At 66.1% G+C, this 55755-nt stretch carries 53 protein-coding genes (1 of these 53 only partly in view); 16 read left to right on the forward strand and 37 right to left on the reverse strand.

Going from position 1 to position 55755, the window contains the following annotated elements; all coding sequences use genetic code 11:
- A partial coding sequence (locus tag L6Q67_RS00005) for a DDE-type integrase/transposase/recombinase (RefSeq protein WP_296563270.1) occupies nucleotides 1-428 on the forward strand: 428 nt, incomplete at its 5' end.
- 441 nt (nucleotides 429-869) lie between these two features.
- On the opposite strand, the gene L6Q67_RS00010 is transcribed toward L6Q67_RS00005, so the two are convergent.
- From L6Q67_RS00010 to L6Q67_RS00170, 33 genes are all read right to left on the reverse strand, one after another.
- On the reverse strand, nucleotides 870-1112 hold the full coding sequence (locus L6Q67_RS00010) for a helix-turn-helix domain-containing protein (RefSeq protein ID WP_296563272.1): 243 nt from the start codon (nucleotides 1110-1112) through the stop codon (nucleotides 870-872).
- Nucleotides 1113-1156: 44 nt separating this feature from the next.
- On the reverse strand, nucleotides 1157-8791 hold the full coding sequence (locus tag L6Q67_RS00015; RefSeq protein ID WP_296563275.1) for a hypothetical protein: 7635 nt from the start codon (nucleotides 8789-8791) through the stop codon (nucleotides 1157-1159).
- Nucleotides 8791-10830: a hypothetical protein gene (locus L6Q67_RS00020; RefSeq protein ID WP_296563277.1), complete on the reverse strand. Its 2040-nt coding sequence runs from the start codon at nucleotides 10828-10830 to the stop codon at nucleotides 8791-8793. The genes L6Q67_RS00015 and L6Q67_RS00020 overlap by 1 nt, the downstream gene beginning before the upstream one ends.
- 1290 nt (nucleotides 10831-12120) lie before the next feature.
- On the reverse strand, nucleotides 12121-13512 hold the full coding sequence (locus tag L6Q67_RS00025) for a P-loop NTPase fold protein (protein WP_296563280.1): 1392 nt from the start codon (nucleotides 13510-13512) through the stop codon (nucleotides 12121-12123).
- A gap of 245 nt (nucleotides 13513-13757) precedes the next feature.
- Nucleotides 13758-14255, reverse strand: coding sequence for a hypothetical protein (locus L6Q67_RS00030; RefSeq protein WP_296563283.1), 498 nt, complete (start codon nucleotides 14253-14255; stop codon nucleotides 13758-13760).
- A 210-nt stretch (nucleotides 14256-14465) separates the two neighbouring features.
- The gene (locus tag L6Q67_RS00035) at nucleotides 14466-14780 is read right to left on the reverse strand and encodes an HGGxSTG domain-containing protein (protein ID WP_296563286.1); all 315 of its coding nucleotides are present in this window, start codon (nucleotides 14778-14780) and stop codon (nucleotides 14466-14468) included.
- Nucleotides 14777-15703: a hypothetical protein gene (locus L6Q67_RS00040; RefSeq protein ID WP_296563289.1), complete on the reverse strand. Its 927-nt coding sequence runs from the start codon at nucleotides 15701-15703 to the stop codon at nucleotides 14777-14779. Before L6Q67_RS00040 ends, L6Q67_RS00035 begins: the two co-directional genes overlap by 4 nt.
- A complete protein-coding gene (locus tag L6Q67_RS00045; protein WP_296563292.1) occupies nucleotides 15700-16170 on the reverse strand; it encodes a hypothetical protein in 471 nt (156 codons plus the stop codon). Before L6Q67_RS00045 ends, L6Q67_RS00040 begins: the two co-directional genes overlap by 4 nt.
- A gap of 154 nt (nucleotides 16171-16324) precedes the next feature.
- Nucleotides 16325-17182: a DnaB-like helicase C-terminal domain-containing protein gene (locus tag L6Q67_RS00050; RefSeq protein WP_296563294.1), complete on the reverse strand. Its 858-nt coding sequence runs from the start codon at nucleotides 17180-17182 to the stop codon at nucleotides 16325-16327.
- Nucleotides 17179-18105: a DnaB-like helicase C-terminal domain-containing protein gene (locus L6Q67_RS00055; protein ID WP_296563297.1), complete on the reverse strand. Its 927-nt coding sequence runs from the start codon at nucleotides 18103-18105 to the stop codon at nucleotides 17179-17181. Before L6Q67_RS00055 ends, L6Q67_RS00050 begins: the two co-directional genes overlap by 4 nt.
- Entirely contained in the window at nucleotides 18105-18479 is a 375-nt protein-coding gene (locus tag L6Q67_RS00060; protein WP_296563299.1) for a hypothetical protein, read from the reverse strand. Before L6Q67_RS00060 ends, L6Q67_RS00055 begins: the two co-directional genes overlap by 1 nt.
- Nucleotides 18479-19333: a helix-turn-helix domain-containing protein gene (locus tag L6Q67_RS00065; protein ID WP_296563301.1), complete on the reverse strand. Its 855-nt coding sequence runs from the start codon at nucleotides 19331-19333 to the stop codon at nucleotides 18479-18481. Before L6Q67_RS00065 ends, L6Q67_RS00060 begins: the two co-directional genes overlap by 1 nt.
- A complete protein-coding gene (locus L6Q67_RS00070) occupies nucleotides 19305-19601 on the reverse strand; it encodes a hypothetical protein (protein WP_296563303.1) in 297 nt (98 codons plus the stop codon). The genes L6Q67_RS00065 and L6Q67_RS00070 overlap by 29 nt, the downstream gene beginning before the upstream one ends.
- Nucleotides 19602-19603: 2 nt before the next feature.
- Nucleotides 19604-19996: a single-stranded DNA-binding protein gene (locus L6Q67_RS00075; RefSeq protein ID WP_296563307.1), complete on the reverse strand. Its 393-nt coding sequence runs from the start codon at nucleotides 19994-19996 to the stop codon at nucleotides 19604-19606.
- Nucleotides 19997-20007: 11 nt separating this feature from the next.
- Entirely contained in the window at nucleotides 20008-20253 is a 246-nt protein-coding gene (locus L6Q67_RS00080; RefSeq protein WP_296563309.1) for a helix-turn-helix domain-containing protein, read from the reverse strand.
- A 152-nt stretch (nucleotides 20254-20405) separates the two neighbouring features.
- Nucleotides 20406-21347 carry a hypothetical protein gene (locus L6Q67_RS00085; RefSeq protein WP_296563313.1) on the reverse strand — a complete coding sequence of 314 codons (942 nt, stop codon included), beginning with the start codon at nucleotides 21345-21347 and terminating at the stop codon, nucleotides 20406-20408.
- 69 nt (nucleotides 21348-21416) lie between these two features.
- Nucleotides 21417-21707, reverse strand: a complete 291-nt coding sequence (locus L6Q67_RS00090) for a BrnA antitoxin family protein (protein ID WP_296563314.1) — start codon at nucleotides 21705-21707, stop codon at nucleotides 21417-21419.
- A complete protein-coding gene (locus L6Q67_RS00095) occupies nucleotides 21697-21996 on the reverse strand; it encodes a BrnT family toxin (RefSeq protein ID WP_296563317.1) in 300 nt (99 codons plus the stop codon). Before L6Q67_RS00095 ends, L6Q67_RS00090 begins: the two co-directional genes overlap by 11 nt.
- A gap of 125 nt (nucleotides 21997-22121) precedes the next feature.
- Nucleotides 22122-23471 (reverse strand): tyrosine-type recombinase/integrase, encoded by a 1350-nt coding sequence (locus L6Q67_RS00100; protein WP_296563320.1) that lies wholly within the window; start codon nucleotides 23469-23471, stop codon nucleotides 22122-22124.
- A gap of 369 nt (nucleotides 23472-23840) precedes the next feature.
- Complete coding sequence (gene tal / locus L6Q67_RS00105; protein ID WP_296563323.1) at nucleotides 23841-24920, reverse strand: transaldolase; 1080 nt, start codon at nucleotides 24918-24920, stop codon at nucleotides 23841-23843.
- Nucleotides 24921-25001: 81 nt separating this feature from the next.
- Nucleotides 25002-25754: a type II secretion system protein N gene (gspN, locus tag L6Q67_RS00110; protein WP_296563326.1), complete on the reverse strand. Its 753-nt coding sequence runs from the start codon at nucleotides 25752-25754 to the stop codon at nucleotides 25002-25004.
- A gap of 3 nt (nucleotides 25755-25757) precedes the next feature.
- Nucleotides 25758-26264 (reverse strand): type II secretion system protein GspM, encoded by a 507-nt coding sequence (gspM, locus tag L6Q67_RS00115; RefSeq protein ID WP_296563328.1) that lies wholly within the window; start codon nucleotides 26262-26264, stop codon nucleotides 25758-25760.
- Nucleotides 26261-27478: a type II secretion system protein GspL gene (gene gspL, locus L6Q67_RS00120; RefSeq protein WP_296563331.1), complete on the reverse strand. Its 1218-nt coding sequence runs from the start codon at nucleotides 27476-27478 to the stop codon at nucleotides 26261-26263. Before gspL ends, gspM begins: the two co-directional genes overlap by 4 nt.
- Nucleotides 27475-28440, reverse strand: coding sequence for a type II secretion system minor pseudopilin GspK (gene gspK / locus L6Q67_RS00125; protein ID WP_296563334.1), 966 nt, complete (start codon nucleotides 28438-28440; stop codon nucleotides 27475-27477). Before gspK ends, gspL begins: the two co-directional genes overlap by 4 nt.
- Nucleotides 28440-29033, reverse strand: coding sequence for a type II secretion system minor pseudopilin GspJ (gspJ, locus tag L6Q67_RS00130; RefSeq protein WP_296563337.1), 594 nt, complete (start codon nucleotides 29031-29033; stop codon nucleotides 28440-28442). The genes gspK and gspJ overlap by 1 nt, the downstream gene beginning before the upstream one ends.
- Nucleotides 29030-29413 carry a type II secretion system minor pseudopilin GspI gene (gene gspI / locus L6Q67_RS00135; protein ID WP_296563341.1) on the reverse strand — a complete coding sequence of 128 codons (384 nt, stop codon included), beginning with the start codon at nucleotides 29411-29413 and terminating at the stop codon, nucleotides 29030-29032. The genes gspJ and gspI overlap by 4 nt, the downstream gene beginning before the upstream one ends.
- Nucleotides 29410-29907: a GspH/FimT family pseudopilin gene (locus L6Q67_RS00140; RefSeq protein ID WP_296563343.1), complete on the reverse strand. Its 498-nt coding sequence runs from the start codon at nucleotides 29905-29907 to the stop codon at nucleotides 29410-29412. The genes gspI and L6Q67_RS00140 overlap by 4 nt, the downstream gene beginning before the upstream one ends.
- 14 nt (nucleotides 29908-29921) lie before the next feature.
- Nucleotides 29922-30350 (reverse strand): type II secretion system major pseudopilin GspG, encoded by a 429-nt coding sequence (gene gspG, locus L6Q67_RS00145; RefSeq protein ID WP_296563346.1) that lies wholly within the window; start codon nucleotides 30348-30350, stop codon nucleotides 29922-29924.
- Between the two features lie 10 nt (nucleotides 30351-30360).
- The gene (gene gspF / locus L6Q67_RS00150; RefSeq protein ID WP_296563349.1) at nucleotides 30361-31566 is read right to left on the reverse strand and encodes a type II secretion system inner membrane protein GspF; all 1206 of its coding nucleotides are present in this window, start codon (nucleotides 31564-31566) and stop codon (nucleotides 30361-30363) included.
- On the reverse strand, nucleotides 31563-33029 hold the full coding sequence (gene gspE / locus L6Q67_RS00155; RefSeq protein ID WP_296563352.1) for a type II secretion system ATPase GspE: 1467 nt from the start codon (nucleotides 33027-33029) through the stop codon (nucleotides 31563-31565). The genes gspF and gspE overlap by 4 nt, the downstream gene beginning before the upstream one ends.
- The gene (gspD, locus tag L6Q67_RS00160; RefSeq protein ID WP_296563355.1) at nucleotides 33026-35254 is read right to left on the reverse strand and encodes a type II secretion system secretin GspD; all 2229 of its coding nucleotides are present in this window, start codon (nucleotides 35252-35254) and stop codon (nucleotides 33026-33028) included. Before gspD ends, gspE begins: the two co-directional genes overlap by 4 nt.
- Nucleotides 35251-35898, reverse strand: coding sequence for a type II secretion system protein N (locus L6Q67_RS00165; protein WP_296563357.1), 648 nt, complete (start codon nucleotides 35896-35898; stop codon nucleotides 35251-35253). Before L6Q67_RS00165 ends, gspD begins: the two co-directional genes overlap by 4 nt.
- 43 nt (nucleotides 35899-35941) lie before the next feature.
- Entirely contained in the window at nucleotides 35942-36754 is an 813-nt protein-coding gene (locus L6Q67_RS00170) for a pseudouridine synthase (protein WP_296563359.1), read from the reverse strand.
- Between the two features lie 201 nt (nucleotides 36755-36955).
- Here L6Q67_RS00170 and L6Q67_RS00175 point away from each other — a divergent pair, with 201 nt between their 5' ends.
- The 4 genes from L6Q67_RS00175 (at nucleotide 36956) to L6Q67_RS00190 (ending at nucleotide 40923) form a co-directional block, all read left to right on the forward strand.
- The gene (locus tag L6Q67_RS00175; RefSeq protein WP_296563362.1) at nucleotides 36956-38947 is read left to right on the forward strand and encodes a hypothetical protein; all 1992 of its coding nucleotides are present in this window, start codon (nucleotides 36956-36958) and stop codon (nucleotides 38945-38947) included.
- 147 nt (nucleotides 38948-39094) lie between these two features.
- Nucleotides 39095-39718, forward strand: a complete 624-nt coding sequence (locus L6Q67_RS00180) for a chemotaxis protein (RefSeq protein ID WP_296563364.1) — start codon at nucleotides 39095-39097, stop codon at nucleotides 39716-39718.
- A gap of 6 nt (nucleotides 39719-39724) precedes the next feature.
- Nucleotides 39725-40465: an MBL fold metallo-hydrolase gene (locus L6Q67_RS00185; protein ID WP_296563366.1), complete on the forward strand. Its 741-nt coding sequence runs from the start codon at nucleotides 39725-39727 to the stop codon at nucleotides 40463-40465.
- Nucleotides 40466-40536: 71 nt separating this feature from the next.
- Complete coding sequence (locus L6Q67_RS00190; protein WP_296563371.1) at nucleotides 40537-40923, forward strand: SirB2 family protein; 387 nt, start codon at nucleotides 40537-40539, stop codon at nucleotides 40921-40923.
- Nucleotides 40924-40926: 3 nt separating this feature from the next.
- Here the strand turns inward: L6Q67_RS00190 and fnr are convergent, their stop codons facing one another.
- Complete coding sequence (fnr, locus tag L6Q67_RS00195) at nucleotides 40927-41661, reverse strand: fumarate/nitrate reduction transcriptional regulator Fnr (RefSeq protein ID WP_296565162.1); 735 nt, start codon at nucleotides 41659-41661, stop codon at nucleotides 40927-40929.
- Between the two features lie 119 nt (nucleotides 41662-41780).
- Between fnr and hemN the strand changes: the two genes are divergently transcribed.
- From hemN to ppa, 5 genes are all read left to right on the forward strand, one after another.
- Nucleotides 41781-43175 (forward strand): oxygen-independent coproporphyrinogen III oxidase, encoded by a 1395-nt coding sequence (gene hemN, locus L6Q67_RS00200; protein WP_296563374.1) that lies wholly within the window; start codon nucleotides 41781-41783, stop codon nucleotides 43173-43175.
- A 98-nt stretch (nucleotides 43176-43273) separates the two neighbouring features.
- Nucleotides 43274-43990 (forward strand): sulfite exporter TauE/SafE family protein, encoded by a 717-nt coding sequence (locus L6Q67_RS00205; RefSeq protein WP_296563377.1) that lies wholly within the window; start codon nucleotides 43274-43276, stop codon nucleotides 43988-43990.
- A 20-nt stretch (nucleotides 43991-44010) separates the two neighbouring features.
- Nucleotides 44011-46206, forward strand: coding sequence for a cation-translocating P-type ATPase (locus L6Q67_RS00210; protein WP_296563380.1), 2196 nt, complete (start codon nucleotides 44011-44013; stop codon nucleotides 46204-46206).
- An 11-nt stretch (nucleotides 46207-46217) separates the two neighbouring features.
- A complete protein-coding gene (locus L6Q67_RS00215) occupies nucleotides 46218-46424 on the forward strand; it encodes a heavy metal-associated domain-containing protein (RefSeq protein WP_296563383.1) in 207 nt (68 codons plus the stop codon).
- A 90-nt stretch (nucleotides 46425-46514) separates the two neighbouring features.
- Nucleotides 46515-47042, forward strand: coding sequence for an inorganic diphosphatase (ppa, locus tag L6Q67_RS00220; protein WP_296563386.1), 528 nt, complete (start codon nucleotides 46515-46517; stop codon nucleotides 47040-47042).
- Between the two features lie 51 nt (nucleotides 47043-47093).
- Here ppa and L6Q67_RS00225 read toward each other — a convergent pair whose 3' ends face one another.
- Nucleotides 47094-48317: an NAD(P)/FAD-dependent oxidoreductase gene (locus L6Q67_RS00225; RefSeq protein ID WP_296563389.1), complete on the reverse strand. Its 1224-nt coding sequence runs from the start codon at nucleotides 48315-48317 to the stop codon at nucleotides 47094-47096.
- A gap of 124 nt (nucleotides 48318-48441) precedes the next feature.
- Here L6Q67_RS00225 and L6Q67_RS00230 point away from each other — a divergent pair, with 124 nt between their 5' ends.
- From L6Q67_RS00230 to L6Q67_RS00240, 3 genes are all read left to right on the forward strand, one after another.
- Entirely contained in the window at nucleotides 48442-52116 is a 3675-nt protein-coding gene (locus L6Q67_RS00230) for a DUF748 domain-containing protein (protein WP_296563391.1), read from the forward strand.
- 16 nt (nucleotides 52117-52132) lie between these two features.
- Nucleotides 52133-52444 carry a 4a-hydroxytetrahydrobiopterin dehydratase gene (locus tag L6Q67_RS00235; protein WP_296563404.1) on the forward strand — a complete coding sequence of 104 codons (312 nt, stop codon included), beginning with the start codon at nucleotides 52133-52135 and terminating at the stop codon, nucleotides 52442-52444.
- A 119-nt stretch (nucleotides 52445-52563) separates the two neighbouring features.
- A complete protein-coding gene (locus L6Q67_RS00240) occupies nucleotides 52564-53493 on the forward strand; it encodes a hypothetical protein (RefSeq protein ID WP_296563408.1) in 930 nt (309 codons plus the stop codon).
- Between the two features lie 12 nt (nucleotides 53494-53505).
- Here the strand turns inward: L6Q67_RS00240 and smpB are convergent, their stop codons facing one another.
- The gene (smpB, locus tag L6Q67_RS00245; protein ID WP_296563410.1) at nucleotides 53506-53952 is read right to left on the reverse strand and encodes an SsrA-binding protein SmpB; all 447 of its coding nucleotides are present in this window, start codon (nucleotides 53950-53952) and stop codon (nucleotides 53506-53508) included.
- 67 nt (nucleotides 53953-54019) lie between these two features.
- Between smpB and L6Q67_RS00250 the strand changes: the two genes are divergently transcribed.
- Nucleotides 54020-54457 carry a type II toxin-antitoxin system RatA family toxin gene (locus tag L6Q67_RS00250; RefSeq protein ID WP_296563413.1) on the forward strand — a complete coding sequence of 146 codons (438 nt, stop codon included), beginning with the start codon at nucleotides 54020-54022 and terminating at the stop codon, nucleotides 54455-54457.
- Nucleotide 54458: 1 nt separating this feature from the next.
- The gene (locus L6Q67_RS00255; protein ID WP_296563416.1) at nucleotides 54459-54788 is read left to right on the forward strand and encodes an RnfH family protein; all 330 of its coding nucleotides are present in this window, start codon (nucleotides 54459-54461) and stop codon (nucleotides 54786-54788) included.
- 25 nt (nucleotides 54789-54813) lie between these two features.
- Here L6Q67_RS00255 and L6Q67_RS00260 read toward each other — a convergent pair whose 3' ends face one another.
- Nucleotides 54814-55290: a DUF4124 domain-containing protein gene (locus L6Q67_RS00260; protein ID WP_296563419.1), complete on the reverse strand. Its 477-nt coding sequence runs from the start codon at nucleotides 55288-55290 to the stop codon at nucleotides 54814-54816.
- A gap of 81 nt (nucleotides 55291-55371) precedes the next feature.
- Here L6Q67_RS00260 and guaB point away from each other — a divergent pair, with 81 nt between their 5' ends.
- Nucleotides 55372-55755, forward strand: partial view of an IMP dehydrogenase gene (gene guaB, locus L6Q67_RS00265; RefSeq protein ID WP_296563422.1) — the beginning only. It continues 1077 nt past the right edge of the window; 384 of the gene's 1461 nt are visible here — the first part of the coding sequence; the start codon lies at nucleotides 55372-55374; the stop codon falls past the right edge of the window.

Raw genomic sequence — 55755 nt, forward strand, 5'->3', positions numbered from 1 at the left:
GTTACATCGTCGGCTGGCGCGTCAGCCGCTCCATGCACACCGAGTTCGTGCTGGACGCACTGGAGCAGGCCTTGTGGGCACGTCAGCCCCAGCGGGATGCCTTGATCCACCATTCGGACAGAGGGGCTCAATATGTGTCCATCCGCTACACCGAACGGCTCGCCGAAGCAGGCATCGCGACATCAGTCGGCAGCAAGGGCGACAGCTACGACAACGCCTTGGCCGAGACGATCAACGGACTCTACAAAGCGGAGTTGATCCATCGTCGCGGGCCCTGGAAGAACGCTGAAGCGGTGGAACTGGCCACCCTTGAGTGGGTGGCTTGGTTCAACCATCATCGGCTGCTCGCGCCTATTGGCTACCTGCCGCCGGCTGAAGCTGAGGCACACTATTACCGCAGCCAAACCGGTCAGGCTGTGTTGGCCTGACTAAAACCAAACGGCCTCCGCGAAACCCGGGGCGATTCATTCAGGCAGTACCGGCCTTTGTCGTCGGCACGGATGGCGGGGAAGGGAGTGGCAAAACACCCCCCCGCTGATCGAGAATTTCGGCACATGCTCCCTGGAGCTACACTGCCAAAACTGCCAAATCCAGAAAAGACAGTTTTGACAGTACGGTCCTGGCACACGTAGGTGGATTTACTCAGGAAGCTGGCGCCGCGCCGCTCCCGATATCCGATCGACAAGGACCAGGCCCAGCCCTGCCGCCGTGGAAGCCTCCACCGCCACCGGGTCCGCCCACCAACGGTGTATGGGCAGGCGTCCCGCCACTCCCCATCACATCCACCGGCGCAATGTCGTACCCGCGCCGGCGGATCCATCCCGCCGCCACGAGCTGCACGAACTGCGGGGCGTTACTCCCGGGCAGGCTCATGCCTCCAGGCCCGCGGCGACCGCTGTCCGGGTCTTCCCCTGCCGTCCTCCCTTCTCCCGCTTCAGCGCCGTCTGGCTGGCGATCTGCGCTTCGATGTAGGCCAGCACATCCCGCTCCATCAGCACATAGCCGTGGCCGATGCGGGCGGCCGGCAGGATGCCTCTCACCACCAGCTTCTCGGCGGTCCGCACATGGATATTCATCAGCTGGGCAGCGCCCTTGATATCGACCGTGGTCATTCGGTTTTTCCTTCGCTGTAGGTTCATCACGTTGCTGCCGGGGCTCACATCCCCGAGGCCATCCGGTACCGCTTGGCCACCTCCTGCGCAAACTCCGGCCCCTCCATCGCCCGGGCCTGCTGTACCGCCTTGGCCGCGGCCGGCACGCCCAGCACCAGGCGCGGCGGCGTGCCGCGCAACAGCGCCTCGGCGTTGGCCTGGGAGATGGATGACTGCTTGAGCACCTGGCGGATCTGGGCGGGGTTCATCCCGGCTGCCTGGGCGGCCTGCACCAGCCGGCGCATCTCGGTGAAGGCCTCCGCCTGCCGGCTCTGCGCTACCTCCCGGGCATCCCGGATGTCCTCCGGAGACACCGGATTGACGCTCCGCAGGGTGCGCGTCAGCACCTGCTTGGCCTCGGTCATCGCATCGTTGAACTCGAAGGAGCGGTAATACAGCGCCGTCTTCGGATCCATCGTCGAAGCCCGCCAGCCCAACAGCGCCGTCATCTCGTCGTTGAGGTCGTAGGGCTGGCCGCTGCCCTCCCGGCGTATGCCCTGGGCCGCCAGCGTCAGCCGCTCGATGTTGCCCACGAAGCCCGGCTGCAGGGCCTTGCGCAGATGGTTGGCGATGGCGCCGGCCTGGTCGAGGGCATCGGCCCCCTCCTGATACACCTTCCCACCGGAGTCCTTCTTGTTGGCCAGCACCTGGAAGATCGCCGCGGTGGCGATGTCCGCCCCGAAGAAGGGTGTGAGCATGTCCTTGATCGCGCTGGCCGCCGACTTCTCCCAGGGCTGATCCCGCAGCATCGCCGTGATCGGCCGCTTCCAGTAGCCGTACGGGTCCAGGAAGCTCATGTCGAAGTAGCGCAGCTGGCCCTTCTCGTCGCGGCCGGCGAAGAGGAAGGTGGAGTTCTTCTGCCACTCCGGCGCCAGGTCGCGCAGCGCCTCCTCCTCATCGTCATCCACGCCGGAGCCGGCCTTGCTCAGGGCGGCCAGGCCATAGAACAGGCCCGACACCACCGCCATGCCCACCGCCCGCTTCATCCCCAGCGCCCGCAGCGCCGGGTTGTCGCTCTTCAGGTCGGCGGCGGTCATGCGCAGCATGTTCGCGCTGGTGCGCACGATCTCCGCCGGGAAGGACACGAAGGTGCCCATCAGCGGAAAGCGGCTCAGCTTCTGGATGCCGGCGCCCACCATCGAGTACGTGGGGTAGGTGTCGCGGATGCGCTTGGCCGCCTCGCGCTCGGCCTCGGCCACCGGCAGCCCTGCCTTCAGGAGCCCAGCCTTCTCGTTCTCGAAGCCGATGATCTTCCAGAAGTCATCCCCGAAGCTGTAAAAGCCCTGGGCCACCTGGTTGATCTGCTTCACGCCGCGCAGGCCCTTGGCGATCGCGCCGTCACTGGCGCCGAAGGCCCGCATCACCGTGTCCATGCCGCTGTCGGCCTTGGCGTCCTCGATGAAGCGCATCATCTCGCCCGCGTAGGGCGTGTCATAGACCACCCCCAGTTCCTTCAGGTGGCGCAGGTAGGCAAGGTCATCGCCGGTGGCGTTCTGGCGCACCTGCTCCCGGAAGGCCGCCACGCTCTTCTTCATCTGGGTCAGGTCGAAGTGACCGTTGGCCAGGGCGAAGAACATGGCCGACTGCCAGTTGCGCATGGCCGTGGTGGGGGACAACACGGTCTTCCCGTACTTCACCAGGCCATTGGCCCGCACGATGAACCGGTACAGCTCACCCATCTGTTCCTTGCCCAGCGCATCCTTGAAGGACTGGGCCACCTCCGGGAAGGTCCAGAGTCCGTTCAGCGGGGCATAGACCTCCGAGCCCTGGGCGGCGATCTGCGTGGTGGCCGAGGGTGGCCGGTCCTTGCCCTCGAACAGGAAGGTGCCCATTCCCATCTCGCGCACCCGATCCAGGAAGCGCTGGTTCCAGATCAGCCGGCCCATCTTCGTGGCGGACTTGGTGAAGTTCAGCCGTGGATCGGCGTATTCCCCGAGGAGCGCCCGGATCACCGGCGGCACGTCCTTCCTGCGCATCAGCACGCTCAAGTCCTTGGCGCCCAGCTTGCCCTCGGCGATGAAGCTCTCCATCGAGTCGTAGGCCGTGCCGTTTTTCAGGATCTCGGCCAGCGCCACCTCCGCCAGGCGCAGCGCCTCGGCCTCGCCGGTCTTGCCGCCCTCCATGTAGCCGTCTTTCAGGTACTGCCGGGCCGCGTTGAGGGTGGCCGTCGGCACCTTCTGGAACCACTTCGGATCGTCGAAGGCCTGGTACGACCGGTGCACGTAGGCGCCGACGTTGTTCCGGATCTTCTCGTACAGCCCGATCTCGTTGATCGCCTGCGCCTTGTCGGCATCCCGGCCGCTCTGCTCGGCCTTGGCCTGCAGCGCGTCGATCCTGCCCTGGATGATCTGCAAGTATTCGCCGGACAGGCTGTCGATGTACTGGCGCATCGCCACCACGGCCGTCTTCGTGGCCTTGGGCAGGCTGCCTGCCACCTTGCCGGCCAGCGCCTCGGAGAGGGTCCGCTGCTGGGCCTGGGTGAGTTTGTCGAAGGGCGTGCCGAAGTCCTGCTTCACGGCCTGCTCGAAGCCGCCCACGATGTGCCGGATGTCGAATTCCACCGCCTGGAACTTGCTGTCCCGGGCGATCTTCTCGGCAAAGACTGAATCGGGCAACAGGCCACCCGGAGCCAGCCAGCGGCGCAACTGGCCCTTGGCCTTCTGCCACAGGGACTTGTCCTGCTCGCGCAGCCGGGTGTTCTCGGCGGAGAAGGGGTCGTTCGGATCGGGGCGCGGCCGGCCGGCGGCGCGGGCGGCGGTATCCCGGAGGCGCTCGGCGACCCGCCCCACGCCGTTACCTTCTGGCGATCCTCGAGAGAACGCGGGCGCGGGGCCGGCCTTCCCATCCGTCACCACCTGCCCGCGCGCCGCCTTGCCCACCCCGGCCATGGCGTAGGCCACCAGGTCGTCGACCGTGATCGCCTTGAGCTCCACGCCATGCGCCAGCGCCCATGCCCGGACCGTGGCCACGAAGTCCCGCACCATGTCCGCCACCTTCCGGCCGATGTTGTGCTCAATCCAGGCGAGGATGGGCCCGTCCGCCCGGGAGAAGCCGCTCTGCCGCCCCTCCTGTGCGGCCATCTCCACGATGTATGCCGTGGCCTCGAACGGATTGCCCGTCTCGCCCACCGTCTCCATCCGCTCCGCCACCCGATCCAGGAAGACGCGCAAGGCCGGCGCCTCCTTCGCCCGGCCTTCGATCAGCGCCAGGGCTTTCTGGTCGAGCGCCTGGCGCTGCTGGCCGTGGACCATCTCGTGCAGCACCACGGCGGAGGCGGAGTCCTGGGTGAGGTTCGGTCCCACCAGGTAGGTGATCCCGGTTTTACTGTCGTACAGCCCCTTGGTGTGGATGCCGTCCCCGGATTCGAAGAGCTGCACGGCGTCATCCAGCTTCCGGCCGGAGTGGTCGGCAAACTCCTGGGCGTTGCCGATCACCACCAGGCCGCCTGGCTGGCCGAGGGCGCCGCGGTCCAGCATGGTCTTGATGGCGCCGGCCAGCTTCGGGAAGCGCTCGGCGAAGATCGCGGGCAGGGATTCCGCCGTGATGCTGGGGCGGGGCAGGGCAGGGGCCGCGGACTTCTGGGCGGTTGGGCTGCCGGCGGCTTCCGGGTTTGCTACACTGGGGTTGCTCTGGCCCCGAGCGATGGGGGCGCCCTGCCCGGACTCTTCTGCAGGCGCGCCAGCGTATGGGGGCTGTTGTCCGGTAGCAGCGGGTGCGGGTTCGCTCCCATCCCAGAGCACCTTCATCCCCTTGCGCTGCTGTTTCGCCAGATAGTCGCGGCTGGCCGGAAAGGCCGTGTTGATGCGGTAGTAGTCGCCGCCGTCCGCTGGCTCGAGCTGGACGAACATCACATCCTGCCGCGTGCCGCTGATCGCCACCAGCATCTGGCGGTTGGTCGCCTGCAGCACCTCGTTGAAGTTCCTCGCCACGAAAGAGACGAACGCCTCCACCGAGGTGAAGCCCGCGTTGCGGATCTGGTTGCCGTGGTTCGCCTCGATGTGGGCCAGGCCCCAGCCCGTGCCGTTCTCGTTCTGCACGCCGTGCTGAAGCCGGATCTTCCCCGCCTGCCGGCGCATCGCCTGCGCCATCTCCGGCGTGATCTCGCCGAAGTCGATGGAGCCATCCGGCGCAGCCACGAACTCGCCGGCCTGGCCAGCGCTGCGGGAGAACCGCAGGCCACCGGCCGGCGCATCCTGCTCGGCCGCCGTGTCGCCGCCCTCCGCCTCCTGCAGCTTGCGCGCCATCTCCTGGTCCAGTGCCTCGGCCCGGGCGGTCGATTCCGGCGAGGCCTGCGCCGCACCGCCGGCCTGCTGCCGATCCAGCCAGTCCATGAACGGCGCGCGGCGTTCGTTCAGGGTCTTCCCCGCCGGGATGCCGGCCGCGTCGTACAGCAGGCGCTCCACCTGGGGCACGCTCGTGCGGAACTTGAAGTTCGGCGCGGCCTCGATGTCGGCGGCTCGCTCACCGGTGAGGGCCGAGACAATCGCCGTGCGCGCGTCCGCATGCTCCGGGCCGCCCAGCCCATCGGGGGCGCCGACCCCGTCCGTGCGGTCCATCAGGATCTGCAGGGCCCGGCCTACTGCCGGCGATGCGGATTCGCCACGTTGGCCACCACCTGCCGCCACAGCAGCGGCGCCAGGCTTCTTGTCGATCGGAGCTGCAATGCGCTGACCAAGCGGCGCAGCAGTGTTGCCGCTCTTTGCCCAGTCCTTGAAGGCATCAAAGCCCATCGGCGTGATGGCGCCGCGCCGCTCCGCCCCCTTTCCGTCGGAGAAGTGCGCGTCGTACAGGGCCCGGGCCTCCTCAAGTGAGGAAGCCCCCAGGATGGCCTTGTGCTCGTCAAATTTTCCCGTGCGGTTGTCGAACTGGTCCACCACGAAAACCGGGCTCTGCACCGGATCGGCCTTGGCGATATACACGTCCACCTGATCACCATCCGCGCCCTGCGTGCGCTTCACATACCCGTAGTGCGCGCCCATGGTCACAGACCACGGCTTCCCGCCCGGATCGATCCCGGAGCGCGTGGAGCCCTCCGGATTCTCGATGGCAATGTCCAGGCCGCCGACGCTCACGTGGCCCTTCTTGTAGTTCCCGGCCTTGGCCTGGGCTTCGGTGGGCTGGGCCCGGTCATTCCTGGGCGAGGTCGCAGCTTCGTGTGCCGCCGCGTCGATGGCCTCCTGTCCGGCGGCCCGGGATGCCATCGCCTCCACCAGCTTGCCCTGCAGCGCCGAATTGATCTTCGCCCAATCCGCCCGATGCACGTTCTTGGCGATGATCGGCGGCACGCCCTGCAGGCGCCCGGCCAGCGCCGTCCGCTGCCCGGCATCCATGCGGGCCCAGGTCTCCGCGGGGCTCGCGGCCGCCGGGGTGGCCGGAGCAGCCGCTGCCGCCGCTCGCGCCGCCCGCACCCGCTCGAGGCCCTCCCGCAGGTTCTTCGGCGGAGCCAGCGGCACCTTCTCGGCAGGCGCCCGACGCTCCCGGATGCCCATCGCGGCCGGATCCAGCTCATTCGGCGCAGAGGGCTCGACCTCCAGGGGCGCCGGCTGCGCTGCGCGCACGTCCTCGAAGCGCTGGATGGTCCGCAGTTCGTCCTCGGTCGGGGCGCTGTCGCGGTAGCCCTCCCGACGCAGCGTCGCCGCGAAGCGCCCAGCCGGGTTCGTCGTCTCCGGATCGGCCAGCACCGCGTCGAGTACCGCGCGCCGCCGGGCCTGCGCCTCCCGCTGCATGGATTCCGCCGTGCGCCGATCCGCTTCGGCCAGGTCGAACTCCCGGCGCTGCCCCTGCCGGTCGGCGATGCCGGCCCGGCGCTGGGCCACGTCCTGGCGCTCCTGGCTCACCAGGTCGGCGAGGTCGTTCATTGCGCCGAAGGAACCGGAGGGGGCGGCCTGCGGGCTGGGCGTCGGCGTGGTCTTGCTTGCTGCGGGAAGCGACGAAGGAACGATCTCGTCCAGGGGCACGTAGCTCACGGCCTCCCGGTCATTGATCGCTCCTCGCACCATCGCGTAACGCCGTCCGTCCGGACCCGGCTGGGACATCACGTCGACCACCTCGATCGGCAGATCGAAATCCCGATTGCGCCAGATCGCCTGCTGCCCAGAAGCAACGGACGCATCCGGCCCGATGCGCTCGAAGGTCATGCCAGGATCGGCAGCCAGTCGCGCCTCCTGCGCCGCTCGGACCTGTTCGGCAGACGTAGCGCCGTCGGCCAGCGTGGAAGCAGCGCCAAGCCGAACGTCTTCAGCCGCCTGGGTCTCGATCGCAATAGCGGCGCCGGCCGACAGGGGGCCGGTTGCCGGGTCGATGCCCATAGCGGCCTTGCGCATGGCAGCGAGTTCTTCGGCAGGCGGCGGCGTGTAGGGAATCGGTGCTCCGCTCTCGAGATCCACCTTCCGGCTGATCTGCTGTTCGTCCAGCACCGGCGGTGGCATCACGCCTGCGCGCTCTAGGGCCTGTTCGTCCAGCACGGGTGCGGGTGCAGCAGCAGGGGGCGGAGTCTCGGCGGGTGGAGTTTCGGCAGCCGGGGGCTGCTGCTGATTCGCCGTGGTGGCAGGTCTCGTGACGGCTTGATAGGCCTTCTGTCCGGCAAAGGTGGCGGTGCTCTGCCCGAGGGAGGAGAGCGCCTCCAGCGCCGCACCCTTGGAGTCCCAATCTCCAGTAGCAATGCCCTGACCCAGATATTCGCCCGCATACTCGCCGGCTGGTTCAAGGGCTGCCGTACCGACGTTGCGCGCAATCTTTTGAGTGCCGGAGGTTGCAGCCTTGTATTCAGCGTCCGCCGCGATCCGAGCCGCAAAGTCCGGGGAGGCTCTGGCCGCTTTCACTGCGGCCCTATCGGCAACATCTACTCCCATTCCTGCCAGCGCCCGATCAGTTGCGGCGCGAGCTGGACCGGAGAGCAGCTTGCTGCCTGCTCCCATGGTCAAGGTGTCGATGGCTGCGATGATGCTTCCCTTGGTCGCCGTCGTGCCGAGCACCGAATCGCCGTTCCTCTCGAGATATGCTTGGACGGCTTGACGATCTTCGGGGTTGATGCCTGCTGTGTTCAGTGCCCGAAGCACCTGCTCACCGGTTTCCATGGCCGTGTTGCCAGCAGCGCTGCCAGCAAAAGCACCTCCGACAGTGCCTGCCACCGTGCCGACAGGGCCAGCCGAAGTTCCGGCCGCACCACCAGCGGCGCCCCCCGCTAGCATGCCGGCCACGGGCAAGACCATGTTCGGGATCTGCTCGACAATTCCGCCCCCCATGGCGGATAGATTCTTCCCGGTTGCACGAACAGCCGCCGGAATCGATGGAGCTTCGCGCCAGTCCTTCGCAAACTCGCCGGCCACCTCCTTGATGCCACCGGTGATGCCGTCGCCGCGCTCCCAGGCCGCCATCAGTTCGTTGCCTTCCTTCGTGCCCGGGTTTTCTCTGCGGTACGCGGCGCCTTCTGCTACGCGCTGAGCTGCGCCGGCTGCATCTCCGGTGGCAAGGTTGGCAAATGTCTGTGCGGAATTCTTGGCTTGATTCACGCCCCGCATGAAGGGGCCGTCGGATGTGCTCTCCTTGCCATACTCCGGATCGTGAAACGGGTTGGCCTGGGACGCCTTGCCGGGCTCGAGTCCATAGTTCGGGTCTTTGAACGGGTTGGTCTCGGCCATTACTTCACACCCACCAGGTAGCGTGCTGCGGCACCTTGTCCATAGACTGCATCGAACATGGCGGCCTGGTTCGGGCTCTTCTTCAGCGCGTCGATATGGTTCTGGGGAGGCGTCGAAGATCCTGCGGAAGCTGCCTTCGGCGGAAACACATACTCGCCGGTCCGCTGATTGACCGGGATCGTGCTCAGGATGGGATTCCCCAAGCCGTCCGTCCCGGTTTCAACTTTCGCCATCGAGAATGCGGGCCGCTCTTCCTTGCCCTGCACGGCCAACAGCTGCCGCGCCAGCTCGTTGCGCCGGGTCGGGTCGGTCTCGGCGGCAAGTTGCCGCTGCAGATCCGCCTGCCGCTGCGCCTTCTGCAGTTCCAAGACCTGCGCCTGGTTGGAGAGGCCGGCGGTGACGGATTTTGCGGCGGAGTCTTGCCGCCGCAGGGCCATCTCTTGCTGGTCGAGGCCCTGTTTTGCCGCCGCATCCTGGCGCCCGCTCAGGTGGTTCAGTGCCGCAATCCGGGAGGCGGCCTTGTCCGAGAAGAGCAGATCCCCCACAGCCTCATCGGGCGTACGCTTCCGGAAACCGATGCCGCCGCCGGCATTGAAGTTGATCTGGTCCTGCAGCTCGCCCATGCCGGCGCGGATCTGGTTTTCCCGCTGCAGGATGCCCATCACATCGTTGCCGCCCACGCCGGACGCGCGTTGCTCCCCCACGGACCCAGGCCCGAAGCCCAGGCCCGGAGCAGCCGGTGCCGCCGGCAAGGAGGCATCGTTCCGCAGAGATGCCGGCTGGAAGCCGCCCACCGGGTTGCCCTTCATCTCGGCCACCGCCTGGCCAGGATCGATGTTCGTGAAGAGCGGCGACTTGCCGAGCTGGTTGATGCGCTGCACGCCGTTGGTGTTCGCCACGGGCGCCACGGTGTAGGGCACCGGGCCGGAGTTGGGGGGCGTGGTGCCCGTGGTGGTGCCCGGCTGATCGACCTCGTTTGCCGCGGCGCCTGCAGCAGAGGATCCGGGAACGACGGGGGAGGAGGCTGCGGCCGGACTTTTCGGGGCGGCGGGGATGCCGGGTGGTACCGCAGGCTTCTCGGGTTCGGCGATCAGCCCTTCGCGGTTCTGGTCTCGGATGGCATTCGTGCGCGACTCGAAGGGCGATGGAACCATGGCGCTCAGCGTCTCGCCGTAGGCCGTGCCCAGCGAGTTGAGGGGCCCCTTGATCGGGGAGGTCGCGGGTGCTGTGGGCCGGGTGGTTGCAGGCCCACCGATCTGGCCGGAGGAGGTGCGGGCAGGATCCAACGCCGGGAGATTCGATACCGGGTTGTTCCCGGTGGACGGACTCTGCAACCTCGCGCGGTCATCCTCCACCACGCCGCCATTGACGAAGTAGAGCGCATCCGTGGACCGCTGCTCCTGCACCGGGGTGTGGGTGGCGTTCTTGAGCTGCTCCAGCACCCGGGCGCCAATCGCCTGGAGCTGCTCCGGAGATACTTGGAATTCCCCGTTCGAGAGATTCACGGGTACGGCGTTGGCGCTTGCACCCTGTCCGTTCTCGCGCTGTGCCTTGCTCTTGAAGCCGATGCCCGGTTCAGGCTTGCTCTCGGCCTGTGCAGCCTGGCGCTGGGATCGAGGCTGGAAGCCAAAGCCCTGGCCGGCTGCGGGCGCCGGAACGTTCCGCATGTAATCGGGCTGGAAGCCCAGGCCAAGGCCGGGCGCCTTCGGCCGGTCCGCCGGGTTCATGCCCGAGCGGAACCCCAGGGCGGCCAGGTTCTGCTCGCCGATCTGCGCCACGGAGTCCGCCGGCACGATGAAGGAGCCCTGTTCAACCGCCGTCTTGATCGAGTCTGAGGTGCCGGTACCGGGGCCGCGGATCGGGCCGGACCCGGTTGCCTGTGCGAGAAGGGCGGCGGCGCGACTGCCGTGGCCGAAGCCCAAGCCCGAGGCTTCGGGGTCAGGAGGAGACGACTGCTTGTTGCCGCGCACCTCGCCGCCGTCGGCGAGTTTCTGGGGGTGGGCCTGGGGCCGGCTGGAACGTTTCTGGAATCCGAACATGAAGGTCTCCCGTGAGATGTATCTCGGGAGTCTTCGGGGCGCCCACGGAACAGGCCACCCCTTCAGGGGGTTGGGCTGTGCTCGGCTGTGCGTGGCGCGTCCGGGCGCATTTCGGGGGGGGCGGTGTGACATGCCGGCTGAAACCCCGGGTTTCATCGGAAACCTGCCTGGAAACCTCTGGCTTGGAAACCAGGTATTCGCTGGTAACCGACTTGGTAACCACTTCCTGGTAACCCGGGGTTTCCGTGGATACCGCGTTGGATACCAAGGCTTTGGATACCCGAGGATGCTAGGGTTACCGGGCCCGATAGCGGGTGTCGATGACCTTGAGATCCGAAAGGCCCGAACAACGCCGCGCTGCTGGATGGTCAGGCTCCCGGCGACTGGGTGCTCGTGCGGGCAGTAGTTTGTGACATGAGCTTCATGTTGCTCTGGAGGGCGACACCAACATCCACGTGTTCTCGCTGTTCATCGACATCTTCCCAGGCTCCGGGGACATCCAGCTCTACATCAACCATCCCCTCCCAATGAGAACTATTTTTTCATTTTTACCAAGGCAGTAGGCTCAATGGCTGGGGGGCGAGTTCAGGGGCACATAGGTGCTTCTCAACGAGAAAAACTGCCAATCACAGAATTGAATCCAGCACAACGTGAACCTGAGGAGATATCTGACGTGCAGGGGACGCGACAGGCTCGAATACAATGCGCTACATGCGTTCAGCAAAACTGAATGCAGAAAAGGAAAGAGCCCGACGGCGCCAACCGACGAGCTCTTTGTGAGGCGCCTTGGGGTCGGCCTGACCTGCCAGCGCTACACGGTGTCTTGAAGAGACCTTCAAAGTGTAGCTGATGGCAGCCGGAAACCCCACAACTGCGTGGAGACTGCCATGATCCGTTTCAAGCGGACCCGCAAGAGCACGCAGCTATCCGTGACGGGTGACGTACTGCTGTTGCTGATGCTGCTGTACTATCTGACGTTCTGAACGTCGAGCCCGGGGATGCCCGGGCTTTTTCTTGCCCCGAGCCTTGGTTGCGCAGGTGATACCAAGTTCTTTCCCGGCTCTACTGGGTGCGCCTCCATGGTCCCATCCCCACCTGTGACCACGATCTGCGCCACTGCGCAGAACGTCTCTGCGTCGGTCAGGCTGGGCGGCTCAATGCCCTCCCAGCGCTGGACGTAGTCTTGAACCACCACGGCATGCAGGGCCGACAGCGACACACGCCGCGTGTCACGGGGGTGCAGGGGGATGAGACGGGTAGGGTGTTGCGTATCAGTCCACGTCAGCGAGATCAGGATGAGAAATGCTCGACCAAATTGATTGCAGTGTCGATGCCGCGAAGCCCGCCAATGGGCGGAAGCTGGAGATTGCCATCGAACCCACTTCTCAGTATGTTGAGGGCGTCCATTCTATCGACGCGTCCCTGCCCAATCTGGCGGGCGCCGTCGAGTTCCGAGAGAAATGCGGAACTCATCCCGCTATAGCTGAGTGCCCGCAAATACCATTCGAAGTACGTCCCTCCATGTGTCTCCAGGTAGTTAAGAAAGCGCTTGGACTTGCTCAAGTCTATGAGCACGTCGTCGATGGTCTTGCTACCGTGTAGGAGACCCTGGTAGAGCTCTGGTTGCTTGATGCGGAGCACGATGGCCATGAACAGGTTCATGAATGACCATTGTCGCGCCCTGGGTGATGCGATCTTGGTCAAGGCGTAGTGCGTAAAGCACTTTTCCTGATCTCGCGGTGAGCAGGAGAATGCATCGAACAGGCTGGATACAAGGTTCTGGGTTGAGAAGGGGCCTGTGAAACCACTTTGTTTGGAGTGCGCTTCAATCGCTTCAGCAAGACCAAATTTCCTGAAAAGCTCGCCAACGAACGTGGTGCCATTTCCCTTTGGAAGGTTGAACTCCAGGTCAAAGAACCTGCGGAGATAGCCGCCGACATCCATGTCTGCCCCGTACATGGACTTGATGCTGTGTCCGAGCTGCTCTCGATCCAGTGCAAGCACAAAGACCACACCTGGCACGCTGAAGAAGTGCTTGATGACTTCCAGCACGCGAACGGCGAAAGGGGGCCGGCAGCGATCGAGCTCGTCGACGAAGATGACCAGTGGCTTACCGCTGACGCCGATCTCCTCTGCGAGCTCCGTGAGCGCATCCTTGAAACCGGCGATGGAGGCCTTTGCTTCTGCGTAGGCCTCGATCTGAGCTTCGGCAAGCTTGCCCGCTTCGTCGACGAGAAGGTCTTTCAGGGCGTCGTTATCGATATCGACCATCCCGGCCGTTGCTGCCTTGATCGCGAAAGGGAGCGCACCACGCACGAGCTTTGAACCAAGGCGCTTGAATACCGCGATCTTCTCCGCTGCAGGATCGGGGCACCCCTTGGCAGCGAGTTCTTCAGCTTGGCTTTGCAAATCGCCCAAGAGCGCCACCATGGCGTCATCCACGAAGTCGCTTTCCCATGCGTTGAAGAGCATGGTGGTGAAGTCGCCTTCAAGCTGGGTTCGCCACATCTCAATGAAGGTGGACTTGCCGGATCCCCATGTGCCATTTATGCAGAGCACGAGGCCATCCGGTGCTGAGTTGAGCACGTTTGTAAGTACTTCAGCGCATGCCTTGCGGCCAAGCCGATCTTCGGCGTAAGGAGCTTCTTTTGTGATGGTGATCGGGCTGGGTTTGAAGTTCATGGGCAGGGCCTCGCATGCAGGATGTCTCAATTATGCAATGTGAGCTCACGCTGCGCGGGGTGTGGCATCAAGGTGGGGCATGGGTCCTGAAGGTCCAAGGCTCGCCAAGCTACGCCTAGCGCGGAGGCTATCGGCCAGCCAGGTAGTCCGAATTGGGGGCGCTGACTGTCAGGCGGAGGAGGAGCACAAACCCCGGCATGGGGCCAGGGGGAAGGTAACGTCAGTTTCGACAGGCTCACGAAACCTTACCGATTCCCCCGAGCCCTTCCAGCCGCCTCGAGCTTCAGCCCCCACAAGGTGTGCCGCAACTGGGCATGCGCCCGTTCGTAGGCATCAGAGGCGGCTTCGAATTCCCGTTCCAGTGATGCGGACTCGGCTTCGAGCACTTGCTGCGCATCCTTCGCGGCGTCGATCTGCCAGGTCAAGCGCTGGCAGCGTGCCCGGCCGTCGGTCGCTGCGGTGAATTCCAGATCCCCCAGCGCAAGATCCACTGCAGCCAGACCACGGAAGCCGGACCGGACTTCCTCTTCCGCGGCCTGCAGTGTCTCGAGGCGACTAGCTACTGAATCCGCTCGCAAGGAGTGCAGCTCCCAGGACACCTGGGATTGGTAGGCGGCCTCGGAGGCCTGGTCCATGACGGCCTGCAGCGCGGCAAGGGCCGGGTGATCCAGGAAGCCCTCGTCGGGCAGTTGGTGCGCCGCTTCGATGACCTCGGCCGGCAGCTCGTTTGCGATCTGATGCATGTTCCGTTGTCCTTCTCTTGCGTGTTGCAGCAGGGTGCAAGGGGGTAACGTTTCGCGACCCCCTTGCACTGCAGCTTCATCACCTCGGGTGGTGCGGGATTCCCTGCGTACCGGGCTGCGTACCACCGTCTTGCGTACTTGATCCGCCCCCATTGGGTACCGATTCAGGAGCCCAATCGATCATGAAAAAGGCAAACTTTTGTCAGCCCCTCATGGGCTTCGCTTTGCCTTCGGCAGAAGCCCGTTCATGGCAGCCCTCGCCTTGCCCGCATCGGATGTGGGGCCGGTGCTGAGCCCTCCATGGAACTTGCATCGGCCGTTCTCCCAGAGGTCCGTCCGCTTGCACGGTGTTCCGGCCCGCGTCTTCGCACCGCAGGTGAGCCCCCGCAGCTCATCGGGGTATTGAGGGAATGTCGGTGGTGGGTGGCCGTAGCCCTGGGCCTTCCAGGCGGCGTGGATCTCCGCCCGGGCCTGGATGTACGCCTTCAGCAGCTTGCGCCGCTCGCGGTCTGGATCCTCGGTCATGCTCCACCCACCAGATTCATCAGGATGGCATCCGCTTCTCGCGCGCCCATCCGGTTTTCCTCCCCCATGAACCGCAGCACCGCGACGGATTCCACCTTGGTGCGTGGACGGATCTCGGCCAGCATCCCGAAGACGAACCAATCCCGGGCGGTGGCCTCGGGGGGCGGGTCACCTCCGTGGCGGCACACCGCCTCACGCAGGCGGTACAGGTCCGACCAGAAGCGCAGTTCGTGAAGGCAGTCGGCCAGCGTCTGGGGCATCAGCTCGGGGCGGTCCTTGAACCGGGTGGCCACCTGGTTGCAGTCGAAGTCATGCAGGGCGCCGCTTCGCTCCAGCCCGGCCAGGGTTTCGGTGCAGAACAGCTCCGCGGGCGTCGGATCGAACAGCGCATCCCCGAAGCGGGCCCGTGCTTCGTTCTGTCTGCAGTTGCGCTCGATGGCCTTCTTCGCCAGCCCCTTCAGGTCACCGAAACCCACGGTTGCAAGGCCGGCAAACGGGTTGCCTGGATTCGTTGCCTGAAGGAAGGCGGCGTATCGATCCTCCAGCGTCTTCAGCGGTGTCTTGATACGGGTGGCCGCCTCCATTGCCTTGTCGATCAGCGCGGCGTCGCCGGTGTTGATCACCGCCTGCAGCCACAGCACGGCATCCAACTCCGCATCGCCGGTGACGCGCTCCTTGGGCGGCAGTTCGGGCACGGCCGGCAGGGTCTGGCTGCTCTCGCGGATCGGCGGCAGGCTGAACAATGCGCGGTGCGCCGGGTTGTCGCGGAAGACGCCGGCCCTGGAGCAGATCGCCTTCACCGTGCCAAGTGGCAGGCCCGCCAGCATGGCCACCTCCCTGAAGGAATGCCGGCGGCGCAGCTCGAGCACCTGCTGCCGGACGTCCGCTGAAACCCCGGGTTGCGTGGATGTCCCGTGGATCATGCTTCATCGTCTTCCGGGGTGGGGGAGGGCGCCTTGGACTTCGATGATCGCTCCAACTCACGGACCTTGAGACGCAGATCGGCCAAGGCCTGAATGACGGTCTGTTCGGTATCGATCCCGAGGTACTGCAGGGCGGCCCCAGCCTGAACGCCCGCCAGCGTCCGATCCTCGCGGGGCGTGAGCGTCAGCACTTCATCCCCAATCTCGATCTTCACCAGGCCATCGGGCATGACGGTTTTCGAGATGGGGCGCGCCGGCGGATGCAGGATGGCCGGAACGAACACGCCGCGGCTTTTCCGGATCAGTGCGCCGTCGTCCACCAGGGTGGCCAGGCGGTCATCGATGATCGTGAGGGAGAGGCCGGTGAATTCCCGCAGCGCCTCCCGGGTGACCATCTGCTCGGTGTTGTGCAGGTCCTGCACCGCATCGAGGATCTGCTGTTTCGTTGTTCGCTGGATTGCCGCCATCAGTGTGCCTCCTGGGTCTGCTGCATCGTGGTGCCTTGCTGGAATCGTGGGTTTGTGAAAATCGGGCCGCTGGTGAATTTTTTAGGGGTGGGGTGCGGCATGCCCCTATCCGTCCCCTCAAAAATCGAATGGCGGTGCCTTCTCGTCGTTCTGGTCATGCTTCAAACCCTCTCCTTCTGTCCGATTTCCTGGGTTGAGGCGATTCGGGGTAGGGACCGTCGTAGTCGGCCAGGCGCATCAAGGGGCCGTCGAAGGTCAGCAGGCATTCCCCGGTCGGGCCGTTGCGGTTCTTGCGGATCAGCAGATGGGCGAGGCCTTCCAGCTCGGGCGAATCGCGGTACTCCGATTCCCGGTGGAGCATCGCGACGATGTCCGCGTCCTGCTCGATCTCGCCGGAGTCGCGCAGGTCGGCCAGCGTTGGCTTCTTGTCCGCCCGCGCTTCGTTGCCGCGGTTGAGCTGGGCCAGGGCGATCACCGGCACCTTCAGCTCCTTGGCCAGGGCCTTCAGGCCACGGGAGATGCTGCCGACCTCCTGGGTCCGGTTGTCGCCGGTGCCGCGCATCAAGCCCAGGTAGTCGATCACCACCAGGCCCAGCCCGTGGTTACGGTGGATGCGCCGTGCCTTGGCCCGGACGTAGGCAACGCTCACCGCAGGGGTGTCGTCGATGAAGAACGGCCAAGCCATGGTGCAGCCTACTGCGCTGCTCATGCGGTCATAGTCGTCCTGGCGGCAAGCGTCGGATCGCATCGCCTGGACGGAGACACCGGAGCGCGCGGCCAGGATCCGGGCGGCGATCTCGCGGCGGGTCATTCCCAGCGTGACGAACAGCACCGGGGTGCCGGCCGCCGCTGCGTGGGTCGCGACGTTGCAGGCGAAGATGGTTTTCCCCATCGCGGGGCGGGCGCCGACGATCACCAGTTGCCCCGGCTCCAGGCCGCCGGTCATCTCGTCGAAGCGCCGGAAGCCTGTCGGGCAGCCGGCAGACCTTTGCGGATCAGCTGGGGCCCTCATGCCCAGAACCCCTGGGTCATCATGTCGGCAGGAATTGATGCGGGGGAGTCGATGTACTGCATGGAGTCCTTGTCGAACCAGAAGGCCACCTTCCCCTCAAACTCGCCGTTTCGCTGCTTGTCGATGACCATGATCGCGTCGGCTTGTTGAGCTTCGACAGGCTCGCCAGCCTGTACGGCAGCCTCCTTGGCCTTGTTCCGCCACCAGGTCACCACGTTGTCCACCTGGTCGGTGATCGATCCGGATCCCTTCACGTCCATCTTCCCCGGAGTCTGCGTCTCGTCACGTCCCTTGCGGCTGTGGGCCACCAGGTGGATGTGCATGCCTGTGTCCCTGGCGATGGTGCAGAGCGTGTCGATGAACAGCTTCTGGCCGGTGTAGTCGTCCTCGGCCAAGCCGCACTTCATGAGGCTGTCCAGGATGAAATGCCGAACCTTCAGCTTCTCCGCGGCGTAGCGCATGACGGCCAGGATCCGCTCTCCGGTCACCTGCCCCTGCTGGTCGTAGAGCCAAAGCCAATCGGACCAGATGGCGTGAAGGTCGAGAACGTCCGACCGATCAGGATGGCGGGCGCCGACCGTTTGCCGGGTCATGCGGGCGAGGGTGACGACAGGTCGCATCTCGAGGCTCGCGATGCAGACCTGCTCCCGTTGGCACACGAATCCGGATGCGGCCTGTCCGAGGGCCAGGCTCTTGCCGTGGCCGTTGATGCCGCTCCAGAGGGTGACCTCACCGGAGCGAAACCGGATCAAGTCGCGGGTCTTGCGCCACGGCAGCTTGGATCCGGTGAGCTGGGTGCCGTGCTCGAGGTAGTCGGCCACCTCGTCGGCAAACGCACCGGCGGGAATGAGCTTGTGGGCGGCTTCGGTGCGCGCCATGTAGGCGGAAAAGTCGATGTTGTCGTGAATGATGTTGGCGGGCATCAGAGGGCTTCCTCAAGTTCGAATGATCTCCAGTCGTCGGCCTGTCCGCGGTCCCAGAACATCCCGACGTGCTCGGGCAGCCAGGCGAGGACATACACGTTCAGGCTCCTGGCGAATTCCTTCAGGCGCTTGCAGAGGCGCAGCAGCTGGTCGCTGTAGCGGTCGGCCTGGACGCAGACCGAGAGGCCCACCAGTGCGCGCAGATCAAGCCGCGCTACCGGCGCCGTCTCGGCAATGACCACTTCCACGCTCACACCGGACCAGTGCCACCAGGGGGTTTGCTCGTAGTTGCCGAACAGCACCCACACATCCCCTGGGGGGAGTTGCCCAGCGAGGCGCATCTCGACAAGCGGCTTCAGTGCGTTCAGCAGCATCAGATGCACCCTCGGAACGGATCCGGTGTGCTCGGCGCGGGGCTGCGTGGGATGGCGGCGTTGTTGCGCTCGGCTTCCCGGCGGACCCAGTTGCGCCAGGTCGCCAACCAGTCGGCCTTGACTGCGTCCTTGCCGACTTTCGCTCGCCAGTAGTCGCCGAACGTCTCCCCAACCTTCCGGACTTGATCTCCTGACCATCGGGGGACTTCAGCCAGAGCCCATTCACCCCAGGCTCTTGGAAGTTGCCAATCGGCAGGCAGTCGCGTTCCCTTCGTTGGGGGATGCTTCTCACCGCGGGGGGCATCGGCCGTCCTGCTGCTGACAGGGACCACGTCCACTACTCTGGTCTGTTCACTGGTCTGTTCTTTGCCCCTAGCCTGTTGGGCTACGGTAGAAGTAGCCGAATCGGCTACCGTTGCCTGTTGGGCTACCGTAGCCGATTCGGCTACACGCATGCCCCTAGCCTGATCGGCTACCGTTGCCTGATCGGCTACGGTAGCCCGTTGGGCAACGGTTGCCTGTTGGGCTACCGTTGCCGAATAGGCTAGGGTTTCGGGCACATGGATGGTGTAGCGGTTGGCCTTGGAGAAGCCGCCTTTCCCCACTTTGGTGAGCCAGCCAAGATGCTCGAGCGCGGTAGTGGCAGAGCTCACGTTGGTGATGTGCACACCCGACCGCTTCGAAATCTCGTCGCGCGAAGGGAAGCACTGGCGATCAGGCCCGCAGAAGGACAGCAACGAGCCCAACACCCGAAGCTGTTCAAGCGTCAGCCGTTTGTCGGCCCACACCTCGATCGGCACAATGCTGAAAATGTCGCCCACCGTGTCACCGCCCCCACGGTCGGCGCCGTGCATCGGTTGCATCTGCGCACAGCTCCATCACCCGATCCAGCGCTTCGGGCGTCAGGTCATGGAGGAAGGCGAAGCAGCGGCCGCCGCGCCCCCAGTAGATCGCCGGACTCTCGAGGGCCAGGCTGAAGCCGAACGGGCCGCGGATCGCGTAGAAATGGACCGGCCAGTGAAACTGCAGGCGGAGGGTGGGCGCGTCATCGTCGAGTCCGCGAGGGTGGCCAGCGGGGTGATCCGCTCGATGACGAGCGGGAAAAGGATAGGAGCGCTCCATGCTCAAGCCTCCGTCCAGTTCAGATCACCGGATCCGGGCAGATCGTCGAAGGCATCCCCACCTGTGGGGCTCTCCGGGTCTGCCTTGCGCTTGCGCGGACGTGGTGTGGTGCTGGCCACCTCGTCGGCCTGCAGATCGAGGGAGGGGCGGGTGGTGCCATCCTTCGCCTGCCAGGTGCCGACCTTGAGAGCGCCCGCCAGGCTCACCGAGGCGCCAGCCTTGAGCTGCAGGAGTCGGGCTACGGCTTCATCCTGGAAGGCGATGACGGAGCAGAACACTCGGCCTTCGTCGCCCTGGGGGACCGAGACGCGGGCGAGGGCATAGGGGCGGCCGCTTTTGCTGGTTCGTTCGATGGGGTTGGCGACCAGATCGCCGAAAAGAAGGACTCGGATCATGCCGCCCCCCTTCAGGCAGTAGCGCCTGATTCGCGGGTACGGCGCTCCATCCAGGCCTCGAGGTCTGCGCGGCGATAGCGTACCTTGCGGCCGATCTTCAGAAAGGGGAGGTTGTAGCGGCCTGTGCTGCGCCAAACAGAGAGGGTGCCGGGCGAAACGTCGAGAAGCGCGGCTGCTGCGATATCGTCCAACAGATCGGGGTTGGACGTAATGGCTGCTCGCGTGGGTCGGGCCAGGGCGTTGGTTTGAGCTTGCATCGTTCGCATCCGTGTAGTCCCGCTGTGGTGCGGTATGGGTGCGAACTTTTCATTAATCGAAGACTGATTGATACGACGTCAGGCCGCTAGGCGTACTACGTTTGGCGGCCTGACGTACTACGTTTAGCAGCTAGGCGTACTACGTATGGCCGCTAACCGGTGCTCCTATTCGCCTCTCGGAACCATTCAGTAATGGTCCTCAAGGCGTTGTCCTCTTTGAGGCTAAACCCCAGTTTCTTGCCGTGGGCCATGATCTCCTCCTTGAGTGCTCTGGCGGCCACAGGGGGGGAGATCCACTCCTTTTCCCGATAGAGCTGAGTAGCCCATTCTCGAAGCGCCAGTTTGGGAGCATGGGCAGCCATGGCGCCCTTCTTTCCGTTGGAGGAAAGAACTTGGGATAGATGAGATGCCCCTCGTTCTTCGACTTCCTTTCGAAGTCGGCGGCGCTCTTCGGAAAGCTCCGCGACTTTGGCTTTATGGGCCGCGAGCATCGACTCTTGGCCGATCATCCGAACCTTCAGCCAGTTGTAAGTGCGAACTTGTTCCGCAGTGCAGATTGCTTCCGTCGCATTCAAGACTGCTTTCGCCACGGCTTCAAGGCAGTACCCGTGTTGCTGGTCTCCGTGCGACACGGAGGCTCTGTGCAGTCGAATAGCTTCATCAATGTGGACAAGGCCAAGGGCAGCGAATAGCTCATACTGACGTTCGGCTTGGAATTCTGGGTCGGAGTAGAGGTCCGCACAGGCCATCAGGGCTTCAAGCTCGCTAGTGTTGGTGGGGTTTGGGCAATCTATATGGTCCAGGCGAATCAACGCGCGTGCCTCGGGATCATCAAGGCCGTTCCGCGCGAGCCAATATTGGAACTCATCGTGAAAATAGCAGTTGATGGCTGCGTCCACGGCTTCGACGAGGATCTCGATCTGAATAGGTTCGCGATACTTCAAGAGCGCGTGGGCGCGGTTTGCTACAAGTATTAGCCCCAGAATGTCGTCATTGGGGGAAATGGTCGTGTGGGGGTTGGACGGATCGAAGAAATGGAAGGTCGATTTCAGCGCGATGTAGCGCCCGAAGTATTCATACGATAGCGGTGTCATCGCGGGGACTCGGTCAAGTTGCAATCCGGGCCTCTGGCGCCCGGCCCTTCTCTTGCTGGGTCAGGCGGCTCAGACGGCCGAATGCTCTTTCAGCCATTCACGCAGCGCGTCATTCATCCGGGTTTGCCACCCAGCTCCGCCAGCCCGGAAGGCGGCGAGAACATCGCGATCAATCCGAATGGCGACCTGTTCCTTAGAGCCAGTTCCAGCCGGCCGGCCGCGGCCTCGGCGGGCGGCTTCAACACCGGCGCGCAGTTCATCCTCAGTGGCCGGCCGGTCGTCTTCATCCTTACCGTCCCAGACATAATCCTGATCGTCCGTCAGGGCGCGTACAGCGGACAGCACCTGATCACGGTTCATCGCATTCGTTTTCGAGCCAGGCATCGTACACCTCACGTTCTGGGCCGCTTGCGCGGCGAAAGCTGATAACTCGCGTGGTTTGGTCACGCTCGACATGAACCACCGTCAAAACGGCCAAGAAGCCCATCGCGTAGGACAACGATTGAACCCGGAGCTCACCGCCCCGCATTACGGGAATGTCCAATCGAAAACGCGATTCCAGCACCTCACCCGCATCAAAAAAATCCAATCCGTGCTTCGCAAGGTTGCTTTGGCGCTTTGCCTCATCCCACGTATAGGGTGGTTTCATTGATTTACTGTAGATGCGTTATTTCGACGGGTCAAGAATATTTGTCGATGCAACAATTAGGCTCCAGCAGCCAGCAGGCCGGGTGCCCACCCCTCGCCCGGCTACTTGATGCTGTGTCAAGGCGGTCAGGCTGCGCCTCGCTTCGTCGGCAGCGGCAGCACGGTCGCCCCTTCCTTCAGGCCGGCGGCCTCGAGCATTGCCGCGGTGGCGGTGTTCACCGACTGGCGAACCGGATCAAGGTCGAGGCGCGCATAGATGGCGGTGGCCTGGTGGGTCTTGTGGTTCAGGCTCTTGCCGATGATCGCCAGCGAGGCACCGGTCTTCGCCTGCCAGCTCCCCAAGGTGCGGCGCAGGTCGTGAATGCGCAGGTCGGTCATCGCGAAGTCGGCGGGATTGATCTGGGCGTTGATGGCTTCGGCGTGATACCGCTCCTCGGCGTGGGATAGCCCCTGCTCCAGCAGGGTATCGGCCTCCTGGCGGGCAGCGTCATCCAGCTTCAGGGCCTCCAGCAGGCTGAGCAGGCTGGCCGTGCGCAGGATCGTCGACCATGCCCTTTTCGGCTCTACCAGGTGGCCGGTCTTCCCGGTGCCGGGGAAAACGAAGGGAGAGGTGTCTGCGCGGCCCTGCCGGGCTTTCAGCACCATGACGGCTTCGGGTGACAGCGGGACGTTCTGCGGCGTGCCGTTCTTGGTGTTGCCGATGCGCCAAACGGCACCGGGCAAGTCGAGATCACGCCAGGCCATCGCCTGCACATTGGCGCGGCGGGCGCCGGTCAGGAGGGACAGGAGGAAGTAATCGGATTGGCCGGATCTCGCAACGGCATCGAGCAGGTGGGGCAGCTCATGGCCCTGTGCGAAGCGGTCCCGGTCAGTCGCGGGGTTCTTCTGAACACGGCTGGCGGGGTTCTGCCCAGAGAAGACTTCCTGGTCGATCATGTAGGTGAAGACCGACGACACGACGGCTATTGCCCGGTCTGCCTGTGCCGCGCTCTTGGCGGTAGTCTTCTTGTGGATCGCTTTCAGGTCGGTCCGCTGGATCTGGGACAGCTTCTTGCCCGCAACGGGGGAGAGATACAGCCGGAACACGTCGTGGTAGTCCCGCTTCGTGCGCTCCCCCAGGGGAGAGCCGTCGCGCTTCCGCTTGCCGGCCAGGAAGTCCTCGAAGGCTTCGGCAAAGGTGGGCTCGCCGCGAACTGCACGCCGGGCTTCGGCCGGATTGGCTCCACTGGCAAATTCCCCGAGGATCTTCTGAGCCTCGTTGCGGGCTTGCTCCACCGTCATGTCAGGGAAACTGCCCAGCTTCACCCACGCCATGGACGCGCCAGACCGCTTCACGACATAGAAGGTCCGAGCGCCTGCGTGCGTGACGCGGATCGCAAGCTTCGGGATTTCGGTGTCGTAGATCGTCACACGCTTGCCGGCCTCCGGGGCCTTCATGGCAAGCAGCGTTGTTTTTGAGAACTTGAGATTCGCCATTCACTCACCTTGAATATGTCGGGCTAGCGCCGGGCTAGCATGGGCTATCAGATTTGGGCTATTCCCATGCTAGCCCGTTAAGGTGAGTATAGGACGAAACCCTTTGTTTGTGCGGGTTTGTTAAGGTTGGGGCATCTAAGTTAAGGTATGGGCCCTCTAATTCGTAATGCGAAGGTCACCAGTTCGATTCCGGTCAGCGGCACCAACACAAAATAAATCAGCCTGTTACGCGAAAGCGTCGCAGGCTGTTTTATTTTGTGCTTTCCCCGGACACACATCCGTCTGATGCCGGGTCAGCCCGCATGTCGCAGGGCGGAGCGTTTCGGCAGCCCGGGGGAGGGCTGCCGGGGGGGGGGGGGGGGTAGACGATCAGGCCGTCAGTTCGAGCAGCTTGCCGAAGGCCGTGGCGAATTGGGCGAGGCCTTCCTGCTGGAGGCGTTCGCCGAGGACGTTGAGGTCGATGCCCAGGGCGCCTAGGGCGACGATGTGGGTGCCGGCTGCATCGATGTCGCCGGTCACGGTGTTGCCGCTTACCACGCCGTGGTCCAGGAAGGCGGCGAGGGTGGCGTCGGGCAGGGTGTTGACGGTTTCCGCGCCGATCAGGGGTTCGACGTACATCAGGTCGGGGTAGGCCGGGTTCTTAGTGCCGGTGCTGGCCCACAGCATGCTCTGGGGGCGTGCGCCGCGGGCGGCGAGGGCGACAAAGCCTGCGCCGTGGAAGCGGGCCAGGTAGCGCTGGTAGGCCTGGCGGGCGATGGCCACGCCGGTCTTGCCGCGCAGGGCCAGGGCGGCATCGCTGCCGTTTTCTTCGAGCAGCTTGTCTACTAGGGTCTCCCAGCGGGACAGGAACACGCTGGCCACGGAGCGTACCTTGCTCACATCACCGCCCCTGGCGGCCAGGGCTTCCAGGCCGCGCTGGTAGGCGCCGGCTACGGCATCCACGTGGGCGAGGGAGAACATCAGGGTGACGTTGAGGCTGAGCCCTTCGCCGGTCAGGGTTTCGATGGCCCGGATGCCGGCAGCGGTGGCGGGGATCTTCACCAGCAGGTTGTCCCGGGCCACGGCATCACGCAGGCGGCGGGCAGCGGCGACGGTGCCGGCTTCGTCGTCGGCGAGGGCCGGCGAGACTTCCAGGCTGACGTAGCCGGCGTCGCCCTGGCTGGCGTCGAAGACCGGGCGGATGGTGTCGCAGGCGCGCTGGACGTCTTCAATCACCAGGCGCTCGTAGCGCTGCTCGGCGCTCAGGTTCTCGCCGCGCATGGCGTCCAGGGCCGGGCGGTAGTCCTGCCCCTCGGCGATGGCCTTGTGGAAGATCGCCGGGTTGGTGGTCACGCCGGCCACGCCTTGCTCGATATGCCGGGCAAGGTGACCTTCATTGATCAGGGAGCGGGAGAGGTTGTCGAGCCAGATTTGCTGGCCGGCAGCGCGAGCGGCTTGGATCGGATTCATGGACGAAGAACCTGGATGCGATGAGATGTGGAATGAACCTGACATTCTGGCGGAATCGGCAGGGGGATGAAAGGAAGTTTGTCAGGGGGGCGGCCAGTGGATCTCGAACTGCCCTGGCTGGCCGGTTGGTCGCGCTGCGCCACCGGCGATGGCCGGCAGGCGGTTGAGGAACTCCGGTTCTCCCTTGAGGCTTCCCGTGAAGCTGGGGGTGCGCCCGGGGGCGGCCTCGCCGCTGCCCTTGGCGATCACGTCGCCGGCAAGGGTGTCGAGGGTGTAGTGGAAGCGTCCGTCCCGGGCGGTGAGCCGGATCTCGTAGTCGCCGAATCGGCGCCCCGGGAACAATGCGGCGCGGGCACCGCGCCAGAGCAGGCGGGCTTCGCCACTGCAGGTACCCGATAGGGCGCAGCGCCAGGTCGGTGCCTCGATGCTGAGATCGCCCTGCCACCCCGCCCGGGCAACCGGGTGGGGAATCGGCATGAGGGCGGCGTCGGCGGGAGCGTGGAGGTTCAGCCCCGTCACCTCCAGCCCTGCGGGGCCGGCCTCGACGCGTCCGATCGGGGTGCCGCTGCTCGAAAAGCTCCATGCCGCGGCAAGCCGAATGAGCGCACCGGTGTCGAACTCCCAGGCCAGGGGCAGCCAGGGCGACAGGCTGCGGCCACTGGCGTCGCGGCTGGCAAGGATGCCGTGGCCACGCCACAGGGTGCCTTCGGCCTTCTGCAGGCGCAGGCCTTCGCCGGTGAAATGGGCCAGCAGGCCATCCACCAGGCTGGCCGGAGCCTTGGCCACCAGAAACCCTAGGCCCAGCGCCAGCACGATCAGCAGCTTCTTCAACATCGCTCAGGGGGTTGCCGGGCTGGCCAGCACGGCGTCGACGCTGGCAAGGCTGCCCTGGCGCTGGATCTCCATGCGCAGCACCCGCAGGCCCTGATCTTTCTGCAGGGCGGCGAGCCAGGCGATCAGCTCGTTGAAGCCGGCCTGCCCCTTGATGTGCAGGCCTTCGCCGCCCCCCTGCACGCCGATCTCCAGGCCGCGGCTCTTGGCCGATGCCTGGACGGCCGCGAGCAGGGCGGGGCCGTCCGGCCGGGTGGCTTGCGTTGCGGCGCGCAGGCGGCTGATCTCCGTGGCGGCTTCCTGCACCTGGTTCAGGCTGGCTTCGGCGCGGGGCAGCCGGCGGGCCAGGCGTTGTCCCTCGGCGCGGCTCCAGTCGAGCAGACTGACTGCTGCGCCGATCGCCACGACGGTGGCGGCGATCAGGACCAGGCGCTGTTCCCGGGGGCTGATGGCCTGCCAGCGTTGTGCAAGCTGGGCAATGGGGCCGGCTGCGGCGGTCTTGATGTCCTTCATTGCAGGTTCTCCTGGCGCAGCAGCAGATGTGTGGCATTGCCTTCCTGGCGCAGGTTGGCAAGCAGGCCGCGGCTGCTCAGCAGGCCGACCAGGGCTTCGGCGCGGGCAGCGGCGGGGCCGCTCAGGGTCAGGTCGAGGCGGCCTTCCTCGAAGCGCAGGGCGGCGATGCCATCGGTGGCGTCGGTGCCCAGGGCTTCGGCTGCCTGGGCCAGCAGGCTCAGGGCGTCGTCATCGCGCAGCTGGCCATGGCGTGCCCGCTCGGCGTTGAGCTGCTGGCGCATCTGGGCGGCGGGGGCGACCACCGGTGAGTTGGGGAAGGCACTGCGATAGACCCGTTCGATGCGCGACTCGAAGCCGCCCAGCACATGCCGCTGCCACAGCACCTCACCCACATTGGTGGCCAGCCAGAGGCCCAGCGCAGCGGTGCCGAGCAGGGCCGGAGCACGCAGCCGGGCCATCCAGGCCGCGCCACGGTCGCCACTGGCGAACTCGCCATGCAGCAGGTTGGCAGCCTGGCGCTCGTTTCCCTGCCACCACAGGTAGGGCGCGGCAGGGTGCAGCGTGAGGCCGCTTTCTGCCTCGGCGGCGGGGATGTCGAAAGCGGGGCTGCCCGGCGCCGGGTGCACGTCGACCCGGGCCGGGGCTGCATTGGCTGCCCGGGCGCTGGCGGCCTGGGCGGACAGCAGCGGAACCAGGATGTCCCGGTCGAGGGCCAGTGCGGTGCTCGTGCTGGTGCGCAGGATGGCCCCTTCGGCGGACAGGCTGAGGTGCCAGCCGGCCTCGTCGGCGGGGGCCGTCTGCAGTTGGGCCACCACCCGGCGCGGCACCCGGCCGATGGCGGCGAACTGGGCCATCAGGCTACGCAGGCGCTCCCGGGCGATGACCAGCACCCCAGCCAGGTCGCGCTCACCGTCGTTGGCCGGGCGGCGGTGGCTGAGGGTCAGGTGCTGGGTGTCCGGGTCTTTCAGCAGCCGGTCTTCGAGGGCGTAGCTCAACAGGCGCGGCAGGTCGCGGCGGGCGCCGCGGGGCAGCGGCACATCCAGCCAAAGGCACTGGGCGCCGGTCAGCACCACGCTGCATTCGTCGGCAGCCGGCCAGTGGCGGGGGGCGGAATGCCCTTCGGAGAGGGGCTGGCCGTCGGGCCCGAGGAGCGCCCAGGCGCATTCGGGGCGGGTCGGCCAATGTTCGTCGATGGCAAGGAGGAGGCGGGTCATAGCAGTTTCTGCCAAACGATGGTGGACCATTTCTGGCCCGTGGGGCGATACAGGAGGACTTCCATGCGCACCATGGAGACGCCGAAGCGGGCGCGTCCGGTGGCCAGGAAGTGATGGCTTTGGATGTCCAGGCCGGTGGTGTTGGCGGGGAGATTTCGGTTCTCGAGCCAGGCGTCGACGCTGGCCACGCTGGTGAACCAGGCCCGGCTGCGTTCGACGGCCATGATGCGGGCGGTGTCCAGGGGCAGCTCGGCGATGGCGGCGGCCAGCACTTCCGGCGCTGCCGTATTCACATTGATCAGGCTGTCGCTGCCCGGCAGGGCGGCCACGAAGGGGCTCAGGCGGGCCACCAGGGCGGGGCTGAAACCGCGCACCTGGGTGAGTTCGCCAACGCTGGCCAGGGGGCCGTTGGCCGGGCTGCGGGGGGGCTGCTGGGTGCCGTACCAGGACGATTCGGCGCCACCGGGCAGGGTCGGGTTGTCATCCCGGTCGAGCCAGTCGATCAGGGCGTTGGTGAGATCCAGAGCTTCCGATTTGCCCACCCCGACCAGCTCCAGCAGGCGCAAAAACTGCTCCCGCTCCAGGGGATTCTGACCGTCGATCCGGACCAGCTTGTTGAGGTTGATGCGGCCGGACAGATCCTGCAGCTCGCCGCTGACTTCGCCTTCTTCCACCGGCGTCGGCGGCACCTTGACGGCCCAGGCCTCGCCCAGGTGATCCACGTTGCTGCGGCCGGCATCCTCGGCCAGCACGTTGCGCGCCCAGTCCACGGCGCCGCGGGCCAGCTGGCGGGCCTGGGCCTGGTCGTGGCGGCCGATCACCTGATCCATGGCCACACCCAGGTCACCGACGGCGGCGGCGGCGATGCCGGCAACGAGGGCCACGGTAAGGAGGGCAAGGATCACCGCGGCGCCCCGTTGGGGGCCGGCTGGCGCTTGGGTGCGGGGGTGGAGAGCGGCCATCAGCGCAGGGCGATCAGCCGCGTGAGGGTGCCCACGTCGGCCAGATCGAGTTCGAGGATGATGGCGTCCGGCAGCAGGCTGCGGCGGTCGGCGGGAGGCCAGGCGTCGGTGCGCACGTTGTCGAGCAGGAAGCGCCAGCGTACGCCGCGCACCCCGTCGAGCAGGGGATCGACGCTGGGCTGGCCGAGGGCTTCGCGGCCGCTCCAGCGCAGCCATTCGAGGCGCCCGTCCACCAGCCGGAAGCCGACCCGGCGCACGCCGCGGGTATCGTCCAGGCGCAGGAACTGTAGCTCTGGCTCGCCACTGGCACTGCGACCAAGGACCAGGCCCGGTGCGGCCAGGCTGGTGCCTTCGGTGGGCAGGCTGCTGCCTGATGCCGCGGGTGACACGAGCTGCTGCAGATCGGTGTCGATGCGCTGCATGCTGCGCCCGATCGCCCGCCAGCGCTCGAAGCCCGCTTCCAGGTGAGTGCGGCTGGTGGCCACCTCGGCAAGCCCGCGGTAGGACAGCACGCCGAGCACCGCGAAGATGGCCAGGGCCACCATCAGCTCGATCAGGGTCAGGCCGCGCTGGGCGGGCGGTAAGCGCTTCATCGCAGGGGGCGGGCCACGTAGCCGGTGAGCCGGGCGATGGCATGGGTGTCGGATTCGGGGGCGAAGACGCTCACGTCCACCCGGCGGAACAGGGGGTTGGCGGTGTTCTTGACCTCTTCGCGCCAGCGGTAGGTTCGCCCGGCCTGGTCGGCGGTGCCCTCGTTGGTGCCGGCGCCGGGCCAGGCGCCGGTGGCGCGCAGCTCGGCCAGCCGGTTCTCGGCCACCCAGTCGCCGATCAGACGCTCGCGCAGTTCGGCGGCGCTCTGGGCGGTGACGCCCATGGCCCGGAAGGCGGCGGTCAGGGCGATGGCCAGGATGGCCAGGGCAACAAGGGTCTCCAGCAGGGTGAAGCCGCGGGCGCGGGCGGGCTGCCGCCTCATGAGGCCGTGCGGCCCGGCATCTGCAGCCGCACCTCGCCGTTGGCCCTGCCGGTCAGGCGGGCTTCGCCGCCGGGGGTGGTGACACGTAATTCGTACTCCGGTGCCTGGGTGCCGAACTGCAGGCGGGTGGCGCTGGTCTCGCCGCCCCCTTCCAGGCGCAGACCGCCCCAGCCCATGCCGGCGGGCAGGGCCTTCTCGGTGAACACCGGTGGGTCGTTGAGGGGGCGCCAGTTGTCGTCGGGGTCGAGGGCCGAGAAACGGTAGCCGTCGGAGAGCAGCTCCACGGCGATGGGCCGGCCACGCACGATGGCCCGGTCGGCGGTGGCTTCCAGCACCAGGCGCAGGCGTTTGAGGGCCTGGTCGGCGTCGCGGCCGCGCAGGCTGTCCAGACCCACGCTGAGCCCGGTGGCCATGATGCCCATGATCACCAGCACGACCATCACCTCGATGAGGGTGAAGCCGGTGCTGTGCCGCCGTCGGGGCGCGGTGTTCATGGGCCGGAAAGGCACTACAGGCTCCAGGAGCCGATATCGGCGTCGAAGCCTTCGCCGCCGGTCACGCCGTCGGCGCCGAAGCTCATCACATCCACCTCGCCCTTGAGGCCGGGCATGACGTACTGGTAGGGCTTGCCCCAGGGGTCGAGGGGCAGCTTGTCCAGGTAGGACTTCCAGTTCTCGGGCACCGGGGCGGTGGTCGGCTTGGTGACGAGCGCCTGCAGGCCCTGCTCGGCGCTGGGGTAGCGGCGGTTGTCGAGCTTGTAGAGCTTGAGGGCCTGCATGACGGCCGAGATGTCCTGGCGGGCGGCGACCACCCGGGCCTCGTCCGGGCGGCTCATCACCTTGGGCACCACCAGGGCGGCGAGCACGCCGAGGATGACGATGACCACCATCACTTCGATCAGGGTGAAGCCGCGGTTGCGGCGCAGGGTTTTGAGCATCGTGGTTTCCTTACTTCATCAGGGTGTTGATTTCGATGATGGGCTGCATCACGGCCATCACGATGAGCAGCACGAAGCCGCCCATGGCCAGGAGCAGCACCGGCTCCAGCAGGGCGGTGAGGGTGGCGGTGCGGTTTTCCAGTTCGGCCTGTTGCAGGCGGGCGGCGCGGTCGAGGAGCTCGTCGATGCGGCCGGTGGCCTCGCCGTTGGCCAGCATGTGGATGAGCAGCGGCGGAAACTGGCGGCTCGCACCGAGGGCCTTGGAGAGGGGCTGGCCTTCGCGCACCCGCTCGGCGGCCACGCCCACGGCGTCGGCCAGGGGCAGGCGGCTGATCACCTGGCGGCCGGCGTCCAGCGCCGCCAGCAGGGGCACGCCGCTACCGGCCAGGATGGACAGGGTGCTGGCAAAGCGGGTGGCGTCGAGGGTGCGCAGATGGCGCCCCAGCACCGGCAGGCCCAGCAGCCAGGCGTCCCAGCGGCGGCGCAGGCTGGTGTCACGCAGGGCGCTGCGCCCGGCCATGAAGGCGCCGACGATGGCAAGCACCAGCAGCCAGCCCCACTCGCGCAGCAGGGTGCTGACCAGGATCAGGCTGCGGGTGAGCAGCGGCAGGGCCTGCTTGCCCTGCTGGAACACGGACACCACCTGGGGCACCACGTAGGTCATCAGGCCGACGATGACCAGCAAGGCCACGCTGGCGACGATGGCCGGGTAGAGCAGGGCCTGGAGGGTCTTGGTGCGCAGGGCGTGGCTGCGGTCGAGGTAGTCGGCCAGCTGGTTCATGACCTTGGCCAGCTCGCCGGATTTCTCGCCCGCGGCCACCGAGGCCCGGTACAGGGTGGAGAAGGCCTGGGGGTAGCGGTCGAGGGCGGCGCGCAGGCTGTAGCCGGCCAGGATCTCGGAGCGTACGCCGGCCAGCAGCTGGCGGGTCGATTCGCTCTCGGCCTGCTCGATGAGGGCGGCGAGGGCCTGCTCGACGGTGAGGCCGGAGGCCAGCAGGGTGGCCCACTGGCGGGTGAGCAGGGTGAGGTCGGCGTCCTTGAGCTTGCGCCGGACAGACTTGTTACCCGCCGCGCCGTGGGCCACCGAGGCCACTTCCAGCGGATACAGGCCGCGCTCCCGGAGCAGGCCGCGGGCGGCCTTGCCGGTGTCGGCTTCGAGGACGCCGGTGGCTTCCTTGCCGGCGGCGTCGAGGGCGCGGTAACGGAAGGCGGTCATTCGCGGGTGACGCGGAGCAGCTCTTCGGCCGAGGTCTGGCCGCTGGCCAGCAGGCGCAGGCCGTCGTCACGCAGGCTGCGGGTGCCGTGGGCCAGGGCGTGGGCGCGAAGTTGGGCTTCGTCGGCGCCGGTGTGGATCAGGCGCTGGAAGGCTTCGTCGGCGACGATGAGTTCGTAGATGCCGCTGCGGCCGGCATAGCCGGTGCGCGAGCAGTCGGGGCAGCCGGTGGCGTGCCACAGCTGCGCGGGGGTGTCCGGCCCGAGCAGCTCGCGGTCGGCCGTGCTGCTGGGGCTGGCATTGCGGCAGGCCGGGCACAGCTTGCGCACCAGGCGCTGGGCCAGCACGCCGCGCAGGGTGGAGGCGAGCAGGAAGGGCTCGACGCCCATGTCCACCAGCCGGGTGACGGCGGAGGCGGCGTCGTTGGTGTGCAGGGTGGCCAGCACCAGGTGCCCGGTGAGGCTGGCCTGCACGGCGATCTGGGCGGTCTCCAGGTCGCGGATTTCGCCGATCATGATCACGTCCGGGTCCTGGCGCAGGATGGCGCGCAGGGCCTTGGCAAAGCTCAGCTCGATGCGCGGATTGACCTGGATCTGGCCCACGCCGGGCAGGTCGTATTCCACCGGGTCTTCGACGGTGACGATGTTGCGGCGCTTGGCGTCCATGCCCTGCAGGGCGGCGTAGAGGGTGGTGCTCTTGCCCGAGCCGGTGGGGCCGGTGACGAGGAGGATGCCGTGGGGTTCCTTGAGCAGGTTGGCGAAGGGGCGCACGGTGTCGGCGGCCATGCCCAGGCTGTCCAGGCTGCGCTGGCCGTTGCCCTTGTCGAGCAGGCGCAGCACGATGCGTTCGCCGTGGGTGGTGGGCAGGGTGGACACCCGCACGTCCACCTGCCGCCCGGCCAGGCGCAGGGCGATGCGGCCGTCCTGGGGCAGGCGCTTCTCGGCAATGTCGAGGCTGGCCATGATCTTGATGCGCGAGGCCATGGCGGCGTGGAGCGCCCGGTGCGGCTGGGCCACGTCCACCAGCACGCCATCGCGGCGGAAGCGCACCACCGAATGGCGCTCGTAGGGCTCGATGTGGATGTCGCTGGCCTGCTGGCGCACCGCCTGGGTGAGCAGGGCGTTGATCATGCGGATGATTGGGGCGTCGTCCTGAGTGTCGAGGAGATCCTCGACGGCCGGGAGTTCGGTCATCAACTGGGTCAGGTCCACTTCCTGCCCTACATCGGCCACCACCTCGGCGGCGTTGTCCTCGGCGCCGGAGTAGGCCTCGGCCAGGCGCGCCTCGAAGGCGGCGCGGCCGACGCTTTCGATCTGCAGGGGCAGACCCAGGCTGCGCCGCACTTCGGCCAGGGCCGTCAGGTCGGCACCCTCGCGCATGAGCACCTCGGCGCGCTCGCTGCCCAGGCTGGCAACGAGCACGCCGTGGGCCTTGGCGAAGGCGTAGGGCAGGGCGGGGGCGCTCATGGGGTGTAGGCGGGCGTGGCCTGCTGGGGGGCGGGTATCGCCGGCGCAGCTTGGGGCGGATTGTCCTTGGGGCGGTTGAAGGGCACGGCCGGTGGCGGGCTGCCCGGCGGCGGGAGTTCCGGCGGGTTGGGCTCGCCGCGCATCAGCGCGTCGGCCCGGTCGTTGGCGCGCTGCTGGCCGATCACGTAGTTGTAGCGGTCGGCGGAGATGCCCTGGATGCTGGCGGCGTCACGCAGGATCACCGGACGCAGGAAGACGATCAGGTTGGTCTTGCCGCGCTTGCGCGAGTCGTAGCGGAAGAACTGGCCAAGGTAGGGCAGGTCGCCGAGCAGCGGGACTTTCTCCTGGCCGCCGCTGTAAGTGTCTTCCACCAGGCCGCCCAGGGCGATCATGGCGCCGTCATCCACCAGCACGGTGGATTCGATGGAGCGCTTGGTGGTGGTGGGGCCGGTGGTGCTGGTGGCGGTGGAGTCGATCACCGAGGAGGCTTCCTGGTAGATCTGCAGGCGCACCGTGCCGCCTTCGGAGATCTGTGGCTTGACCTTCAGGGTCAGGCCCACGTCGCGGCGCTCGACGGTGGTGAAGGGGTTGGCGGTGGCGGTGTTGCCGGTGGTGGCGTAAGTGCCGGTGACGAAGGGCACGTTGCGGCCGACGACGATCTTGGCTTCCTCGTTGTCCAGGGTGACGAGGTTGGGCGTGGACAGGATGTTGGCCTTGGTGTCCGACTCCAGGAAGCGCGCCAGCATGTTCAGGTTGGCAATCTCGCGCCCGCCGACGGTGATGGTGCCGCTACCCAGCAGCAGGTTGAGGCCATTGCCGGGCAGGGTGGTGGAACTGCTGGAGGCCAGGCTGGTGGCCAGGTTGAGGATGTTGTTGCCGCCGCTGTTGAAGGTGGTGCCGCCGAAGGCCGTGGTCGAGCCGAGCTTGCCGGCCTGCCACTGGATGCCGATCTCGGCGGCTTTTTCGGTGCTGACTTCGGTGATCAGGGCTTCCACATACACCTGGGCGCGGCGCCGGTCGAGCTGCTCGATGACCTTGCGCAGGTTGTTGTAGATGGCTTCCGGCGCGGTGATGATCAGCGCGTTGCTCATCGGGTCGGCCTGGACGATGCCATTGCCGGTGGCGCCTGCGCCGCTGCCGGTCGTGCTGGTGTTGCTGAAGGACGGGGTACTGCCGACACTCGAGCCCGTGCTGGTGGCACTGCCACTGGTGCTGCTGCCGGTGGCGCTGGGGGCGAAGCTGCTGGTGGAGCTGCTGCTGCCGGTGCTGCCCTGGCCGGTGTTGCCCGCCTCGCCGGAGAGCACGGCACGCAGGGTCTGGGCGACCTTGGTGGCCTCGGCGTTCTTCAGGTACACCACGTGGATGTTGCCGGCCGCACCGGGCTGGTCCAGGTTGGCCACCAGCTGGCGCACGGCGTTGAGCTTGGAGGGGTTTTCCGAGCGCACCAGCAGGCTGTTGGTGCGCGGGTCGCCGATCACCGAGACCCGCTGGCTGGCGTCGCCGCCGACCCCGGGTGTCGCACCGAGGCTGCCGCTGCCTGCGTCGTTGAGCAGGCGATTGACCGTCTGAGCGAGATCCAGCGCCGAGGCGTGCTTGAGGTTGATCACCCGCATGTCGCCCTGGGGGACGTCGATGGATTCGATGATGCGGGCGATGCGGCCGATGTTCTCGGCGTAGTCGGTGACCACCAGGGAGTTATTGCCCGGGTAGGCAGTGACGGTGTTGTTGGGGGACACCAGGGGGCGGATCACCGGTACCAGCTGGGAGGCCGATTCGTGGTGCAGGGTGAACACCTGGGTGGTGAGGCGGTCACCGCCGCCGGCGCCCTGGCCCTTGCCCACAGGCACGGCGTGCAGCTTGGCATCGGCCTCGGGGACGATCTTGGTGATGCCCTGGCCCTCGATGGCGGCATAGCCCTGCAGGCGCAGCGCCGAGAGCAGGATTGAGTAGCTCAGATTGCGCGGCACCGGCCGGGCCGTGACGATGTTGAGGGTGCCCTTGACCCGCGGGTCCACCACGAAGTTGCGCCCGGAGATCCGGGAGATGGCCTGGATCACGGCGCCGATCTCGGCATTCACGAAGTTGAGGGACACCGTCTCGCCGGTGCCGGCCTCGTTGGCCAGGGCTGGTACGGCCGGCAGGGCGAGGGGCAGGGCCACGGTGGTGACTAGGCAGGCGGCAAGAAGCCGGCGGGCGAACCCCGGGGTGCAGCGGGCGTGTTTCATTGGCTGGGGACGGGTTGAACCTGAAAGCCGGCAGGAAGGCCGATGGGAGAGGGGCGCGGGCCCGAGTCCGGTGCTTCGGTGTTGTTGTCGGTGATGGAAGGGGCTTGCAGCGGGGGCAGCTGGCCAATGCCTGCGGGCACGGGGCCGTTGCCCGGCGGGGTGCCAGGGCTGCCCCGCTCGGTGAGGCGGACGGTCTGGGTGCCACCGCCGGCGGTGATCTGGATGCTGTCGGCCAGAACCCGGGCAAGACGGACGCCGGGGTGAAGCTCCTGGCCCTCGACGATGCCCTGCTGGGGGCCGCCGTCAATGGTCAGTACGGCCCAGCCCGGGCGGCCGCCGCTGCCTGTCACCACCGCCTGCAGGGCATAACGGCCGGGTGCGGCGACGGCCGGGCCGACCGTGCCGGGGCGTGTGGCGGCATTGCCCATCAGGTGCCGGCTGGCGATGGCCTGGGCTGCGAGTTGCGGATCGCTGGGGCTGGCCACCGGCAGGGCCGGTGGGCGGGGTGCGCTGAAACGCCAGAAGAGATCTGCGCCGACCCAGGCCGTGACCGACAGGGCCGCCCCCCAGGCAAGCACGGGGCCGATGCGCGTGGCGGACTGCCAGTTGAGGCGGGTTGGATCGAGACGTTGGGAAAGCTTCATCGGGCGCGCAACACAAAAGACCGTGAATCTTATCCGGCCTGTGTTACGGGCGAAAGCTCAGAGTTGTCGCAGGGTATGTGGCGGGCTGCACCACGGGCGGCGGCCCGGTGTGTTCAGGGGGGCAAAGCCCCGGGGGCAGGGCCGGGCCCCAGCCCAGGGCGTCGATGACCCGGGCGAAGTCACCGTCCACGGGGGCGACCAGATCGAGGACGCGGCCATCCACCGGGTGGCTCAACTGCATCCGGGTGCAGGCCAGCAGCATGCGCTGGTTGCCGAACAGGTCCTGGAACAGCCGGTTGTGGCGGCCCTTGCCGAAGGTGGCGTCGCCGATGATGGGGTGGGCGAGGTGCTTGAGGTGGCGGCGGAGCTGATGGCGTCGCCCGGTGAGGGGCTTGAGTTCGACCAGGGCGTAGCGGCTGGTGGGGTAGCGATCGACGGCGTGGGGTAGCTCGCAGGTGGCCAGACGGCGGTAGTCGGTGATGGCGTCCTGGGCCTCGTCGGTGCTGCGGCGGTCCACCCACTCGGCGTCGTCGCGGCGGCGGGTCAGGGCGTGGTCGATGCGGCCGGACTCGGGCGGGTGGCCCCGCACCACGGCCAGGTAGGTCTTGTCCACCTCCTGGCGTTCGAACTGCCCGCCCAGGGCGCGGGCGGTGTCCTTGTCGAGGGCAAACACCAGCACGCCCGAGGTGCCCCGGTCGAGGCGGTGGGCGGGGTGCACGTGGCGCCCCAGCTGGTCGCGCAGCAATTGCACGGCGAAGCGGGTTTCGTGGCGATCGAGCTCGCTGCGATGCACGAGCAGCCCCGAGGGCTTGTGGATGACGACCATGTGGTCGTCCTGGTAAAGGATGGGGAGCATGGGCGGGAGGATAACCGGCTTGCCTGTCCCGGGTGGGGCTCCAGGCAATTGTGCACATGAACAAAATCTGGGTGGCTGGGTCATACTCGACCTATGCAAGATACCCAGCCCATGACTCCGGACCACGTGATGGCGTGCATTCATGCCGCCCTCCCTCTCTCTCGCCATCAGCAGAGGCATCTGCCGGGCCTGGCCAGGCGGTTGTCTGCCCTCATCCAGGCCGACCATCTCCCCGACCGGATGGATGCCTGGCTGGCCCTGAATGCCTGGTTGTCACGAGGCAAGTTGTGGGACGACGTGTATATCGACGCTGCCGACGTGCATGGCTCCGCCACCCAGCGCTTTGCCGTGCTGATGGATGTGCTGGCGGCCAACCCGCCCCTGGCGGCGGCCCTGCGCCGGGCCCTCGGGGCCATCCTCGACGAGACCGAGGGGGCCAACCTGTTCGGGGAAGTCGGGATTCCCAGTGATCGGGGCTTCCTGTCGGAGCTGGGGGATCGGACGACCTCCAAGCTGATCCCGTCACCCCGGGACGATCACGATCTCGGGCATCTGATGAGCCGGAGCTATCCCAACCGGCGTGATCTGACCCTGATCCGCGGGTTGCAGCCCTCCACCCTGCAGCGGGCGGTGGATCTGCTTTTCCCGGCGGATGAACCGGAGATGACGGCAGCGCTGGAGCGGGCCATGGCCGACGGCTTCCGCCTGCTGCTGGCCCGCGTCCAGGGGCAGGGTCTGTCCCTCAAGCTGCGGGCCCGCAGCCTGCCCGGGCCGGTTGCCCGTTCGCCCTTCAAACGCCTGGCGGCGAGCGGTGAAAACCTGCTCTGCGCGTGGGAGCAGGGACGCCTCTCCGGGGCTCTGCTTGAGGCGTGGGAAGCCGATGTGGTGGCCTGCCGGGAAGAGATGCAGATGATCTCGACGCGCCTCGAATCCGAAGGCATCAGCGTTGATATCGTGTATGGCCTCGATGTGCTCGAACGTTGCCTGGGCCGCATGGAGGCCATCGTGGCGGTGATGAGCACGGGCCGGGAGGCCCCCGGGCCGGTGCTGGCCCTGCTCCAGCAGCTGGCCTACGCCGCCCATGACAGCACCAGTCTGCGCCACCTTGTGCGCAGCAACCTGCAGCGCCTGCAGCGGCGCATCGTCGACCGGGCGGGCAAGACCGGTGAGCACTACATCGCCGACAACCCGGCCGAGTATCGCCACATCTGGGTTGCTGCAGCGGGAGGGGGGCTGCTGACGGTGGGCACCGCAGCGATGAAGATGGCCGTTGCCGGAGCGGGTCTGGCCCTGTTCATGGAGGGGCTGGTGTCGGGAGTCAATTATGCGGTGAGCTTCCTGATTCTTCAGGCGCTGGGCCTCATGCTGGCCACCAAGCAGCCGGCCATGACCGCCGCCGCCTTCGCGGCGATCATCCGTGACCGCAAGGGCGCCGAGCGCCTCGACGTGATCGTCGACTACGCCGCATGCATCTGCCACTCCCAGCTGGCTGCGACCATTGCCAACGTGGTGGTGGTGGCCACCGGGGCCTACGCTTTCGATGCCACCTGGCAGTGGGTTACGGGGCATTCCTTCCTCAGTCACGGGGAAGCCACCTACGTCTTTCATGCCCTCAGTCCGGTGGATAGCGGCACGGTGTTCTACGCTGCGCTTACCGGCTGCATCCTGTACGCCGCGGCGTTGATCGGTGGCTGGGTGGATAACTGGGCGGTCTATCACCGGCTGCCCCAGGCGATTGCCGAGCACCGGCTGGGCAACCGCTTCGGCCGCCTGCGCATGATCCGGCTTGCCGGGGTGGTGTCCCGCAACATGTCGGGTTGGGCCACCAACGTGTCCCTGGGGCTGATGCTGGGCATGACACCGGTGCTCGGCAAGTTCTTCGGCCTCCCCCTGGATGTGCGTCACGTCACCCTCAACTCGGGCATCCTCAGTCTCGCCACCTCGGCGCTGGAGGTGGAGTGGGTGGGCACGGGGTTGTTGTCCCTGGCCATTCTCGGGGTGGCCGTGATGTTCGTGCTCAACCTCGGGGTCAGCTTTGCCCTTTCCCTGTGGACGGCGGTGCGTGCCTATGACCTTTCCCGGGACGATCTGCGGGAGCTCCGCCGACGTTTGTGGCACCGCTTGCGCACCCGTCCGCGGGATTTCCTGATGCCGCCGCGCCGTCAGGACGTAGCGGCCACCTCTGTCCCCTAGCAGACGGATCGGGGCGGACTCAAGCTTGGGCCCGGGCCGCCGTTAATCCCGCACAACACCGGTATCTCCCCCGCACCTGGCGGGGGATGCCGCGTGAACCTGACGTCCCCGAGTCCTGCTGCGGCCTGCGCCGCATGAGAGTTCAGCATGAACGCGCCAGACCGAAACCTGCACGTGAAAGCCCCCGGCGTGAGCGAGCTCGCGCGCATCGTGCGGGTCAATGAAGAGATCAAGGCCATCGTGTCCACGGCCTTCCGCATCAACCTGATGGCCCTCAACGCGATCTTTCTGGCCAAGCGGGCGGGCAACGCAGCCCTCGGCTTCGGGGTGCTTTCAAATGAGTTGCGGCGCTTCGCCCAGGAGCTGACCCGGCACATGGCCACCCTCCGGGACATGACCTCCGGCTCGGTGGGTAGTGTGACCGGCGTGGTTCAGCAGCAGCGCACATCGGCCATCCTGGCCGCAGCCATCCGCCTCAGCGGCGACGGTGTGCCGGGTGTACGGGAGGCCCGGCGGCGCGGTGCAACGCGGCTGGCCGAGCAGCAGGCCTGCCTGCGCTCCCTGGACCTGCGCCTGCGTTCGGCGGTGGAGGAGACCCAGCAGCTGGTCGAACTGGGGGGCGTGCTGGCCCGCTCCGCCAAGATCGAGGCCGCCTATGGTGGCACCTTCAGCCCGGCGCTGATGCAGGTTTCGACAGATTTTGCGGAAGTGATCGCGCAGATCAAGCGGTCACTGGAAATACTCGGCAAGGAACGCCTCGTAAAGGATTAGGACACCATGAAGCAGGCCCACTGCATCTATCAGGAAGACGATCACCGCTGGCTCGCCATCGCCCGCGATGCGACCAAGCCCGGCTACATCATCGACACCAACGAATACGTGGTGGTGAATGGCGACGAAGCCCTGCTGTGCGATCCGGGCGGCATCGAGATCTTTCCGGCAGTGTTCTCGGCGCTCTCTGCCGAGTGCGATCCGACCCGGCTGGCGGGCATCTTCTCGTCCCACCAGGATCCGGACATCATCTCGTCCCTGGCCCTGTGGCTGGAGTTCAAGCCTGACCTCAAGTGCTACACCAGCTGGCTGTGGCAGTCCTTCCTGCCCCACTTCGGGGGCCAGGACAGCACCTTCATCCCCATCCCCGATCCCGGCATGACCATCCGCCTGGGCGGGCTGGAGCTCCAGGCCATTCCCGCCCACTACCTGCACTCGTCAGGCAACTTCCACCTCTACGATCCGAAGGCCAAGATCCTGTTCTCCGGGGATGTGGGCGCTGCCCTGCTGCCGGCGGATCACAACGGGCTCTACGTCGAGGATTTCTCCCGCCACATCCGCCACGCCGAAGCTTTCCACAAGCGCTGGATGGGCTCCGACCGGGCCAAGCGTGACTGGTGTGAGCGGGTCTCCCGCATGGAGATCGACATGCTGGTGCCCCAGCACGGGGCCATCTACCAGGGCGCCGACGTGCAGCGCTTCATCAACTGGTTCGCGGCACTGGAAGTCGGCGTGCTGCGGGGATAAAGTCGGGGGCCCGCGGTGACGGGCCCGGCGTGACGATGGGCGTGTCGCCGGAACACTCTATCCGAGGCGACATGTACCTGGCTCTCAAGCACTTCCATATCAGCTGCGTGGTTCTCAGCATTGCCGGCTTCACCCTGCGGGGCTGGTGGTCGATGACCGGATCTCCCCTGCTGCGGGCCCGAGCGACCCGCGTTCTGCCCCATCTCATTGATTCCTGCCTGCTGGCCAGCGCGATTGCCCTGGCCTGGATGGCGGGTTTCGTTCCGTTCGTGGATGGCTGGCTGACGGCCAAGATCTTTGGCCTGCTTGCTTACATCGGCCTCGGTGCCGTCGCCCTCAGGCCGGCACGGCCGCGCATTCAGCGCGCCCTGGCCTTTGCCGGCGCGCTGGCGGTGTATGCCTACATTGTTTCCGTCGCAATCACCAAGAGCCCGCTCGGCTGGCTGGGCCTGGTCTGACGATCAGGCCGTGTGGTGGTTGAGGATGCGCTTGAGCCCCGGCGTGTCGAGGATGCGGATGTGCTTTTGCTGCACGGCCACCAGGCCTTCGTCCTGGAAGCGCGAGAAGGCCCGGGAGACAGTCTCGAGCTTGAGCCCGAGGTAGGAGCCGATTTCATCCCGGGTCATGCGCAGGTGGAATTCTGACGGCGAGAAGCCCCGGGCCGTGAAACGCTGGGACATGTTGAGCAGGAAGGCGGCAAGACGCTCTTCGGCCCGCATGGAGCCGAGCAGCATCATGACGCCGTGGTCACGGACGATCTCGCGGCTCATGATCTTGTGGAACTGGTGCTGCAGGCTCTCCACCTGGCGGGACAGCTCCTCCAGCCGGCCGAAGGGGATCACGCAGACTTCGCTGTCCTCCAGCGCAATCGCGTTGCAGGAATGCTGCTCGGTGCTGATGCCATCGAGGCCCAGCACTTCGCCGGTCATCTGGAAGCCCGTCACCTGGTCACGACCGTCCTCAAGGATCACATCGGTCTTGAAGGACCCTGCGCGAATCGCGTAGATGGCTTCGAAGGAGTCACCCGAGCGGTACAGATGTTGTTGCCGCTTGATCTTGCGGCGGCTGCCGACGAGCTCGTCGAGCTGGTTGACCTCGCCCGGATCGAGGCCGAAAGGAAGGCACAGCTCCCGCAGGTTGCACTGGGAACAGGCCGTCTTGATTTCCACCACCGTCACCGGCACTACCGATTTCATCTGCACGCGCAATCACCTGAACTGTGTGGTTAAACCAAGGTTTGGAGCCCTTTGATCCACGTCAATACGATTTTTGGACGATTCTGCGATTGTTTCGTGCAACCAACAGAAGTCTCTCCATGAACACTACACAAAAAGATCTGATCTTCGATCCGGACCTCATCCGCAAGTTCGATGTGAATGGGCCGCGCTACACGTCCTATCCCACTGCGGACCGCTTTGTCGAGGCTTTCAACTCCGACGCGCTGGGGGATTGGCTCGGGAAACGTACGATCGGCGGGATCGGCAAACCGCTCTCATTATACTTCCACATCCCCTTCTGCAATACGATCTGCTACTACTGCGCCTGTAACAAGATCATCACGAAGGACCACGGGCGCTCGGCCAAATACCTGGCCTATCTCGAGAAAGAGGTGGATCTTCAGGCCGCCAGCCTTGAAGGCCCGCGGGACGTCCTGCAGCTTCACCTGGGAGGCGGCACGCCCACCTTCCTGTCCCATGACGAACTGCGCCAGCTGATGGGCATCGTCAAGAAGCACTTCACCCTGGTGCCGGATGGCGAGTACTCCATCGAGGTCGACCCCCGCAAGGTCGATGAAGCCACCGTGGCGCTGCTGGCCGAGCTGGGTTTCAACCGCATGAGTGTGGGCATCCAGGATTTCAACCCGGACGTCCAGAAGGCGGTCAACCGGGTACAGAGCGAGGAAGAGACCAAGCTGGTCATCGACGCCGCCCGCGCCCACGGTTTCAAGTCGGTGAGCGTGGACCTGATCTATGGTCTGCCCAAGCAGAACGTCATCAGCTTCAATCGCACCCTCGAGCAGATCCTGGCCCTGTCGCCTGATCGCCTGTCGATCTACAACTACGCCCACCTGCCCAGTCTGTTCAAGCCCCAGCGCCGCATCGTCGATGCCCAGCTGCCTTCCGGTGAGACCAAGCTGCAGATCCTTCAGCTGGCCATCCGCCGGCTCACCGAGGCGGGCTATGTGTATATCGGCATGGACCACTTTGCCAAGCCGACCGACGAGCTCACCACCGCCCAGCGCCAGGGGCGGCTGCACCGCAACTTCCAGGGCTACTCCACCTACGCGGAGTGTGACCTGCTGGCTTTCGGCGTGTCGGCCATCGGCAAGGTGGGCCCCACCTACGCCCAGAACGTCAAGACCCTCGACGAGTACTACGACATCCTCGACTCCGGTCGCCTGCCGGTGCTGCGGGGCATCGAGCTGACCCCGGACGATCTGCTGCGCCGGGCCATCATCCAGGCCCTGATGTGCCACTTCGAGCTGTCCATCGAATCCATCGAGATCGCGCACCTGATCGATTTCAAGCAGTACTTCGCCGCCGAGCTGGCCGATCTGCAGGAGATGGAGAAGGGCGGATTGCTCAAGATCGACGAGCAATGGATCTCCGTGCTGCCGGCCGGTCGCATGCTCGTCCGGGCCATCGCCATGGTCTTCGACCGTTACCTGCGCTCGGATCGCGAGCGCACCCGCTACTCCAAGGTGATCTGAGCAAACCTGCCCGGCTGGTGCCGGGCTAGAATGCCAAGGCAAGTGCGACTCCCAGCGCCCCGTGCTTCCGCGGGGCGCTTTGCTTCTAGGTCTGGAACATGCCCGAAACCGGCTATCTCGCAGTCTTTCTGATCGGCCTCCTGGGGGGTACCCATTGTGTCGGAATGTGTGGGGGCATCGTCAGCGCCCTGACGGTGAATACTGTCCGCATGCCCGGCGAGTCGCGTCGCGAGTGGCCCCTGCACCTGGCTTACAACATCGGCCGTATCGCCAGCTACACCCTGGCGGGGGCTGCCATGGGCGCCATCGGTACGGTGGGCATGCTCTTCAACGACATCCTGCCCATCCAGTTGGGTCTGTATGTGGCCGCCAACCTGATGCTCATTGCCTTGGGCCTCTATCTCACCGGCTTCACCCGCGCCCTGTCGGGGGTCGAGCAGCTGGGCCATCGTCTGTGGGCGCGCATCCAGCCCCTCACCCGGCGCTTCCTGCCCGCCCGTACCGTTGCCCAGGCCCTGCCTCTCGGGCTGCTGTGGGGGTTCCTGCCCTGTGGCCTGGTGTATAGCGTGCTGGCCACGGCGCTGGTCACCGGTGCTGCCGAGCGGGGTGCGATGCTGATGCTGGCTTTTGGCCTGGGCACGCTGCCCAATCTCCTGCTGGCCGGCCTGCTGCTCAAGCGTCTGAAGGATTTTGTGCGGAACCGCGCGGTACGGACGGGGTCTGGACTGGTGGTGCTGGCATTCGGGGTGTATGGCCTGGTGACGGCGCCGACCCTCGGCAGCAACCTCTGGAATGGGGTTGTCTGCCACTTCTGACACAGGTAGGGAGCAGTACGGTGAGCCAGGACGTGCAGAGCGATTTTTCCGTGAGCGGCATGACCTGTGCAGCCTGTGCCGCGCGCCTCGAGAAGGTTCTGAATCGCCTGCCCGGTGTCGAGGCGAGCGTCAATTTTGCCGCGGAAACCGCGCGTGTCCGCTATGCGCCCGGCACGCTTGAGCCGGCGGCGATCATTGCGGCCGTGGCCAAGGCCGGCTTTGCCGCAACCCCCGTGACCGTGCGCGACCGGGAGGCCGACAAGGCCCGCAAAGCCGGCGAGGTGGCCGCCGAGCTGCGGCTGTTCTGGCTGTCGGCCGGGTTCAGCTTTCCCTTTCTCATCCAGATGTTCGGCATGTTCGGTGCCGACATGGCGGGCAGCCATCATGCGGATCTGCTGCCCCGCTGGCTGCAGTGCCTGCTGGCCACGCCCGTCCAGTTCTGGATCGGCAGGCGTTTTTACACCGGTGCGTGGGCGTCCCTGCGCGGTGGCGGTGCCAACATGGATGTGCTGGTGGCCCTGGGCACCAGCGTGGCTTACTTTTTCAGTCTGGCGGTGGTTGTCCTTGGGCGCCACGACCTGCATGTTTACTTCGAAGCCTCGGCAAGCATCATCACCCTGGTGCTCCTCGGCAAGCTGCTGGAGGCCCGTGCCCGTGCCCGCACCTCGGCGGCCATCGAGGCCCTGCTGCGCCTGCAGCCACCGATGGCGTGGATCGAGGAGGCGGGGCAACTGGTCGAGGTGCCGGTGGAGCGGGTGGTGGTCGGCAGTGTTTTCGTGCTGCGTCCGGGGGACGCGGTTCCCGTCGATGGCCTGGTGCTGGAGGGGGCATCGTCGGCTGACGAGGCCATGCTCACCGGCGAGAGTGTGCCCGTTGCCAAGGTGGCCGGCGATCAGGTCTTTGCCGCTACGCTGAACGGTGACGGTGTGCTGCGTTGCCAGGCTACCGGCGTCGGCGCCGAGACCCTGCTGGCGGGCATCGTGCGTCTCGTGGAGCAGGCACAGGGGGGCAAGCCGGCGGTGCAACGCCTGGCCGATCAGGTGGCTGCCGTCTTTGTGCCGACGGTGGTGCTGATCGCGCTCATCACCTTTCTGGGCGGGTGGTGGTTCGGTGGCGAGCTGGCGCCGGCCCTTGTCAATGCGGTTGCCGTGCTGGTGATTGCCTGCCCCTGCGCGCTGGGCCTGGCCACGCCGACGGCGGTGATGGTCGGGACGGGGCAGGGGGCCCGCGCCGGCATTCTCGTCAAGAACGCCGAGGCGCTGGAGCTGGCCGAGAAGATCAAGGTGCTAGTGGTGGATAAGACCGGTACGCTCACCGAAGGCCGTCCGGCCGTTCTCGATGCACGGATGGTGGCCGGTGTGGCCCGCGACGACTTGCTGGCCCTGGCCGCCGGGCTGGAGCAGACCAGTCACCATCCACTGGCCCGTGCTGTGGTCACGGCCGCCCAAGAGGCCGGTGTGGTGCTGAGCCTGCCCGAGGCGGTTCAGGCTGTCAGCGGCAAGGGGGTCACCGGACGGGTGGGCGACCGGAGGGTGGTGGTGGGTTCGCCCGATTTTCTGGCTGCCCAGGGTTCGCCCCTGCCGGCCGAGCTGCTCGAGCCCTTGCTCGGGGCGGCGCTGACACCGGTTGGTGTGGCCGCAGATGGCAAGGCGCTCGGTGCGCTGGGGCTCGCCGACCCCCTGCGGTCCACTTCAAAGGCGGCAGTGGCGCGCTTGCAGGGCCTGGGGGTGCGTGTCGTGATGCTGACCGGCGATCACCCCGCGGTGGCGGCACGGATCGCGGCTGAAGCGGGGATCACCGAATTTCGTGCCCAGGTCATGCCGGAAGGCAAGGCCGAGGCCGTCACGGCCTTGCGGGGCGAGGGCCTGGTCGGAATGGTGGGGGACGGGATCAATGATGCGCCGGCACTGGCGGCGGCGGATGTGTCCTTTGCGATCGGAGCCGGTTCCGACGTGGCCATCGAGGCCGCCGACCTGACCCTGGTGCGCAACGACCTGGCCGGGGTGGCCGATGCGATCTCCCTGTCCCGGGCAACCCTCGGCAAGATCCGCCAGAATCTGTTCTTTGCCTTTATCTACAACATCCTCGGCATTCCTGCGGCGGCCTTCGGGCTGCTCAACCCGGTGATCGCGGGCGCGGCGATGGCCATGAGTTCGGTGTCGGTGGTGAGCAACTCCCTGCTGCTCAGACGCTGGCGCCCCGGAAAATCAGACTGAAAGGAAACACGATGGAAGAGGTGCTCATCAAGGTGGCCGGCATGAGCTGCCAGGGCTGTGTGAAGAACCTGACCGGAGCCTTGTCGGCCACGCCGGGGGTGACCAGCGTGGCGGTTTCGCTGGAGCAGGGCGAGGCACGGGTTGGCTATGATCCGGCGCAGGTCTCCGCCAATGCCCTGCGCACGGTGGTGGAAGACTGTGGTTTTGACGCGAGCTGACCGGATTTCCGCCATCAGGGTTTATCCGATGTGAGCACTGCTCACATATAATGCTGCGCTGTCTTACATCTAATAACGGGAGGTAGTGATATGGGTTTCGATCAGGTCAAGGCCGGCAAGGACGTTCCGAACGACATCAACGTGATCATCGAGATCTCCGCTCAGGGCGATCCGATCAAGTTCGAGGTGGACAAGGATAGCGGCGCGATCTTTGTTGACCGCTTCATGGGTACGTCCATGCGTTACCCGATCAACTACGGCTATGTGCCCCACACCATCGCCGGCGATGGCGACCCGGTGGACGTGCTGGTGGTCACCCCCTTCCCTCTGGCCCCGGGCGTGGTCATCCGCTGCCGCCCCGTCGGCGTGCTAAAGATGGAAGACGACGGCGGTGTTGACGCCAAGGTCGTGGCGGTTCCCGTCTCCAAGCTGACCCCGCTGTACGATAAGGTTCAGACCACCGATGACCTGCCCGAGCTGCTGATGAAGCAGACCGTGCACTTCTTCGAGCACTACAAGGATCTGGAGCCGGGCAAGTGGGTCAAGATCCTGGGCTGGGGTACCGTCGAGGAAGCCAAGCAGGAAATCCTGAACGGCATCGCCGCTGCTGCCAAGTAAGCTGTCGCGTCCGTTGCACGAAAAGGCCCGCCGCATGCGGGCCTTTTTACTTCAGGCGGCCAGCCCGGCCGCGTGGCCCGAGGCCCAGGCCCACTGGAAGTTGTAGCCGCCCAGGTGGCCGGTGACATCCATCACTTCTCCTACAAAGTACAAGCCGGGCACGTCGCGGGCCTCCATGGTCTTTGACGACAGGGCGCGCGTATCCACCCCGCCCAGGGTGACCTCCGCCTTGGCGTAGCCGAGGGTGCCGTTGGGGGTGATCGCCCAGCCGGACAGGGCGGTGGCGATGGCGTCCAGTTCCCGGGCGTTGAACTGGTGGGTGGGTTTGTTCCAGCCCCGCTGCTCGCACCAGGCCTGGGCAAAGCGCTTGGGCAGGCGTTCGGTGAGCAGGTTGGCCAGCAGGCTCTTGCTGCGGGCACGCTCCCCCAGCCAGTCGCGGACGTTTTCGGCCGGAAAGAGATTGACCGTGACCTGGCTGCCTCCATCCTCATCGCCGTAGTCCCGTGCCTGCCAGTAGGACGAGGCCTGCAGGATCACCGGCCCCGACAGACCCCGGTGGGTGAACAGCAGGTTCTCCCGGAAGCGCCCGGCCCCGCACTCGGCCACCGCATCGAAGGCCATGCCCGAGAGCTCCTTGTAGATGGCGAGCTCCTCCGGCGGCAGGGTCAGGGGCACCAGGGCTGGTTTGGGGGGAACGATGGCGAGCCCGAACTGTTCGGCAATCCGATAGCCCAGGGGGGTGGCGCCGATCTTGGGAATGGACAGCCCGCCAGTGGCCACCACCAGGCTGGCGCAGGTGAATCGACCGTGGTTGGTCTCGAGAACAAAACGCGCGTCCGGCTCGCTGCCCGAGGCGACCGACTGGAGCGTGCACGGCATGGCCCAGCTCACCTGGCCCTCGTCGCATTCGGCGCGCAGCATGTCGATGATGTCCTGGGCCGAGTCGTCGCAGAAGAGCTGGCCGTGCTCGCGTTCGTGCCAGGGGATACCGTGCCGGTCCACCAGCCCGATGAAGTGCGCCGGGGTGTAACGGGCCAGGGCCGAGCGACAGAACTGGGGGTTGCGCGACAGGTAGTTCGCCATACCCACGTCAACATTGGTGAAATTGCACCGCCCGCCACCGGAGATGCGGATCTTTTCGGCAAGCTTGCTTGCGTGGTCGAGGATCAGTACCCGTCGTCCGCGCTGGCCGGCTTCGGCGGCGCACATCATGCCGGCGGCACCAGCGCCGATCACGATCACGTCGTAGCGGGAATGCCTGTCAGGGTGGTTCATGGTGGTGGGGCGAAGGGGGCGGGAACGGGCCCGGAGGATAGACTGCGGCTTGCGTTACGGCAAACACCGCGCAGAACTTCATTTCCAGCACTGTCTTCCCCTGCTAGGCTTCCGGAATACAGGAATGCTCGCCCGCGCAACTGGCGCGGAGAAAAAGGGACACGACGAGATGGGACAGAACGTGCGCGTGGCCGGTCGGCCGGTCAGATGGGCACTGTGGGGCGCAGGCGTTCTTGCTGCGGTGGGTGTGGCCGGTTTCCTGATCGCGCCGCCGCTGGTCAGATCGGCGGCCGAGAGCACCCTGTCCGATCTGCTGCACCGGCCGGTGAGCATCGAGGGTGTCTCCATCAATCCCTATACCCTGTCGGCCGAAGTCCGTGGTTTTCGCATGCAGGAGCGGGACAGTGACGCGACGGCGGCAAGCTTTGCCTCGCTGTACGTCAATGTCGAGCTGGAATCCCTGTTCCGCGGCGGGGTCGTGGTCGAGGAGCTCAAGCTCGTTGAACCGGTGATCAGTGTGGTTCGCCTTGAGGGCCGGCGCTTCAACTGGTCGGATGTGATCGACGAGATCCTCAGCAAGCCGGACGATGGTTCTTCCAGCCACTTTGCCGTCAATAACATCCGCATCGAAAAGGGGCGGGTCGATTTTGACGACAGGCCCGAGGGCAGCAAGCACGCCCTGACCGAAGTCGAGCTCGGCCTGCCCTTCGTCTCCAACATGCCGTCCCACGTCACCACGTTTGTCGAGCCGCTGCTCGCGCTGAAGGTGGATGACGCGCCCTTCGAGGTTCGCGGCAAGACGCTGCCCTTTTCGGCGAATCGGGAGTCCCTGGTCAAGCTGCGGATCGATCGTTTCGACCTGACCCGTTACGTGGATTACATTCCTGGCGAGAAGACCTTCCGCCTGCCCGGTGCGCATTTTTCCAGCGATCTGGAGCTGCGCTTCGCCCAGCCCCCCGGCGGTGCGCCTGATTTGAGCGTGAAGGGCACACTGGGCCTGGACGGGGTGGAGATCCAGCACGCGGATGGCAGCCCGGCCATCAAGCTGGGCGCCGTTCGGGTGGGGGTCGACAAGTTTGCTCCCCTGGTCGGTGAACTGGCCCTCGGTACCGTGTCCATCGACAAGCCCGAGCTCAGCCTGAGCCGCAACCGGGACGGCCAGCTGAGCCTGCTCGCCCTGGTGCCCAAGCCGGGCCCCGGGCCCCGCACGCCCGACCCGCAGGGCACGCCCGCGGCACCGGCGAGCCCACCCAAGCCCAAGCCGTTTTCCCTGTCCCTGGCCGAGTTCACGCTTGCGAGTGGCCGTGTCCGTCTCACCGATGATCTGCCTGCCGGCCCTTACCGCAAGACCCTGCAGGATCTGCACCTGTCCTTGCGTCGGCTGCGCCTGCCGGGCGGCGAGCCAGCAGCCGTGGATTTCGGCTTCGCCACCGAGTCGGCGGAAACCTTTGAACACAAGGGCAGTGTCGTCCTCGAGCCCCTCAAGGCGAGCGGCACGCTGGTCGCCTCCGGTGTCGATGTCCCGGCCCTGAAGCCTTATCTCGAGGCCGCCCTCAAGCAGACCGAAGTGCTGTCGGGCAAGGTCGATGCCCGGCTTGCCTACGACGTGTCCCTGGCCGGGGGCGAGCCCAGGATCGGGCTGAAGGCCGAGTCCCTGAAGCTGAGCGACCTGGGCCTTCGCCTCAAGGGCGAAAAGCAGCCGCTGGCCCGTGTCGGCCTGCTGGAGCTGCGGGATGCGGACGTGGACGTGGCGGGCCGCAAGGTCGTGCTTGGCGAGGTCCTGGGCAAAGCGACGCGGCTTGGTCTGGTGCGGGGCAAGGATGGGCTGTTGAACGTTCAGCGTCTTGCTGGTGAGGCTGGTGCCGGTGGTGCGGTGGCAGCGGCAAAGCCGAAGCCGGCTGCTGCCAGGGGGCGCGTCAGTGGAGGTGCCCCCGCCGGGGACTGGCAGGTGGAGGTCAGGCGTGTCGCCCTCGACGATTGGGGGGTGAGGCTGGAGGACCAGACCCTGGCTCCCGCCGTGGTGCTCAATGTCGAGCCCCTGAGCCTGAAGGTGGAGGGCTTGACCACGGCGAAGGGCGGCAAGGCCAGGGTGAACCTGCAGGCGGCGGTGAACAAGCGTGGCCAGGTTGGTGTGGCGGGCACGTTGGGGCTGGCGCCGCTGGCCGGCAGCCTGGATCTGGACATGAAGGCCGTGGATCTGGCCATGCTTCAGCCCTATGTGACGGAGAAGGTCAAGATTGCGATCACCCGCGGCAATGTCACTTCCCGCGGGCAGCTGGCCTTCGAGCTTCCGGCGGCCGGTGGCGTCAAGGGCGGCTTCAAGGGCGCCCTCACGATCGGCAACTTTGCCTCGGTGGACAAGCGTAATGCCACCGATTTCCTCAAGTGGAAATCCTTGCATTTCGGCGGCATGGACATCCGTCTGTCACCGCTGGCCGTCAGCATCGACGAGATCGCCCTGAGTGATTTCTATACCCGGCTGATCCTCGATGCCCAGGGTGGGCTGAACATCCGTGAGATCACTGCCCAGCAGGCTGCCGAGAAGAAAGAGGCGGCCGCGGTGAAGGCAGCGGCCGAGGCCAGCGCACCCGCCCAGCCGCTGCCACCCATCCTGATCAAGCGCATCACCCTGCAAGGGGGCAACATTGCCTACAGTGATCGTTTCATCCGCCCCAACTACGACGCCAACCTGACGGGCATGGGCGGGCAGCTCCGGGGGCTCTCGTCCGATCCGGGGACCATTGCCGAGCTGGATCTGCGGGGCCGGGTGGACAACGCCGCACCGGTGGAGGTGGTGGGCAAGCTCAACCCCTTCCGGCAGGACCGGGCCCTCGACATCCATGCGTCGGTGAAGGACTTCGAGCTCTCCGGGGTGTCCACCTACTCGGCCAAGTATGTGGGCTACGGTATCGAGAAAGGCAAGCTGTCCGCCGATCTGAAGTACAAGGTTGAAGACCGCAAACTCACCGCCACCAACGAGATCTTCCTGGACCAGCTCACCTTCGGCGAGCAGGTGGACAGCCCGAACGCGCTCAAGCTGCCGGTGCTCCTGGCCGTGTCGCTGCTCAAGAACAGTCGGGGCGAGATCGACCTCAAGCTGCCGGTCGGTGGCTCCCTGGATGACCCGGAGTTCAGCGTCGGGGGCCTCGTCTTCAAGGTCATCGTCAATCTCATCGGCAAGGCCCTGACTTCGCCCTTTGCCCTGCTGGGCTCCGTGTTTGGCGGTGACAGCGAGGAGCTGGCGTGGGTGGATTTCGACCCCGGCTTTGCCCGGGTGCCGGAGTCTGCCGAGGCCAAGCTGAAGGCCATCTCCCGTGCCATGACCGACAAGCCCGGCCTCAAGCTCGACATCGCCGGGCGGGTGGATACCCTGAATGATCCCGAAGGCCTCAAGCGGGCCCTGCTGCTCGGCAAGGTGGAGGCCCTGAAGGTGAAGGACATGGCGAAGAAGGGTGAGGCCGTGGAGGACGGCGGACGGGTGTCGATTGCGCCGGCCGAGTACCCCGTGCTGCTCGGCCGGGTCTATGCCAGCGAGAAGTTTCCCAAACCCCGCAACATGATCGGCCTGACCAAGGAGCTGCCCGTGGCCGAGATGGAAAAGCTGATCCTCGCCAGCATCCAGGTCGGTGACGACGAACTGCGCCTGCTCGCCCAGCAGCGGGCCCAGGCGATCAAGGGCTGGCTGGTGGAGCAGGGCAAGGTGCCGGCCGAGCGCGTCTTCCTCCTCGCCCCGCGCAGCGGTGACGATGGAAAGCAGCCCAAGGCCCGGGTGAGCCGGGTCGATTTTTCCCTGCGTTGATCCTCAGGAGCCGTACATGAGAGTGCAAAAACTCGATGCCGCCGCACGCCTGGCGGCGCTCGCCACGCTGACGGGCTGGCAGGTGCCCCCGGAGCGGGACGCCATCCGCAAGGTCTATCGCTTTGCCGACTTCAACACGGCCTTTGGCTGGATGAGCCGTGTCGCCCTGATGGCCGAAAAGCTCGACCATCATCCCGAATGGTTCAACGTCTATGGTCGGGTCGAGGTCGTCCTCAGCACCCATGATGCGGGTGGTCTGACGGCCCTTGACATCCAGTTGGCGGCCTTCATGGATGCCGCTGCAGCCCTATGCGGCAGTGCGGCATGATTGTCTGCGCCGAGGGTGCTACCCTTCGGCCACCGGATCTGTAGTTTTCAGCGATTTCGGCGTTCATGGAGTCTGGGCCGACAAAAATAATCCGGACAATCCGAGGGAGAACACAGCTGATGCATCTGACGTTTGACTGGAGCGGAGCCCTGAAACGTTCACGCGTGCGCACCGAGTCGTCGGGGGTAGAGCAGGCGGAAGACCGACGTACCTGGAAGCGCTTTCCCTATGGTGACCGGATCTACCGCTACGGTGGTACGGCACTCCAGAGCAACTGGTTGCGCCTGCATCGTGGAGATCGGGAACCCTATCCTTCAGCCGACAGCCTGGGCGCGCTGTTGCAGGCCAATCCTGCGCTGCAGCCCAGCGTGGCTGCACCGGAAATCGTCGTTCCGCTGCTGGAGGAGGCCTGGCGTGCCTATCACGCAGGTGATTTCGCCGATGCGGTGGATCGTGGCTTGGCCGCCGGGCCCGTCGGGCTGGTGGTGTCGGCCCGGGCTGCAGCGGTCTATGCCTCGCATCTCGAAGAGAACGAGGCGCGGCGGGTGGCCATCCTCCGCGATGTGGTGGAGTCCTGTTCTGCGCTGGTGCAACTGGCGCCCAACTGGGCCAGTGCCTGGTACGTATACGGACTGGCGCTGGGGCGATTCAGTCAGCACATCTCGGTGGTCCGGGCTCTGGCCCAGGGGCTGGGCGGAAAGGTTAGGGATAGCCTGCAGAAGGCCATCGACCTGGAGCCCGGGCATGCGGATGCCCACGTGGGGCTGGGGGTGTATCACGCCGAGGTGATCGACAAGGTGGGCGCGATGATGGCGGCCTTCACCTACGGTGCCCGCCGTGATGCGGTCACCGAGCATTTCGAAGCGGCGCGGGCCCTGCACCCCCAATCGCCGGTGGTGCTGGCCGAATACGCACGGTCTACGGCGTTGGCCTTCGGCAACCTGTACCAGGGGCGCGCCCACCAGATCTTTGGTGAGGCGGCCGCCTGCCAGCCCGCCGACGCGCTGGAGCGGCTGGATGTGGAGTGGGCCCTCGGCGAAACCGAATAGGGCCCCGTCCGATCAGACCTTGGCGCGCACCAGGCGTGCCTTTTCGCGAACCCAGTCGCGTTCCTTCTCGGTCTCGCGCTTGTCGAACTGCTTCTTGCCCTTGGCCAGACCCACGGTAGCCTTCACCCGACCTTTGGTGTAGTGGAGGTCGAGGGGCACGAGGGCGTAGCCGGCGCGCTCCACCTTGCCGATCAGCTTGGCGATCTCCTCGGCGTGGAGCAGCAGCTTGCGGGTGCGGGTCGGATCCGGGTGGATGTGGGTCGAGGCGGACTCCAGCGGCGTGATGTGCATGCCGACGATGACGATCTCGGTGCCACGGATCACCACGTAGCTTTCCTTGATGTTGGCGCGCCCGGCGCGAATGGCCTTGACCTCCCATCCCTCCAGTACGAGGCCGGCTTCGTACTTGTCCTCGATGAAGTAATCGTGGAAGGCCTTGCGGTTGTCGATGATGCTCATTGGCGTAGGCTTGAACGGACGCGTAAAATCGCGCATTTTAACAGCTCGGTAGTCCGCCCGCGCCCCGATGGCAGCCGTCAAGAAAATTGTCCTGATCGAGTTCACGCCGGCCCAGATGTTCGATCTGGTGGATCGTTGCGAGGATTACCCCAAGTTCCTGCCCTGGTGTGGCGGGAGCGAGGTGCATGCCCGCGACGAAAAAGTCACCAAGGCCACACTCCACATCAACTACCACGGCATCAAGTCCCACTTCAGCACCGAGAACGACAAGGACTACCCCCGGCACATGCATATCCGCCTGACCGACGGCCCTTTCACCCATCTCGATGGCAGCTGGGACTTCACCCCCCTGGGGGATGCCGCCTGCAAGGTCGAGTTCAACCTGCACTACGAGTTCTCCAGCCGTCTCATCGAGAAGGCGGTCGGCCCGGTGTTCAGCCACATCGCCAACACTTTCGTCGATTCCTTCGTCAAGCGTGCCGGGCAGATCTACATCAGGAGCTGAGATGAGCGATTCGATCAACGTGGATGTCTGCTACGCCCTCCGCGACCGCCAGGAGATCGTGCATCTGCGCCTGCCTGAAGGGTGTACGGTGCAACGGGCCATCGAGGCGTCGGGCCTGCTCCAGAAACACCCCGAGATCGATCTCGCCAAGGGCAACAAGCTCGGTGTGTTTGCCAAGCTCGTCAAGCCCGACACCGTGCTGCGGGACAAGGACAGGGTCGAGATCTACCGGCCGCTGATCGCCGACCCGAAGGAGGTGCGGCGCAAACGCGCCGAAGAGGGCAAGGTGATGAAGAAGGGCGGAGGACCGGCCGAAGACGCTTCGGCCTGAATGTCGCGGGCCGCGCCGGGCGGCCTTACTTGCAGTTCTTTTCCAGGGTGGCGCGGGTGTGCTCGGCTTCGGCGGCGCGTTCGTCGTCACTCATCATGATGACCTCGCCCGCATCGTTGTAGCGGCCCATGCGCTGTCCGTTGCTCACGCCCGCCAGGTAGCGGCGCAGGTCGGCACATTCCTTCTGCTTGCGCTCGTCCTCGATCTGGTCCTTGCGTGCCTTGTCCTCGGCCTCGGCCGCCTCGGCCCGGCGCTTGCGGAAAGCCTGTTCCTTCTCGGCGTAGGTTTCGCCGACGATGGGCCGGGGCTGGCCCGGGGTGCCTGCCGCGGGGGCCGTCGGCGCCAGGGGGGCCTGGCGGATGGTGCGCGTCTTGCTGCCTTCGGCGGGGGGCGTGTCGGAGTAGTGCACCCGGCCGTTGGCATCCTTCCAGCTGTAAATGCTCTGAGCGGCAGCGGAGGTGGCCGCGCAAAGCAGCAGCATGGAAAGCAGTTTGTGGAACATTGGAGACTCCGTCAGGACAAAGCTTTTGCCGGTAAGCGGCAAGCTACGTATAATACGGATTTGATTCAAGGGATTAAAGCTATGCGAGTGATTCAGAAGGCGCTGACGTTCGATGACGTCCTTCTCATCCCCGCCCATTCGAGCGTTCTCCCGCGCGACGTCAGCCTCCAGACGAAACTCACGCGCAACATTACCCTGAATATTCCCCTGGTGTCCGCGGCAATGGACACCGTCACCGAAGCACGCCTCGCCATTGCGCTCGCGCAGGAAGGCGGGATCGGGATCGTTCACAAGAACCTCACCCCGAGACAGCAGGCGGCCGAGGTGGCCAAGGTAAAACGCTTTGAATCGGGCATCCTCAAGGATCCGATCACCATCCCGCCGACCATGACGGTCCGCGAGGTGCTCACCCTGACCCGCACCCACAAGTTCTCCGGCCTGCCGGTGGTGGATAACGGCAAGGTC

The sequence above is a fragment of the Zoogloea sp. genome (genome assembly GCF_023150065.1).
Taxonomy (GTDB): Bacteria; Pseudomonadota; Gammaproteobacteria; order Burkholderiales; family Rhodocyclaceae; genus Zoogloea.

Bases quoted from the DNA above. Each gene is read 5' to 3' on its own strand.
- L6Q67_RS00010 (WP_296563272.1), bottom strand. From the start codon at position 1,112: ATGACCACGGTCGATATCAAGGGCGCTGCCCAGCTGATGAATATCCAT.
- L6Q67_RS00015 (WP_296563275.1), bottom strand. From the start codon at position 8,791: ATGGCCGAGACCAACCCGTTCAAAGACCCGAACTATGGACTCGAGCCC.
- L6Q67_RS00020 (WP_296563277.1), bottom strand. From the start codon at position 10,830: ATGTTCGGATTCCAGAAACGTTCCAGCCGGCCCCAGGCCCACCCCCAG.
- L6Q67_RS00025 (WP_296563280.1), bottom strand. From the start codon at position 13,512: ATGAACTTCAAACCCAGCCCGATCACCATCACAAAAGAAGCTCCTTAC.
- L6Q67_RS00030 (WP_296563283.1), bottom strand. From the start codon at position 14,255: ATGCATCAGATCGCAAACGAGCTGCCGGCCGAGGTCATCGAAGCGGCG.
- L6Q67_RS00035 (WP_296563286.1), bottom strand. From the start codon at position 14,780: ATGACCGAGGATCCAGACCGCGAGCGGCGCAAGCTGCTGAAGGCGTAC.
- L6Q67_RS00040 (WP_296563289.1), bottom strand. From the start codon at position 15,703: ATGATCCACGGGACATCCACGCAACCCGGGGTTTCAGCGGACGTCCGG.
- L6Q67_RS00045 (WP_296563292.1), bottom strand. From the start codon at position 16,170: ATGGCGGCAATCCAGCGAACAACGAAACAGCAGATCCTCGATGCGGTG.
- L6Q67_RS00050 (WP_296563294.1), bottom strand. From the start codon at position 17,182: ATGAGGGCCCCAGCTGATCCGCAAAGGTCTGCCGGCTGCCCGACAGGC.
- L6Q67_RS00055 (WP_296563297.1), bottom strand. From the start codon at position 18,105: ATGCCCGCCAACATCATTCACGACAACATCGACTTTTCCGCCTACATG.
- L6Q67_RS00060 (WP_296563299.1), bottom strand. From the start codon at position 18,479: ATGCTGCTGAACGCACTGAAGCCGCTTGTCGAGATGCGCCTCGCTGGG.
- L6Q67_RS00065 (WP_296563301.1), bottom strand. From the start codon at position 19,333: ATGCACGGCGCCGACCGTGGGGGCGGTGACACGGTGGGCGACATTTTC.
- L6Q67_RS00070 (WP_296563303.1), bottom strand. From the start codon at position 19,601: ATGGAGCGCTCCTATCCTTTTCCCGCTCGTCATCGAGCGGATCACCCC.
- L6Q67_RS00075 (WP_296563307.1), bottom strand. From the start codon at position 19,996: ATGATCCGAGTCCTTCTTTTCGGCGATCTGGTCGCCAACCCCATCGAA.
- L6Q67_RS00080 (WP_296563309.1), bottom strand. From the start codon at position 20,253: ATGCAAGCTCAAACCAACGCCCTGGCCCGACCCACGCGAGCAGCCATT.
- L6Q67_RS00085 (WP_296563313.1), bottom strand. From the start codon at position 21,347: ATGACACCGCTATCGTATGAATACTTCGGGCGCTACATCGCGCTGAAA.
- L6Q67_RS00090 (WP_296563314.1), bottom strand. From the start codon at position 21,707: ATGAACCGTGATCAGGTGCTGTCCGCTGTACGCGCCCTGACGGACGAT.
- L6Q67_RS00095 (WP_296563317.1), bottom strand. From the start codon at position 21,996: ATGAAACCACCCTATACGTGGGATGAGGCAAAGCGCCAAAGCAACCTT.
- L6Q67_RS00100 (WP_296563320.1), bottom strand. From the start codon at position 23,471: ATGGCGAATCTCAAGTTCTCAAAAACAACGCTGCTTGCCATGAAGGCC.
- tal (WP_296563323.1), bottom strand. From the start codon at position 24,920: ATGAATCCGATCCAAGCCGCTCGCGCTGCCGGCCAGCAAATCTGGCTC.
- gspN (WP_296563326.1), bottom strand. From the start codon at position 25,754: ATGTTGAAGAAGCTGCTGATCGTGCTGGCGCTGGGCCTAGGGTTTCTG.
- gspM (WP_296563328.1), bottom strand. From the start codon at position 26,264: ATGAAGGACATCAAGACCGCCGCAGCCGGCCCCATTGCCCAGCTTGCA.
- gspL (WP_296563331.1), bottom strand. From the start codon at position 27,478: ATGACCCGCCTCCTCCTTGCCATCGACGAACATTGGCCGACCCGCCCC.
- gspK (WP_296563334.1), bottom strand. From the start codon at position 28,440: ATGGCCGCTCTCCACCCCCGCACCCAAGCGCCAGCCGGCCCCCAACGG.
- gspJ (WP_296563337.1), bottom strand. From the start codon at position 29,033: ATGAAGCGCTTACCGCCCGCCCAGCGCGGCCTGACCCTGATCGAGCTG.
- gspI (WP_296563341.1), bottom strand. From the start codon at position 29,413: ATGAGGCGGCAGCCCGCCCGCGCCCGCGGCTTCACCCTGCTGGAGACC.
- L6Q67_RS00140 (WP_296563343.1), bottom strand. From the start codon at position 29,907: ATGAACACCGCGCCCCGACGGCGGCACAGCACCGGCTTCACCCTCATC.
- gspG (WP_296563346.1), bottom strand. From the start codon at position 30,350: ATGCTCAAAACCCTGCGCCGCAACCGCGGCTTCACCCTGATCGAAGTG.
- gspF (WP_296563349.1), bottom strand. From the start codon at position 31,566: ATGACCGCCTTCCGTTACCGCGCCCTCGACGCCGCCGGCAAGGAAGCC.
- gspE (WP_296563352.1), bottom strand. From the start codon at position 33,029: ATGAGCGCCCCCGCCCTGCCCTACGCCTTCGCCAAGGCCCACGGCGTG.
- gspD (WP_296563355.1), bottom strand. From the start codon at position 35,254: ATGAAACACGCCCGCTGCACCCCGGGGTTCGCCCGCCGGCTTCTTGCC.
- L6Q67_RS00165 (WP_296563357.1), bottom strand. From the start codon at position 35,898: ATGAAGCTTTCCCAACGTCTCGATCCAACCCGCCTCAACTGGCAGTCC.
- L6Q67_RS00170 (WP_296563359.1), bottom strand. From the start codon at position 36,754: ATGCTCCCCATCCTTTACCAGGACGACCACATGGTCGTCATCCACAAG.
- L6Q67_RS00180 (WP_296563364.1), top strand. From the start codon at position 39,095: ATGAACGCGCCAGACCGAAACCTGCACGTGAAAGCCCCCGGCGTGAGC.
- L6Q67_RS00185 (WP_296563366.1), top strand. From the start codon at position 39,725: ATGAAGCAGGCCCACTGCATCTATCAGGAAGACGATCACCGCTGGCTC.
- L6Q67_RS00190 (WP_296563371.1), top strand. From the start codon at position 40,537: ATGTACCTGGCTCTCAAGCACTTCCATATCAGCTGCGTGGTTCTCAGC.
- fnr (WP_296565162.1), bottom strand. From the start codon at position 41,661: ATGAAATCGGTAGTGCCGGTGACGGTGGTGGAAATCAAGACGGCCTGT.
- hemN (WP_296563374.1), top strand. From the start codon at position 41,781: ATGAACACTACACAAAAAGATCTGATCTTCGATCCGGACCTCATCCGC.
- L6Q67_RS00205 (WP_296563377.1), top strand. From the start codon at position 43,274: ATGCCCGAAACCGGCTATCTCGCAGTCTTTCTGATCGGCCTCCTGGGG.
- L6Q67_RS00215 (WP_296563383.1), top strand. From the start codon at position 46,218: ATGGAAGAGGTGCTCATCAAGGTGGCCGGCATGAGCTGCCAGGGCTGT.
- ppa (WP_296563386.1), top strand. From the start codon at position 46,515: ATGGGTTTCGATCAGGTCAAGGCCGGCAAGGACGTTCCGAACGACATC.
- L6Q67_RS00225 (WP_296563389.1), bottom strand. From the start codon at position 48,317: ATGAACCACCCTGACAGGCATTCCCGCTACGACGTGATCGTGATCGGC.
- L6Q67_RS00230 (WP_296563391.1), top strand. From the start codon at position 48,442: ATGCTCGCCCGCGCAACTGGCGCGGAGAAAAAGGGACACGACGAGATG.
- L6Q67_RS00235 (WP_296563404.1), top strand. From the start codon at position 52,133: ATGAGAGTGCAAAAACTCGATGCCGCCGCACGCCTGGCGGCGCTCGCC.
- L6Q67_RS00240 (WP_296563408.1), top strand. From the start codon at position 52,564: ATGCATCTGACGTTTGACTGGAGCGGAGCCCTGAAACGTTCACGCGTG.
- smpB (WP_296563410.1), bottom strand. From the start codon at position 53,952: ATGAGCATCATCGACAACCGCAAGGCCTTCCACGATTACTTCATCGAG.
- L6Q67_RS00250 (WP_296563413.1), top strand. From the start codon at position 54,020: ATGGCAGCCGTCAAGAAAATTGTCCTGATCGAGTTCACGCCGGCCCAG.
- L6Q67_RS00255 (WP_296563416.1), top strand. From the start codon at position 54,459: ATGAGCGATTCGATCAACGTGGATGTCTGCTACGCCCTCCGCGACCGC.
- L6Q67_RS00260 (WP_296563419.1), bottom strand. From the start codon at position 55,290: ATGTTCCACAAACTGCTTTCCATGCTGCTGCTTTGCGCGGCCACCTCC.